The sequence below is a fragment of the Saccharopolyspora rectivirgula DSM 43747 genome, from assembly GCF_000497205.1.
Lineage (GTDB): Bacteria > Actinomycetota > Actinomycetes > Mycobacteriales > Pseudonocardiaceae > Saccharopolyspora > Saccharopolyspora rectivirgula.
Genome location: NZ_AYJW01000021.1, coordinates 1 through 56,343 on the forward strand (window position 1 = coordinate 1; position 56,343 = coordinate 56,343).

General features: G+C 68.7%; 54 protein-coding genes and 1 pseudogene. 16 read left to right on the forward strand and 39 right to left on the reverse strand.

The window, feature by feature from the left end; genetic code table 11:
• Positions 1–43: 43 nt before the first annotated feature.
• Positions 44–520 carry a hypothetical protein gene (locus tag SREC43747_RS0107925; RefSeq protein WP_029720625.1) on the reverse strand — a complete coding sequence of 159 codons (477 nt, stop codon included), beginning with the start codon at positions 518–520 and terminating at the stop codon, positions 44–46.
• Between the two features lie 610 nt (positions 521–1,130).
• On the opposite strand from SREC43747_RS0107925, the gene SREC43747_RS0107930 reads away from it, so the two are divergent.
• On the forward strand, positions 1,131–1,664 hold the full coding sequence (locus SREC43747_RS0107930; protein WP_236623083.1) for a M15 family metallopeptidase: 534 nt from the start codon (positions 1,131–1,133) through the stop codon (positions 1,662–1,664).
• Positions 1,665–1,726: 62 nt separating this feature from the next.
• On the opposite strand, the gene SREC43747_RS0107935 is transcribed toward SREC43747_RS0107930, so the two are convergent.
• Positions 1,727–2,326, reverse strand: coding sequence for a trimeric intracellular cation channel family protein (locus tag SREC43747_RS0107935; protein WP_236623084.1), 600 nt, complete (start codon positions 2,324–2,326; stop codon positions 1,727–1,729).
• A 993-nt stretch (positions 2,327–3,319) separates the two neighbouring features.
• Between SREC43747_RS0107935 and SREC43747_RS0107940 the strand changes: the two genes are divergently transcribed.
• Positions 3,320–4,222 carry an alpha/beta fold hydrolase gene (locus SREC43747_RS0107940; protein WP_160173031.1) on the forward strand — a complete coding sequence of 301 codons (903 nt, stop codon included), beginning with the start codon at positions 3,320–3,322 and terminating at the stop codon, positions 4,220–4,222.
• Between the two features lie 112 nt (positions 4,223–4,334).
• Complete coding sequence (locus SREC43747_RS0107945; protein ID WP_029720632.1) at positions 4,335–4,844, forward strand: GNAT family N-acetyltransferase; 510 nt, start codon at positions 4,335–4,337, stop codon at positions 4,842–4,844.
• Positions 4,845–5,241: 397 nt separating this feature from the next.
• On the opposite strand, the gene SREC43747_RS20210 is transcribed toward SREC43747_RS0107945, so the two are convergent.
• A complete protein-coding gene (locus SREC43747_RS20210; protein WP_051387840.1) occupies positions 5,242–5,904 on the reverse strand; it encodes a heavy metal translocating P-type ATPase in 663 nt (220 codons plus the stop codon).
• Between the two features lies 1 nt (position 5,905).
• On the reverse strand, positions 5,906–6,130 hold the full coding sequence (locus tag SREC43747_RS21285; protein ID WP_051387842.1) for a hypothetical protein: 225 nt from the start codon (positions 6,128–6,130) through the stop codon (positions 5,906–5,908).
• Positions 6,131–7,571: 1,441 nt separating this feature from the next.
• Between SREC43747_RS21285 and SREC43747_RS19675 the strand changes: the two genes are divergently transcribed.
• Positions 7,572–7,835, forward strand: a complete 264-nt coding sequence (locus SREC43747_RS19675) for a DUF1883 domain-containing protein (protein ID WP_037331577.1) — start codon at positions 7,572–7,574, stop codon at positions 7,833–7,835.
• Positions 7,836–7,963: 128 nt separating this feature from the next.
• Here SREC43747_RS19675 and SREC43747_RS0107960 read toward each other — a convergent pair whose 3' ends face one another.
• Together SREC43747_RS0107960 and SREC43747_RS0107965 are read right to left on the reverse strand one after the other, a co-directional pair.
• Positions 7,964–8,362, reverse strand: a complete 399-nt coding sequence (locus tag SREC43747_RS0107960) for a YciI family protein (protein WP_029720634.1) — start codon at positions 8,360–8,362, stop codon at positions 7,964–7,966.
• Positions 8,363–8,696: 334 nt separating this feature from the next.
• Positions 8,697–8,966, reverse strand: coding sequence for a YdeI/OmpD-associated family protein (locus tag SREC43747_RS0107965; protein WP_029720636.1), 270 nt, complete (start codon positions 8,964–8,966; stop codon positions 8,697–8,699).
• A 101-nt stretch (positions 8,967–9,067) separates the two neighbouring features.
• On the opposite strand from SREC43747_RS0107965, the gene SREC43747_RS0107970 reads away from it, so the two are divergent.
• On the forward strand, positions 9,068–10,132 hold the full coding sequence (locus SREC43747_RS0107970; protein ID WP_152528351.1) for a tyrosine-type recombinase/integrase: 1,065 nt from the start codon (positions 9,068–9,070) through the stop codon (positions 10,130–10,132).
• An 8-nt stretch (positions 10,133–10,140) separates the two neighbouring features.
• Here the strand turns inward: SREC43747_RS0107970 and SREC43747_RS0107975 are convergent, their stop codons facing one another.
• From SREC43747_RS0107975 to SREC43747_RS0107985, 3 genes are all read right to left on the reverse strand, one after another.
• Positions 10,141–10,509 (reverse strand): STAS domain-containing protein, encoded by a 369-nt coding sequence (locus tag SREC43747_RS0107975; RefSeq protein WP_051387847.1) that lies wholly within the window; start codon positions 10,507–10,509, stop codon positions 10,141–10,143.
• 244 nt (positions 10,510–10,753) lie between these two features.
• Complete coding sequence (locus tag SREC43747_RS0107980) at positions 10,754–11,548, reverse strand: cytochrome c oxidase assembly protein (protein WP_037331579.1); 795 nt, start codon at positions 11,546–11,548, stop codon at positions 10,754–10,756.
• Positions 11,545–12,027 carry a DUF2243 domain-containing protein gene (locus tag SREC43747_RS0107985; RefSeq protein ID WP_236623085.1) on the reverse strand — a complete coding sequence of 161 codons (483 nt, stop codon included), beginning with the start codon at positions 12,025–12,027 and terminating at the stop codon, positions 11,545–11,547. Before SREC43747_RS0107985 ends, SREC43747_RS0107980 begins: the two co-directional genes overlap by 4 nt.
• 162 nt (positions 12,028–12,189) lie before the next feature.
• On the opposite strand from SREC43747_RS0107985, the gene SREC43747_RS19680 reads away from it, so the two are divergent.
• The gene (locus SREC43747_RS19680; RefSeq protein ID WP_051387849.1) at positions 12,190–13,326 is read left to right on the forward strand and encodes a hypothetical protein; all 1,137 of its coding nucleotides are present in this window, start codon (positions 12,190–12,192) and stop codon (positions 13,324–13,326) included.
• Positions 13,327–13,502: 176 nt separating this feature from the next.
• Here the strand turns inward: SREC43747_RS19680 and SREC43747_RS0107995 are convergent, their stop codons facing one another.
• From SREC43747_RS0107995 to SREC43747_RS0108010, 4 genes are all read right to left on the reverse strand, one after another.
• A complete protein-coding gene (locus tag SREC43747_RS0107995; protein ID WP_029720644.1) occupies positions 13,503–14,057 on the reverse strand; it encodes a GNAT family N-acetyltransferase in 555 nt (184 codons plus the stop codon).
• A 165-nt stretch (positions 14,058–14,222) separates the two neighbouring features.
• On the reverse strand, positions 14,223–15,209 hold the full coding sequence (locus SREC43747_RS0108000) for a malate dehydrogenase (RefSeq protein WP_029720645.1): 987 nt from the start codon (positions 15,207–15,209) through the stop codon (positions 14,223–14,225).
• Between the two features lie 205 nt (positions 15,210–15,414).
• Positions 15,415–17,037 carry an ABC-F family ATP-binding cassette domain-containing protein gene (locus tag SREC43747_RS0108005; RefSeq protein ID WP_029720646.1) on the reverse strand — a complete coding sequence of 541 codons (1,623 nt, stop codon included), beginning with the start codon at positions 17,035–17,037 and terminating at the stop codon, positions 15,415–15,417.
• Between the two features lie 305 nt (positions 17,038–17,342).
• Positions 17,343–17,999 carry a hypothetical protein gene (locus tag SREC43747_RS0108010; RefSeq protein ID WP_236623086.1) on the reverse strand — a complete coding sequence of 219 codons (657 nt, stop codon included), beginning with the start codon at positions 17,997–17,999 and terminating at the stop codon, positions 17,343–17,345.
• 50 nt (positions 18,000–18,049) lie between these two features.
• Between SREC43747_RS0108010 and SREC43747_RS0108015 the strand changes: the two genes are divergently transcribed.
• Positions 18,050–18,763, forward strand: coding sequence for a 3-keto-5-aminohexanoate cleavage protein (locus tag SREC43747_RS0108015; RefSeq protein ID WP_029720648.1), 714 nt, complete (start codon positions 18,050–18,052; stop codon positions 18,761–18,763).
• Between the two features lie 1,317 nt (positions 18,764–20,080).
• On the opposite strand, the gene SREC43747_RS0108020 is transcribed toward SREC43747_RS0108015, so the two are convergent.
• Complete coding sequence (locus tag SREC43747_RS0108020; protein WP_029720649.1) at positions 20,081–20,845, reverse strand: amidohydrolase family protein; 765 nt, start codon at positions 20,843–20,845, stop codon at positions 20,081–20,083.
• Positions 20,846–21,619: 774 nt separating this feature from the next.
• Positions 21,620–22,960 (reverse strand): NADP-specific glutamate dehydrogenase, encoded by a 1,341-nt coding sequence (gene gdhA, locus SREC43747_RS0108025; protein WP_029720650.1) that lies wholly within the window; start codon positions 22,958–22,960, stop codon positions 21,620–21,622.
• Positions 22,961–23,336: 376 nt separating this feature from the next.
• Between gdhA and SREC43747_RS19685 the strand changes: the two genes are divergently transcribed.
• Entirely contained in the window at positions 23,337–24,446 is a 1,110-nt protein-coding gene (locus SREC43747_RS19685; protein ID WP_037331582.1) for a peptidoglycan recognition protein family protein, read from the forward strand.
• A gap of 241 nt (positions 24,447–24,687) precedes the next feature.
• A complete protein-coding gene (locus SREC43747_RS0108035) occupies positions 24,688–24,948 on the forward strand; it encodes a metallothionein (protein WP_029720652.1) in 261 nt (86 codons plus the stop codon).
• A 547-nt stretch (positions 24,949–25,495) separates the two neighbouring features.
• Here SREC43747_RS0108035 and SREC43747_RS0108045 read toward each other — a convergent pair.
• The 7 genes from SREC43747_RS0108045 to SREC43747_RS0108075 all read right to left on the reverse strand — a co-directional run bounded on the left by SREC43747_RS0108045 (position 25,496) and on the right by SREC43747_RS0108075 (position 34,855).
• Positions 25,496–26,023, reverse strand: a complete 528-nt coding sequence (locus SREC43747_RS0108045; protein ID WP_037331584.1) for a gamma carbonic anhydrase family protein — start codon at positions 26,021–26,023, stop codon at positions 25,496–25,498.
• On the reverse strand, positions 26,020–26,781 hold the full coding sequence (locus tag SREC43747_RS0108050) for a GntR family transcriptional regulator (protein ID WP_236623087.1): 762 nt from the start codon (positions 26,779–26,781) through the stop codon (positions 26,020–26,022). Before SREC43747_RS0108050 ends, SREC43747_RS0108045 begins: the two co-directional genes overlap by 4 nt.
• A gap of 213 nt (positions 26,782–26,994) precedes the next feature.
• Positions 26,995–27,453, reverse strand: a complete 459-nt coding sequence (locus tag SREC43747_RS0108055) for an STAS domain-containing protein (RefSeq protein WP_029720655.1) — start codon at positions 27,451–27,453, stop codon at positions 26,995–26,997.
• Positions 27,454–27,746: 293 nt separating this feature from the next.
• Positions 27,747–30,083: an ATP-dependent Clp protease ATP-binding subunit gene (locus SREC43747_RS0108060; protein WP_029720657.1), complete on the reverse strand. Its 2,337-nt coding sequence runs from the start codon at positions 30,081–30,083 to the stop codon at positions 27,747–27,749.
• Between the two features lie 74 nt (positions 30,084–30,157).
• The gene (locus SREC43747_RS0108065; RefSeq protein ID WP_029720658.1) at positions 30,158–31,567 is read right to left on the reverse strand and encodes an MFS transporter; all 1,410 of its coding nucleotides are present in this window, start codon (positions 31,565–31,567) and stop codon (positions 30,158–30,160) included.
• Positions 31,568–31,618: 51 nt separating this feature from the next.
• The gene (locus SREC43747_RS0108070; protein ID WP_029720659.1) at positions 31,619–34,066 is read right to left on the reverse strand and encodes an ABC transporter permease; all 2,448 of its coding nucleotides are present in this window, start codon (positions 34,064–34,066) and stop codon (positions 31,619–31,621) included.
• 6 nt (positions 34,067–34,072) lie between these two features.
• Complete coding sequence (locus SREC43747_RS0108075; RefSeq protein WP_029720660.1) at positions 34,073–34,855, reverse strand: ABC transporter ATP-binding protein; 783 nt, start codon at positions 34,853–34,855, stop codon at positions 34,073–34,075.
• A 176-nt stretch (positions 34,856–35,031) separates the two neighbouring features.
• Here SREC43747_RS0108075 and SREC43747_RS0108080 point away from each other — a divergent pair, with 176 nt between their 5' ends.
• On the forward strand, positions 35,032–35,220 hold the full coding sequence (locus SREC43747_RS0108080; protein ID WP_029720661.1) for a hypothetical protein: 189 nt from the start codon (positions 35,032–35,034) through the stop codon (positions 35,218–35,220).
• A gap of 2 nt (positions 35,221–35,222) precedes the next feature.
• Here SREC43747_RS0108080 and SREC43747_RS0108085 read toward each other — a convergent pair whose 3' ends face one another.
• The 6 genes from SREC43747_RS0108085 to SREC43747_RS0108100 form a co-directional block, all read right to left on the reverse strand.
• Entirely contained in the window at positions 35,223–35,612 is a 390-nt protein-coding gene (locus SREC43747_RS0108085) for a hypothetical protein (RefSeq protein ID WP_029720662.1), read from the reverse strand.
• A 388-nt stretch (positions 35,613–36,000) separates the two neighbouring features.
• Positions 36,001–36,240, reverse strand: coding sequence for a phosphoribosylanthranilate isomerase (gene trpF, locus SREC43747_RS21680; protein ID WP_201768658.1), 240 nt, complete (start codon positions 36,238–36,240; stop codon positions 36,001–36,003).
• The gene (locus SREC43747_RS21685) at positions 36,135–36,488 is read right to left on the reverse strand and encodes a beta/alpha barrel domain-containing protein (protein ID WP_201768653.1); all 354 of its coding nucleotides are present in this window, start codon (positions 36,486–36,488) and stop codon (positions 36,135–36,137) included. Before SREC43747_RS21685 ends, trpF begins: the two co-directional genes overlap by 106 nt.
• Positions 36,470–36,664 carry a beta/alpha barrel domain-containing protein gene (locus SREC43747_RS21690; RefSeq protein WP_201768654.1) on the reverse strand — a complete coding sequence of 65 codons (195 nt, stop codon included), beginning with the start codon at positions 36,662–36,664 and terminating at the stop codon, positions 36,470–36,472. The genes SREC43747_RS21685 and SREC43747_RS21690 overlap by 19 nt, the downstream gene beginning before the upstream one ends.
• Before the next feature lie 153 nt (positions 36,665–36,817).
• Positions 36,818–37,492: a phosphoribosyltransferase gene (locus SREC43747_RS0108095; RefSeq protein ID WP_029720663.1), complete on the reverse strand. Its 675-nt coding sequence runs from the start codon at positions 37,490–37,492 to the stop codon at positions 36,818–36,820.
• Between the two features lie 91 nt (positions 37,493–37,583).
• Entirely contained in the window at positions 37,584–39,326 is a 1,743-nt protein-coding gene (locus SREC43747_RS0108100; RefSeq protein WP_029720664.1) for an ABC-ATPase domain-containing protein, read from the reverse strand.
• 259 nt (positions 39,327–39,585) lie between these two features.
• Here SREC43747_RS0108100 and SREC43747_RS0108105 point away from each other — a divergent pair, with 259 nt between their 5' ends.
• Positions 39,586–40,452: a lysozyme gene (locus SREC43747_RS0108105; RefSeq protein WP_051387856.1), complete on the forward strand. Its 867-nt coding sequence runs from the start codon at positions 39,586–39,588 to the stop codon at positions 40,450–40,452.
• Positions 40,453–40,531: 79 nt separating this feature from the next.
• Here the strand turns inward: SREC43747_RS0108105 and SREC43747_RS0108110 are convergent, their stop codons facing one another.
• Positions 40,532–41,659, reverse strand: a complete 1,128-nt coding sequence (locus tag SREC43747_RS0108110) for an LCP family protein (RefSeq protein WP_081722481.1) — start codon at positions 41,657–41,659, stop codon at positions 40,532–40,534.
• Positions 41,660–41,810: 151 nt separating this feature from the next.
• Entirely contained in the window at positions 41,811–43,067 is a 1,257-nt protein-coding gene (locus SREC43747_RS0108115) for an aspartate aminotransferase family protein (RefSeq protein ID WP_029720667.1), read from the reverse strand.
• Positions 43,068–43,180: 113 nt separating this feature from the next.
• Here SREC43747_RS0108115 and SREC43747_RS0108120 point away from each other — a divergent pair, with 113 nt between their 5' ends.
• Positions 43,181–44,662: an NAD-dependent succinate-semialdehyde dehydrogenase gene (locus tag SREC43747_RS0108120; protein WP_029720668.1), complete on the forward strand. Its 1,482-nt coding sequence runs from the start codon at positions 43,181–43,183 to the stop codon at positions 44,660–44,662.
• A 55-nt stretch (positions 44,663–44,717) separates the two neighbouring features.
• On the opposite strand, the gene SREC43747_RS0108125 is transcribed toward SREC43747_RS0108120, so the two are convergent.
• The 4 genes from SREC43747_RS0108125 to SREC43747_RS0108140 all read right to left on the reverse strand — a co-directional run bounded on the left by SREC43747_RS0108125 (position 44,718) and on the right by SREC43747_RS0108140 (position 47,554).
• Positions 44,718–45,413: a GntR family transcriptional regulator gene (locus SREC43747_RS0108125; protein ID WP_029720669.1), complete on the reverse strand. Its 696-nt coding sequence runs from the start codon at positions 45,411–45,413 to the stop codon at positions 44,718–44,720.
• Between the two features lie 20 nt (positions 45,414–45,433).
• Positions 45,434–46,177, reverse strand: coding sequence for a maleate cis-trans isomerase family protein (locus tag SREC43747_RS0108130; protein WP_037331585.1), 744 nt, complete (start codon positions 46,175–46,177; stop codon positions 45,434–45,436).
• 123 nt (positions 46,178–46,300) lie between these two features.
• A complete protein-coding gene (locus tag SREC43747_RS0108135) occupies positions 46,301–47,056 on the reverse strand; it encodes a maleate cis-trans isomerase family protein (RefSeq protein ID WP_037331586.1) in 756 nt (251 codons plus the stop codon).
• A 3-nt stretch (positions 47,057–47,059) separates the two neighbouring features.
• Positions 47,060–47,554: a DUF3830 family protein gene (locus tag SREC43747_RS0108140; protein WP_201768655.1), complete on the reverse strand. Its 495-nt coding sequence runs from the start codon at positions 47,552–47,554 to the stop codon at positions 47,060–47,062.
• 191 nt (positions 47,555–47,745) lie between these two features.
• Between SREC43747_RS0108140 and SREC43747_RS0108145 the strand changes: the two genes are divergently transcribed.
• Together SREC43747_RS0108145 and SREC43747_RS0108150 are read left to right on the forward strand one after the other, a co-directional pair.
• Positions 47,746–48,720 (forward strand): D-2-hydroxyacid dehydrogenase, encoded by a 975-nt coding sequence (locus tag SREC43747_RS0108145; protein ID WP_029720673.1) that lies wholly within the window; start codon positions 47,746–47,748, stop codon positions 48,718–48,720.
• Positions 48,720–50,156: an amidase gene (locus SREC43747_RS0108150; protein WP_029720675.1), complete on the forward strand. Its 1,437-nt coding sequence runs from the start codon at positions 48,720–48,722 to the stop codon at positions 50,154–50,156. The genes SREC43747_RS0108145 and SREC43747_RS0108150 overlap by 1 nt, the downstream gene beginning before the upstream one ends.
• Here the strand turns inward: SREC43747_RS0108150 and SREC43747_RS0108155 are convergent.
• Together SREC43747_RS0108155 and SREC43747_RS0108160 are read right to left on the reverse strand one after the other, a co-directional pair.
• Complete coding sequence (locus tag SREC43747_RS0108155; protein ID WP_029720676.1) at positions 50,128–51,561, reverse strand: aldehyde dehydrogenase family protein; 1,434 nt, start codon at positions 51,559–51,561, stop codon at positions 50,128–50,130. The genes SREC43747_RS0108150 and SREC43747_RS0108155 overlap by 29 nt on opposite strands.
• Positions 51,562–51,600: 39 nt before the next feature.
• Positions 51,601–52,896: an MFS transporter gene (locus SREC43747_RS0108160; RefSeq protein ID WP_236623088.1), complete on the reverse strand. Its 1,296-nt coding sequence runs from the start codon at positions 52,894–52,896 to the stop codon at positions 51,601–51,603.
• A 66-nt stretch (positions 52,897–52,962) separates the two neighbouring features.
• On the opposite strand from SREC43747_RS0108160, the gene SREC43747_RS0108165 reads away from it, so the two are divergent.
• A complete protein-coding gene (locus SREC43747_RS0108165) occupies positions 52,963–53,673 on the forward strand; it encodes a GntR family transcriptional regulator (protein WP_051387858.1) in 711 nt (236 codons plus the stop codon).
• A 174-nt stretch (positions 53,674–53,847) separates the two neighbouring features.
• Here SREC43747_RS0108165 and SREC43747_RS0108170 read toward each other — a convergent pair whose 3' ends face one another.
• Positions 53,848–55,050 (reverse strand): SPFH domain-containing protein, encoded by a 1,203-nt coding sequence (locus SREC43747_RS0108170; protein ID WP_051387860.1) that lies wholly within the window; start codon positions 55,048–55,050, stop codon positions 53,848–53,850.
• Positions 55,051–55,060: 10 nt separating this feature from the next.
• Positions 55,061–55,489: an NfeD family protein gene (locus SREC43747_RS0108175; protein ID WP_029720682.1), complete on the reverse strand. Its 429-nt coding sequence runs from the start codon at positions 55,487–55,489 to the stop codon at positions 55,061–55,063.
• A gap of 192 nt (positions 55,490–55,681) precedes the next feature.
• Here SREC43747_RS0108175 and SREC43747_RS22355 point away from each other — a divergent pair.
• Positions 55,682–56,209 (forward strand): annotated as a pseudogene (locus tag SREC43747_RS22355) (Rv1486c family protein); the annotation flags it as partial.
• Here the strand turns inward: SREC43747_RS22355 and SREC43747_RS22280 are convergent.
• Positions 56,164–56,313, reverse strand: coding sequence for a hypothetical protein (locus SREC43747_RS22280; protein WP_368681315.1), 150 nt, complete (start codon positions 56,311–56,313; stop codon positions 56,164–56,166). The pseudogene SREC43747_RS22355 and the gene SREC43747_RS22280 sit on opposite strands and share 46 nt — an antisense overlap.
• Positions 56,314–56,343 lie beyond the last annotated feature (30 nt).

The following is a 56,343-nucleotide window of genomic DNA, read 5'->3' on the forward strand; positions in this document are numbered from 1 at the left end:
CCTGCTCCGGCTGGAGGTGTGAGTGATCGAGCCCCACCGGATCTCACTTGGGCTTGGGCGGGTCCTTGCGCAGCAGGTCCGGGCCGATGATCCGACGGACCACCCGGCGCACCCAGCTGCGCTTCTTCACCGGAGCCGCCGGGGCGGCCGGTGCGGCGGTGGCCGGTTCCGCGGTACGGACGGTGGGTTCGGCAGGCTCGGGCGTGACCGGCGTGTCCGGTTGAGCAGCTGGTGGTGCTGGGGTTTCGATGTGGAGCCGGGTTTCGGGCTCGGGGGAGAGCTGGGGCTCCGGGTTGAGCCGCTTGGCGAATTCGGGCTGCTCGTCCCGGATGGCCGGGATGTAGGGCTGGGTGACTTCTACCTGGGCGGGCTCGTCGGCGCGGTCGTCGGGGGTCGACTGCTCAGTGCGCGGCCGGGAGCCTGCGTAGATCTCGTCCAGGGGCAGTTCGCCCGCGATGCGCGTTTTCAGCGGCCCTCGTGTGGGCTGCGGCTGGTCCTGCCGCCCCTCCGTGGGGACCACTGGTTCGAACCACGGTCGAGCTAGGTCGTTTTGAAGTGTCATCCGTATCGAACTCTGCGGGAGCAAACGGCCAGATGTTCACCGGTAGGGGGAACCCTACCGGTTGGCTCCAGACCCTACCGGTAACAGACCGATAAAGCACACCCCTGTGAGTTGCCGCTCCCTTTCGGTCTCAGCCCCCTGTGTCAATCGCTCAACTGGGCAAACGCTGCTCGTTGTTGCGCGAAAGGAACTGCGGAGAGTGACGAGAAGCGTCGCAAAAGCATCACAAAAAGTGATTCAAGTCATATTCTTGACGGAGTGCGCGAGGAAGACGCATCCGGCTCCGCCGATTCGGAACTCCACGGTCTGAAAGCACACCGTTCTCGGCGAACTCCTCCCAGCTGCCGTTCAACACCGACGAAGCGCGGGTAGTCCTCAACCGCAACGCGCCACGCACCTGCGGGAGGTCACCACGAGAACGCCACGTCACTTCCGATCGGCACTCCTCCTGCTCGGGCTGCTGACCGCCGGGCTGGGTGTCCAATGCGGGGCTCCAGCGGGAGCACCGTCCCCGCAACCTGCCCCACCACCGTCAGCCCCCGCGCCGCGGCCGGCCACCGTCAGCCCAGTGACCGCCGAAGAACTCGGCGCCACCTGGCACCCCGGCTGCCCAGTCGGCCCCGAGCAACTGCGCCGCGTCGAACTGGACCACCTCGGTTTCGACGGGAACCTCCACCGCGGCGAACTCATCGTGCACCAAGACCGGGTGCAGCAGGTCATCGACGTGTTCGAAGAACTGCAACGGTTGGGCTACCCGATCGAGAAGATGCGCAACGTCGCGCACTACCCCGGCGCCGAAGACGAACTGTCGATGCGGGACAACAACACCTCGGCGTTCAACTGCCGTGAAATCCCCGGCACCGGCCGGTGGGCCTACCACGCCTATGGCACCGCCGTGGACCTCAACCCGCTGCTCAACCCCTACCTGGACGAGAACGGAGTCCAACCGGCCACCGCCGGCGAATACCTGGACCGCACCCGAACCGACCCGGGCATGCTCCACGACGGGGACCCCGCGGTGCGGGCGTTCACCGACCGCGGCTGGCAATGGGGAGGGCACTGGACGAACCCCGTCGACTACCAGCACTTCGAAATGCCCTGAAACCCCCAGCGGCCCGACCAGCACAGTCCCGTCGAGCACGCGGTCCCGGAAAACCAGCAGAGCTACCGCGGCGGGCGCGGGGCGTTGAGGTTGAAGTGGACTCCCAGCATCCGGATGGCGAAGCAGACCGCCGCCGCGCCCAACGCGGCAGGCAGCCCGTAAACCCCCATCTTGATCGTGGCCACCGTGATCGCCGCTGCGATCAGCGCCGGAATCGCGTACAGGTCACTGCGCAGCACCGAGGGAATCCGCTGGACCAGGGTGTCTCGGATCGTTCCTCCACCCACCCCCGTGACCACCCCCAGCAGCAGCGCGGGACCGACCCCCAGCCCGTACTCCAGCGCTTTGCTCGCCCCGATGACCGCGAACACGCTCAACCCGATCGCGTCCAACACCGTGATCGGCTTCTCCAACCGATCCAGCTGCTTGCTGAGCGCGAACGCGATCAGTCCGCCGACGAAAGCGAGCGCGAAGTAGCGCCAGTCGCGAAACGTGGCGGGCGGGATGGAGCCGATGATGACATCCCGGATCACCCCACCGCCCAACGCGGTGATCATGCCGAGTGAGACGACACCGACCACGTCCAGTCGCGCAGCGCGCACCGCCGTCAGCGCCCCGTTGAGGCCGAAGGCGAACGTTCCGGTGAGATCCAGTGCGAGCAACAACGGAGATTCGGTGGCCACACCCGTGTCTACCACGAGGTCGAACGCCCACCGCGCGCATCCCGGATTGCGGAAAGAACGGTGCGGTGCTGCCCGCGGTCGGCACCAGGGTGGTGCTGAGCCCTGCTCGCGCCCGTGCGCTGACGAGCACGACCGGTGGTCGCCGTCCCAGCACCAGGGCTCCGCGCGCATCCCGGCCGGGGACGGGTAGCGCGCGGAGCCGGCGAAGAGGTCCTCACCGCTGCGAGTTCACCGCGCGGGCGCTGTGACCAGCGGGACGATGGCGCGGTGGGCGATGTCGCGGGCAACGGCGTCGTCGAGGTCGTCGTGGGTGCTCGGCAGCAGGGGGTAGCCGAGAGCCAGGCGGGATGATCGCCTCGGCCTGGAGATCGAGGGCCGCTGGCGGGAGCACGCCCTCGTCGTGGCGGGCAGCGATGTGGCCGGCGATGAACTGGTGCCGGTCTGCAGCGGCGAAGGATCCCCGGGCGGACGGCATCGTGAGCAGATCACCGCGGTGCGCGCTGTCGGGGTGGTGTGGAGATCGGACACCGCCTGCTGGATCGCCCGCTCGAACAGGCTGGGAAGTGGCGCGCTGGAGCGGGTCAGGGCACCGGCATCCCGAGCGGGATCATTTCATGTTTGAGGGTGTTCTGCTAACAATTAAGTCCCACGGGTGTGGGACGTCCTCACCAGCGCACCACCAGGCGCCATCACGACACCGCCTGCACGGCCCCCGGTGAGCCGACCCCCCCACATCCGCTGCAGGCAGCAGACCGACGACCCCTCCTCGAGCACGGGGCAGAGGGGTGCCGACGAGCCCCGATCACCCCGACACCCGCGGCAGGGACTCGACCGCCACCGCACTTCTGCCCCAGCAGGTCGACAAACCGGTGGAGGAAGACGGTGTTCGAAAAACTGGTCACGACCAGTCGACCCACCGGGAGACGCCGGCACCCGAAACCAGCAGAAGACGAAATCCCAACCCGACCGGGCGTGCCGGTCGAGGTGCGCACGGTCAGCAGCAGCGATGGCACCCGCCTGCACGTCGAAATACGCGGTCGCACGGACGCCCCGACCATCGTGCTCTCCCACGGAGTGCTGTGCGCACTGAGGTTTTGGCGGCACCAGATCCACCAACTCAGCACCGAATTCCGGGTGGTCGCCTACGACCAGCGCGGACACGGCCGCAGTGAAGTCGCCCCGCGCGGGCAGTACACCCTCGACCACCTCGCAGACGACCTGCACGCCGTGCTGGCCGCCACGGTGAGCCCGGAACAGCCCGCGGTGATCGCCGGGCACTCCATGGGCGGGATCGCCGTGTTGGCCTGGGCCAGGAGGTATCCCACCGAGGTACCCACCCGCGCCTCAGCGGTCGCCCTGGTCAACACCACCCCGGGGCAAGTCCTGGATCACGTCGCCTTCCTGCGCGGCCCCGACCGACTGCTCCCGCTGCGCCGCCGACTGGCCCAAGCCGCAGCACCCCTGGCCGGCCTTCCCCTGCCGCGTCGCCTCCCGGGTCGTCGGCACCTGCTGCGCCGCGTCGCGGTCGGACCCCAAGCCCCCGCGGAAGTGGTACGCGAAGTCGATGCGATGGTCAGCGCCACAGCAGCCCGTGCGCGGGGAAGCTGCGGAACCACGCTGGTGAACCTGGTGGAGACCCTCGACCCGGCCGCGATCAGCGTGCCCGCGCTGGTGATCGCGGGCCGAACCGACCGGATCACACCACCGGAACGGTCACGCCTGCTGGCTTCGAAGCTGCCTCGACTGCTGGGGCTTCGCGAACTGGACTGCGGGCACTGCTCCCCGCTGGAACGCCCGGAGGAGGTGCGCACCGCCCTGCGGGAACTGGCTCAACTCCCACCGCAGCAAAGCGCAGCCCACCAAGCAATCACCTGACAACGAGAACCCAGGGCCCCGCAGAGCGGGGAAAAATTCCATTGCGCCGGGCGCGGCGCCGACTACGCTCTGACCGCACATCCGACGAGCACGACCACGAGACGGACACCCTGTGAGCACCTGGATCACGCGCCCGGAAACCACCGCCGACCTGTCGACCATTCGCGAGATCAACCTCGCTGCGTTCCCCACCGCCGAAGAAGCCGATCTCGTCGATGCGCTCCGCGCCGATCCGCAAGCCTGGATCGACGGGCTCTCCCACGTCGCCGAAACCGAGGGCGGCGACATCGTCGGACACGCCCTGCTCACGCGCTGCCACATCGACGCCCACCCCGCGCTCGCACTGGCCCCGTGCGCGGTGCTGCCCGCCTACCAGCGCAAAGGAGCCGGGAGCGCGGTCATCCAGGCCGTGCTGGAGGCGGCCCGAGCCCGCGGCGAGAACACCGTGGTCGTTCTCGGCCACCCCGACTACTACCCGCGCTTCGGCTTCACACCCGCCTCGCGCTGGGGCATTCGCGCCCCCCTGGAGGTGCCGGACGAAGCGATGATGGCGCTCTCCCTGGACCCGCAGCAGCCCGTGCCCTCCGGCACGATCCACTATCCACCGGCCTTCGGCATCTGAGCCCCTGCGGCGCTGCACCCCCGAGAAGTTCGGAGCCGAGGACTGGCGCTCAGCCCCCGCCACGGTCGTCACCGGCTTCGGCGAGCTCCCGCGAGCTTCCCACCTCTGCTCTTGCGCCATCGTTGACCACATGTCCTGCGGGAACGCACCCGCGGCAGTACGCAGAACACCACTGCGGTCGGCGACAGGAGTGGTCACGCTGCTCAGGTGCCGGGACGGGGCACGACGCGGGGAGATCAGGCGGATGGCGGCGCCGGACTCGCACGCTCCAATCCGATCTCACCCGGTGAGCAACCAGCTTCGTGCACCGGAGGCCAGCACGGGGAGGTGCTGCACCGGATGCTCCCCGAGAACACCGCGCCGAGGATCTCCTCGGCGTCAAAGGGCCACGCGCCGGTCACGGCGAAATCCCCGCGAATGCAGGCCGCGCCGTTGCAAGCTTGCCGCCGGGCAGCGCAGACAGTGGTTCGGTGCGTCCGGCGCGCACGCCGTTGACGATGACCACGATCCCGACCACCTCGTGCACCAGCACCACCGCGGTGAGACCGAGGAAGCCGAACAGTGCTAGCGGCATCAAGGAGGTGAGCAACCGAGGGAGGGCCGACGTGTTGCGGCACGATGCGGCGGGCATGGCCGCGGGGGCGGAGTGCCGCAGATCGTCGCCCAGGAGAGCGACGTTGGTGGTTTCGATCGCGGCGTCAGTCCCCGTGGCGGCCATGGTGCTGCCCAGGTCAGCAGTGGCCAGGGCAGGAACGTCGTTGGCACCGTCCCCGAGCATTGCCGTGGATTGCCGGGTGCCCAGTTCGCTGATGATGCGGGCCTTGTTCTCCGGCGGAGTTCGGCGTGCACGGCGCCGATGCCGGCGCCGGCCCCCACAGCGGTGGTGGTAGCGCGGTTGTCGCTGGTGAGCATGGTGATGGGGTAGCCGTCCGAAGCGCAGCCGGGCGATGACCTCGGCAGCTTCGGGGTGCAGTTCGCCGCGCACGGCGAGCGCGCCGATCACGTGGCCGTCGTCCTTGACGAGCACGACGGTGGCCCCGGCTTGCTGCCGGAACTGCACCTCAGCAGCCGGCCGGGGCGCCCCGGCCGCGCCGGGCGATCGTTGAGTTGAACTGGCCGGCCACCCCAGCGCCGAGGACCGCCCACACATCGACCGCCGGAGATCGTGTCGCCACCGACGGCGGGGAGGATCGCGCGGCCAGCGGGTGTTCGCTGCAAACCTCCAACGCCACGACCAGCTCCAGCACCCGCTCGCGCAGGAGCCCGTCGGCGGCGACGTCGACCACGGCGGGCTGGTTGCGGCCCAGGGGGCCGGCCTTGTCGCGCTCCTCCCTGCACGCGGCCGAGGGCGTTCAGCACGACGCCGCCCTTGACCAATGCTCCGTGCTTGCGGCGCCGTTCGCGTCGACCACGGCGACGGGGATGGATCGTCAACGCGCAGGGCGAGGCGGCCACGAGCACGAGCAGAGCACGTGTGCTCGGGTGGCCGGAGCACCGAAGAAGCTGCCGACTCCGGCGAAGAGCGCGGCGGTGATCATGCTGCCTCGGACCGGGATTGGCGATATGCGGTCAGCCGAGCGCTGACTGGCGTCCTTGCCGGATTGCTCGACCTCCAGCGCTCCTGTGCCGTTGATCTCCCCGGCACGCACCTCGCTGCCGGGGCCCGCTGCGGCCGGTGCGGATCACGCCGTCAGCAGGATTCGCACCCGGGGTGACCAGCATCCGATTCCCGCCCTTGCAGCTCCGAGGTGGCCACCACGTTCTCGCTGCCGTCGCGCAGCTTTACCGGACCTCCTCAGGAGAACCGCGCCAATCGCGACGATGGCCATGGCCATCAAGGTGCCGGCCCCGATCTTGCCTTGGACACCGCCAGCGCGTTGCCGGTCGCGGCCAGCGGTGCTCCGGCCGCGGACAACGAGTCGTCAGCTCCGAGTGAGCGGCTGTAGGGCACTGGCACTCCGCCGGCACCTCATGCCCAGGCTCGGGAAGACGGGATGCCACGCGCACCGCCACCACCAGTCCTCCCCGGAACTTCCCAGCGCGGTGCGCGCCCTCAAGGGCCCCCGCAGCCGAAGCCGCCTGGAACAGAGCACTTCGCGCTTTCGCGGTCATGCGAGCGCGGCTCGAGCAACGCCGCCAGCTCGCCTCCAGGGGGGCAAGGGGAGAAGTGGGCAAGAGGGCGCTCCATCTTCCCGCTGTGCCGGTGCGACCACACGAGGGGAAGGGCGGCGGCCGCCACCCACCTCCTCGGAAGCCCCATCACCGCCCTCCCCGCTTCCACCACCCATTTCGTACCAATAACGTTTATAACGTTATAAACCAAACGAAATAAGGAGGTATCCACAAGAATCGGGCAAAACGTAACCGCGCATAATCAGGCTTATGTGCGATTAACCGGAAACAGGGGCCACTGACCCACCCAGCCGCGGAATTTCGTTGCACCCCCTCGCGCCGCAGGTGGAGCTGGCCCGGCGCACCCCCGTGGACACGAGCTGCAAGCCTCCACGAAGGCCCCGAAAACAGCCTCCTGAGCAAGGTCTGGGTTCCAGGGGATGCGAAGGCTGGCAAGAAGGCGACGTCCGCAGCAGTCGCTTTGCTTCTCCGCCGGCGGAGAAGCAAAGCACAAGCGCATACCCGACTCGAGCGCGGATTAGGCCGAAGGGGGAAAGCCTGTCGATTTCTCGTTGTGCGACCACGAGTCCCGCATGATCCACTAGGAACAGGGAGGTGGAATTCCTCTACTGGGATCTCGGACTCTGCACCGCCGGCACTGACGTGGATGTCGAACTGCGCGGAGTCGAAGCCTTCGTCCGTCTCATGGACGCCGACAACTACGAGGCCTACCTCGACGGCGACAACTACGCCTACTACGGCGGCGTCTGGGAGTTCAGTCCCGTCCACCTCGAAGTTCCCTACGACGACCACTGGTACCTCGTTGTCGACGGGTACGAAGGTCGGATCGCAGTCGAGGTCACCACCTACCCGGACTGAGCCAGCCGCCCCCGTCAACACCTCGAGGCTCAGCCTTCTGCTGAACAGCAGGCGTCGCCTGCGAGCGGGAGGACCGCAGTGGTGGTCACCGCTTGATCTGCACCTCGCCGCTGCTTCCGACTCGGCCGTTAGGTCGGGTGAGGGGCTAGGAAGGGGCGCACCTCGAGCCATTCGTGGATCGGTTCTCCACCCGCGCCCGGGGCTGCCGACAGCTCCCCGGCCAACTCGAGCGCTCGCTCGTAGGTGTCGACGTCGATCACCATCCACCCGGCGATCACGTCTTTGGTGTCGGGGAACGGTCCGCCGGTCACCGGTGGGCGCCCCTCGCCGTCGTAGCGGACGAACGTGCCTTGCGAGGACAGCGCTTGGCTGTCGACGAACTCGCCGGTGCGTTCGAGTCGAGCGATGAAATCGTCCATGTACTGCACGTGGGACGAGACTTCCTCGGGGGTCCACTGGTCCATCGGCACGTCGTTGATCGGTGCCGGTGCTCCCCGGTAGTGCTTGAGCAGCAAGTACTTGGTCATCGTGTTCTCCTCAGCGCCACGTGGCCCAGCAGTGCGGTGTTCACTGCGGGGTCAACGTCTCTGCTCACCGGGTGCCCACGCACTGCTCAAGGCCAACAGTGAACACGGCTGGCGGTGTCGGCGGCGAGAACCAACCGCGTGTTCTTGGTGCAGGAGCTGCGGCGCTGCTCGACCAGCAGCCCGCAGCACCGTCCACGGCAGGTTCGGCAACCGGGGAGGAGGTGGCGTTTCGTGCCGGCGCGAGGTGGGCGCTGGAAGGGGGTCGGTTGCGGGGGCCGGTGGCCGGATGGGGCCTACCTGCTGGGGTGCCCGGTTCTTGTTCGGCGTGGTGTGCTTATTCCGCACCGGTGCGCTGGCGGTGGGCGCATCCCGGCCAGCAGCAGGGGCGGCGTTGACCTTGTTCGAGTTCTTCCTGCAGGCGGCGAATGCGGCGTTGCCGGGTGCTGTCGTGTTTGGCGTCTTCCACCCAGCAGATGAACTCGTTGCGGGCCAGCGGGGTGATGTCGTTCCAGGCGGCGAGTGCTGCTCTGTTGCTGCTCAGCGCTTGGTGCAGGTCCGGGGGCAGCTGGTGCACCACCCCACCGGGAATGTGCTGGCTGGTCACACCCCCACGGTAGCGAGCGGGTGGTGAATTCGCCGCGTGTTTGCTCGGCGGCTCGGGCTGCGGACAGGACTTGGTGTTGTAGGGACGGCTAGCATGTGATCATGCTCGTGCAGGGGGAACAGGGCAGTTCAGCGGCCACGTCTCGCGCGCCGGCGGAAGTGTTGAGCGCTTCGGCGCGGACCGGGCACAGCATCCGAGCGTTGATCGCAGCGTGGCTGGGGTCGTTCACCGACTCCGCTGATACTCGAGCTGCCTATGGGCGGGATTTGCGCGACTACATCGAGTGGTGCACGCGGCGGCAGCTGGATCCGCTCGAGGTGCGGCTGCCAGAGGTGCAGATGTATGCCGCGGAGTTGGCGGCGGCGACCAATCCGCGGACCGGGCGTCCTTATGCCGCGTCCACCCGGGCGCGCAAGTTGGCTGCGGTGTCCAGTTGGTACACGTTCTTGGTGCGGGCCGGGGCGATCGATGCCAATCCGGCGCGGGATGCGGCTCGGCCTCGCTACGACCGGCAGCACTCCAACACCGCCAGTGTGTCGGTGCAGCAGGCGGGGCAGATGTTGGCCGCCAGCAGCCAGTACCAGCATCGCAGCTTGGGGCCGCAGGGGGCGGCGTTGGTGATGATGCTGCTGATCGACCTGGGGATCCGGGTGTCGGAGTTGTGCAACGCCAACCTGGCGGACCTGGGGCAGCGGGACGGGATGCGGATGTTGACGGTGCGGATGAAGGGCGGCAAGGTGCGTACCCGACCGATTCCGCAGCCGCTGGTTCCGGTGCTGGATGCGTATTTGGCGGTGCGGCCGCAGGACGGTGATCCGGAAGCGCTGGTGGTGACGCGGGACGGCAAGCGGATCAACCGGCACCAGGTGTACCGGTTGGTGCAGGTGGTGGCTGCTCGAGCAGGGGTGCCGATGCCCAAGCGGATCACTCCGCACTCCATGCGGCATGCGTTCAACACCATTGCGCGGGAGGCCGGGGCTCCGTTGGAGGACCGGCGGGATGCGTTGGGGCATTCTTCGGCGGCGATCACGCAGCTGTACGACCACGTGGCGCTGTCGCTGAGTCGTGACCCGGCGCACCTGGTGGCCGCTGCTACGGTCGCGCAACGGCCACCAGAAGGCCATGATCGCCCGGTGTCGTCACCCGACGAAGAATCGTCACGGTGACGTTTTTGTTAGGTGGGTGCGGCCAGTCTGGGAAGCTCCCGGCGGGCCGCCACCGCGTCCGAGACGCTGTCGGCGTAGGTGAACCGGTCGGCAACGTCGAGCATCTCCAGCAACCGGTCCACGATCCGGTTGCCGCTGACCAGGACGAGCTGCACCTCGCCCATGAGCGCTCGGTGGCCGGCTTCGAGCAAGCTGACCACCCCGTGAGTGGACAGGAAGGTCAGGCCCGACAGATCCAGCACGAGGGTTCGACAAGGCGTAGCCATCTGGTCGCGAACGATGTCGGCGAACTGCGGAGCGCTGTTGAGGTCGAGCACGCCACCGACTTCGATCACTTCCACGTGGGGAGCTGGCTGGTAGGTGCGCGCCCGGAGCATGTCCGCGGGCTGATGGGCATTCGTTCGCGGCGCGGGGGTCTGGCTGCCAACCTCGTCTTGGGACATTGCGTTCGGCCTCCACACTGCTAGCGGCAGATGAAATGGCCACGCTTTTCGCGGCCAGATCCCACGCTAAGGGAAAACCCTCGATCACCTGCGGTTATAGCTCATCGTATTCGTCACACTTCTCTAGGTAATCGAAAGGAGGGCAGGCGTCCACCGATCGTGGAGCATGGCTGGCACGTTATGTGCTGGTCGTGGTGGTGCGCATCCCACGAGCCTGGCCAGCCCACTGCCGCCCCCGCTGCCGATACCACTGCAGCGCGATGACCACGGCCAACGCGATCTCCACCAGATCACCGCCGTAGTACATCACCATCGCCGCCACCTCCACATCCCGCGGAGCGAACGACGTGCCCGGCGGTGCCCCGAGGTACAGCGTCTTGGCCAGCACCGCGTGGGCAGCCGACGCAGCCACCAGCACACCACCCCGCGCCACCACCCCCAGCCGGTAGCGCACCGGATCCACCTGGCAGACCGCCACGCTGAACAACACCCCAGCGGCGAAGACGTGGAAGTGCACCACCACGTGCAGCCACCCGTGCTGCGCGGACACCGCCAGCAGCTCGGTGCGGTACAGCACCCACAGGCCACCCACATCCACCAGCGCAGCCACCGGGGCGAACACCAGTACCGACACCACTCGGGAGCGCAGCAGCCCCACCAAACCACGACGCACCCAGCCTGCCGGGCTGCAGCGCACCAGCAGCGCCATCGGCCTGGCCAACGCCACCAGCAACGGAACCACCATGCCCACGAGCATGTGGCCCACCATGTGCGCGGTGAACTCCCCGGCGGGCACCGGCACCAGCAGGGCCACCACCCCCAGTCCCGCACCCACCAGGGCCGCGGTGCGCCGCAGCGGCCACCGATCTCCCCGCCACCACAGCACCGCGACCGCGCCCAAGCAGACCAGCACGACCCCGCCCACGATGCCCACCACGACTCCAGGCGTTGCAGCACCGTGGTGAGCGGTCATCGCGACAGCCGCCTCCTGCCGAGCACCCTCCACAACAGCCCGCCACCTCCCACCAGCATCAGCACAGCCAGCCCGTTCCACGTCCAGTCGTAGGGAAGCAGGTCGACGTGGTAGCGGATCTGGTGCAGCCGCAGCAGTTTGTGGTGCACCGTCCCGTCGTAGAGCTGGAAAGCCCCAGTGCCCAACAAGATGCCGGCCACCAAAGCCTGCCCCCGCAACTCGCTCCGCCGCCGCACATCAGCGACCATCACCAGCCCGATCACCGTGGCGAACCAGCCGAAAGCGTGGAAGAAACCATCGGAGACCGAACCGGCCTCCAACGTGGCCCGATCGTAGAAGTGGTGCCAGTGCAGGATCTGGTGGAACACGGTTTCGTCCACGAACGCCGCAATTCCCACGCCGATGAGCACCCCGGCCCACACGGACCGCGATGGCCCCGGCGCCATCCGCGCCGAATCCGAGGGCAAGCCGGCACTCACATTCGCCTCCAGACCGCACGCCTCACCGCAACAACTACCCACCTGCAGCCCCCACCACACGCCAACCACCGGGAGGTGTCCACGGTGGAGTGCACGCTCGTGCGCTGCCGAAACAGCAGACCGGTGGCACCAGCGGAAAAGCGAAATTGGTAACGTCCGAGCATGAGCGAGCAGCCGGCCGACAACCACGCTGACGACTCCACCACCCAGGTATGCAAGTTCCCCGGCTGTACCCGGCCAGTGGTGCGCAGCAACGGGCCCGGTCGCCCGTCCGAGTACTGCGATCTTCCCGAGCACACCCGGTGGCGTGCGTGGAAAGAACGCCAGCGCCGCCAAACCCACCAGGCCGACGCGGAAACCACCACCGCTTCCGGTGAATTCTCCGCTGCCCGCGTGCGCGCCGAAGAACTGCTGCGCCAATACCGCCTGCTCACCGAACAGCTGTCCCGGAACGTGCGCAGCGCGATCGAGGAACTGAACACCATCGCCGACCCCAGCGCCGCCGAAGCCCAAGTGCAGGCGGCCCAAGCCGAAGCCGCGCACCGCATCGCCCAAGCCGAGCAAGCCCTGGCCGAAGCCCAACAGCAGCGGCGCCAGGCCGAACAAGCCCGAGCCACGGCCGAAGCCGCTGCCGAGGACGCGGCCGCCGCCGCGGAAGAAGCCGCCAGGCAAGCCGAAGCCGCGCGCGCCGAACGCGACCACGCCCTGCAGCGCCAGCAGGAAATCCAGCAGCAAGCTCGCGAAGAGACCGAAGCTGCCCGCAACGAAGCCGAAGTGGCGATCGCGGCCGCCCGTCGAGACGCCCAGCAGCAAGTCCAGCAAGCCCAGGCGCAAGCCGAACAAGCCCGCCAACAGGCGGAGGAGAAGATCCAGGCCGCTGCTGACCAAGCCCAGCACGAAGTGGCTGAAGCGCTCGGTCAACGCGACGCGGCCCTGGAACGGGCCATCCGGGCCGAGCAATCCGCCCAAGACGCCCAACAGCAGCTAGGCGAACTGCGCACGCAAAACCGGCTGTTGCAGGAAGAGCTGCGGCTGCAGCGCAGCGAAGTGACCGAGATGCGCAAGCAGCACGCCGAGGAACTCGACCGACTGCGCCAGGAGTTCCAGCAGCGGCTGCAGGCCGAACAGCAGGCGGCCGAACAACGCCTGGCCGCGGTGGAAGACGCCCGCGCCCAGGCCGTGGCTCGAGCCGAACGCGCCGAAAAACAACTGGACACCGCCCTGGCCCAGCTCGCCCAGCAGCAGAAGGCCCCGGAGGAGAACAGCGGGAAACCCACTGTGGACTCGACAGGTGACTAGCCACCCCAGCCCAGGAGGACAACAGGGAAAGGGGGAGCGGCAGACCGCGGTCGGAGCTTGTTCCTCCACGCAGCACGGCCGCCCGTCAAGCCGTCACGGGGCGGACCACACCCAGGAATGCGACCTGAACTCACACCTGGGGCGGCGCAAGGACACTGACGACAACCAGAGCTGCCTCACCGGAAATCCGGGCGGTGCAGCCGCCACACCACATCCACCCCAGCCATGCCCTCCACCGGGGGATCACGCGGTGGCACGCGCCGCCCGACCTCGCAAAACCCCAGCCGCTGCGGAATGCGGCTGCTGGCGACGTTGGCCGCGTCGTGCCAGATCTCGACGTGATCGACACCGTCCAAGGCGAACGCCTGCTCGATCAACGCCCTGGTGCTGGCGGTGACGATCCCACGACCGGTGTGCTCGGGGTGCAACCAGTAGCCGATCTCCATGCCCCCGTCGTGCTGACCGCGCTGCAACCCGACCGAACCGATGATCGCCCCATCAGCGGTGATGGCATAGGCATAACCGGTGGCCTCGTTCCAACTGGCCACCACCGATGCGAGGAAGTCCTGGGCTGCTTGCAGCGAATACCCGTCCCGGGCCCACGGCATCCACGGGCGCAGGTGGGGCAAGCAACTGTTGATCACCTTGTGCAGCTCGACCGCATCGCCCTCACCCCAGCGGCGCAACACCACCGGGCCACATCGAATCCGCTCCGCAGGCGATGCGCCCATGAACCGAGTATCTCGACACCCCCACCTGCGGGACAACCGCATTCCCGGTGACACAGCGCCCCGGGAACCCCCAAGCACAGACCGCCCCCGAGCCGAACAGCTGCTGCCAAGAACAAAAAGTGGGTCCGCAACCGGTGTTGCGGACCCACTTGGTGCACGAGCGGCTCAGACCAGGCCGAGCTTGCGGACCGCCTCCCGCTCTTCTTCCAGCTCCTTGACCGAAGCGTCGATGCGGGCGCGGGAGAACTCGTCGATCTCCAGGCCCTGCACGATCTCGAACTTGCCGTCCTTGGCCACCACCGGGAAGGACGAGATCAGACCCTCGGGCACGCCGTAGGAGCCGTCGGAAACCACCGCGGCGGACGTCCAGTCACCCTCCGGGGTGCCGTTGACCCAGGTGTGGACGTGGTCGATGGCCGCGTTGGCAGCCGACGCGGCCGAGGAAGCCCCGCGAGCCTCGATGATCGCCGCGCCACGCTTGGCCACGGTGGGGATGAACTCGTTCTCCAACCAGTCCCGCTCCACCTGCTCGGCAGCGATCTTGCCGTTGACCTCGGCGTGGAACAGGTCCGGGTACTGGGTGGCCGAGTGGTTGCCCCAGATGGTCATCTTCTTGATGTCGGTGACCGACACACCCAGCTTCTGCGCCAGCTGCGTCAGCGCCCGGTTGTGGTCCAGGCGGGTCATCGCGGTGAACCGCTCCGCCGGCACGTCCGGGGCGTGGGCCTGGGCGATCAGGGCGTTGGTGTTGGCCGGGTTGCCGACCACCAGCACCCGCACGTCGTCAGCGGCGCCGGCGTTGATGGCCTCACCCTGCGGCTTGAAGATACCACCGTTGGCCTCCAGCAGGTCGCCACGCTCCATGCCCTTGGTGCGCGGACGGGCGCCCACCAGCAGAGCGACGTTGGTGCCGTCGAACGCGGTGCGCGGGTCATCGGTGATGTCGATGCTCTGCAGCAGCGGGAACGCGCAGTCATCGAGCTCCATCGCGGTGCCCTCGGCGGCCTTGACCGCCTGCGGGATCTCCAGCAAGCGGAGCTTGATCGGGGTGTCGGGCCCGATCAGCTGGCCGGAAGCGATCCGGAACAGCAGCGCGTAGCCGATCTGACCGGCTGCACCGGTGACGGTCACGGTGACGGGAGCTTGGGTCATGAGGTCTCTTCTCCTGCTCGCCGGATGATTACCTAGCCGGATGCTATCCCCAGCGGGTCTGCGGTGTTACGCCCCCGTCATGGATCACAGTGGACCCGGCGCCGGACCGATTCAGTTCGCTGAGACGAAAACCACACCAGCCCGTGCCGGGGGATGGCGACCCGTCCCCGGGCGAACACCCCCGGGAAAAGGGGGACCCCCAGCATCACTCCTCCCGGCCAACCACACGGCCTGCCGCCAGGTGCAGACGAGGATCCTGCCAGCGGCGGCGCAGCCAACGGTCGTGGCTGGCCACCACCACAGCGCCCGGCGCTGTCTGCAACGCCTCCTCCAGCTCGCCCACCAGGCTCAGGGAAATGTGGTTGGTCGGCTCGTCCAACAACAACAGGTGGGGAGGGGAGGCCACCAGCAGCGCCAATGCCAACCGCCTGCGCTGTCCCACCGACAGCACCCCCAGGGGACGGTCCACATCAGCCGGCGCGATCAACCCCAGCTCCACCAGCGGAACCACCTCGTGCCGCAACCCAGCGGTGGCCGAGGCGTAGACCTGTCGTGGCGTGCGGTGCGGATCGGGGAAGACGACATCCTGCTCCAGCAACCCGACCCGGGCATTGCCGCGGCGCTGCACCGTGCCCGCATCCGGGGTGAGCCTGCCGGCCAGCAGCTGCAGCAAAGTCGATTTGCCCGCCCCGTTCGCGCCAGTGATCAACAACCGGGTGTCCCCAGCGATGTCCAAGTGCTCCACGCGCACTCGTCGCTCAACGGCAGCGTGGCGGACCTGCACCACCAGATCCGTCGAGCCAGCACTGGACAAGGAAGCGGCGAACCGCAGCGGCTTGGGCGGTTTGCGGACCTGCTGCTTGCTCAGCTCGTCCAACCGCCGCTGAGCATTGCGGACGCGCCGGGAGATCTGCTTTTGCACCCGGCCCCCTTTGTAGTCGTAGGCGAGTTTGCTGGTGTTGCCGCGCGGCGCGTGGCGACTGACCTGGCGGGCGGTGACGCGCACGCTGTGCCGCAGCTGGGCCAACTCGGCCTGCTCTTCGGCGTAGCGCTGCTCCCACCGAGCGCGTTCAGCTCGTTTTTGCTGCAGGTAGTCCGAAAACGCGCCCCCGTAGTAGGTGGGGCCGTCCAAGGCCGGATCCAGGTCGAGGATTCCGGTGCAGACCTCGTCGAGGAAAACCCGGTCGTGACTGGCCAGCACCACCGCCCCCGGAAGATGCACCAAGTGCTGCTGCAAGAACTCGGCCGCTTTCTCGTCGAGGTGGTTGGTGGGCTCGTCCAGCAACAACACCTGCGGCTGGCGCAGCAGCAACAAGGCCAGCGCCAACCTGCTGCGCTGCCCTCCCGACAGAGTTCCGATGGGGCGGGAACGCTGGATCTCGGACAGCCCCAACCCGGCCAGCACCTCATCGGCCCGATGATCGACGTCCCACAACGCGTGCTGCTCGGCCCACTCCAGAACACGTCCGTAGTCGGCCAGGGCCTCCGCGTCGTCCGGGTGCTCGGCCAGCACCTCGGAAAGCTCGCGCAGCTGCTTGTTCGCCTGCCGGTACTCGTCCAACGCCCGGTCGAGGACATCGGCCAGCGTCTCGCGCGGCGAAAAAGACGGTTCCTGCGGCAGAAACCCCACATCTTCGGGGCGGTGGACCTCTCCGCTGTCGGGCTGCTCGAGCCCGGCCAACAGCCGCAGCAACGTGGTTTTGCCGACCCCGTTCTCGCCCACCAGGCCGATTCGACGCCCCGGGGGTGCGGTCAACGACACGCCTTTGAGGACTTGGCGGTCGACGTAGGTCTTGGTCAGATCACGGGCAAGAAGAACAGCAGACATCACGTACCACGCCTTTGACAGGACTGGAGGGACTGCCCGCCGGGCACACCAAGCCGCGGACGCGGGCCGGACGTGATGTCAGTTCTTCATAGCGCTGCTGATGCTAAACGTTCCGGTTCGAGGACGCCACTCAATTTCTCCAACAACGCATGATCGTCGAGCCGGCCACCGCTCACGACAGCAGCACAGGGGAGGGGGACACCAGCGGGCGGCCGCACACCGGCCTTCTCGGGCGCCGCAGCCCCTCGCCGAATCGACCCGGTGTCTCGCCGGGCACGTCCGCGCGGCTGCCCGAAAGCGGGGGACTAGCGTGGACTGTCCAAAAACGACTCGGCCACAGCTGACAACCGGAATCCGGACCCGGTCCGCTCGACCAGCCCCAGCTCCCGCAGCTTCCACACATCCGATTTGCACCGGGACACCGGCCGCCCCTGCTCCGTGGCGAGGTCCGCGGCGCTCACCCCGGGCCGCTCCCGCAGCAGCCGCAGCAACTGCCGCGTCCAGGGCCCGCGGGGCGCGGACACGTCCAGCTGGGCCAGCTTGCGGTCGATCTCGGCTCGCTGCTTCGCGGACAGTTCCACCCGCTCCGGCTCGCTCGGTTGAGGCGCCGGCCCGAGGTAGGACACCTCCAGCCGGTACACCGAGCCCCGGTGGGCGCGCAACGAACTGCGCAGTCCCGCTGCTGACCGGAAGCCAGCCCGATGGGCCTCCGCATCCGAAATGCGGTGCGGATCCACCGGGGTGACCTTGTCGATGCCGATCACGCCCACCGCGGTGTGCAGTTGGGTCCCGTCGCTGGCCAACGGCATCGGCCAGCGCCTGAAGACCAGCGAGATCTCACCCGAGGCAATGCCGCGCAGCACCCGCATGCTCAACACGCTGCCCAGCCTAGAACGCCCCGGAGGGGCTTCGGCGGGATCCGGGTGCGGTTGTGAAGAAGCCGTGGTGACGAACCGTGTCATGATCTTCTGCTGCGCTACCGATTCCAGTGGCCACGGGGGAGAATCAGAACATGCTGCAGGTATGCCTGAACGGTGCCCGATCGCCGCAGGAGCACTACCAGTTGCCGGTGCGTCCGGAGGAGTTGGCCAAGGCCGCAGCCGATGCTGTGGCTGCTGGGGCTGATGAGATCCACCTGCATCCCAAATCCGTGGACGGGGCGGACACCCTCGACGCCCGGGTGGTGGCCGCCGTGCTGACCTCGGTGCGAGCTGCTGCCCCGAACACGCCCATTGGTATCACCACCAGCACCTGGACGGTTCCTGACTCAGCAGCCCGCATGGCCGCTGTTCGGTCGTGGACGGTGCTTCCCGACTACGCCACGGTGCACTGGCACGAGCCTGGGGCAGAAGAGGTCGCGCAGGCGCTGCTGGACCGCGGTATCGGGGTCGAAGCAGGCATCCTTTCCGGCACTGACGCGGATCAGTATTTTCTGGACTCCCCGCTGCGCAGCAGGGTGCACCGAGTGCTGGCCAAGGTCCCCGATCTCACCACGCGGGGAGCTGTGGCCACGGCGCGTTCCTTGCTGCAGCGCCTGGAAGGCGTGGAGGCACCCATCCTGCTGCACGGCCAGTCCGCGGGCGCGTGGGCGGTGCTCGTGCTGGCCAGCCAGCTCGGCATGGATGCCCGCATCGGCCTGGAGGACACGCTGCTGCTGCCGAACTCGAACATCGCTTCCGACAACGCCGAGCTGGTCGCCGAAGCGGTTCGCCAGATGCGCCGCTGACGCGGCAGCGCCACTTCAGGTGGGCCACGACCGAACCGGGAGGCGCTTCCTGCGTGGCGGCGGTTCGCGGCGCGCCAGGCAGCAGGGTTCCACCCGCAGATTTTTGTCACCGTGACGAAATTAGGGAGTCTTGCAGTGCCCAGCTGATCGCCAGGAGAGACCTTGCCGACGCCCCTCGGGTCGAGACGGCGATCCTGGCGCACCGAAGAATCGTCACGGACGACAGCGGACGCCGAGCACCAGCCACCACGGTTGATGATCATTTCCTCGGGGCTGCGCGGGAGACGACCCGCGCAGCGCTGGACGTCGTGACGCCCCGGGCGGCTGCCGGCGCAGCGAGCAGGGACGTGGGAACGGCAATGCCGAAGCGGCATCCGAGGGGCGATGCTGAGGTGGCGGAGGACAACGCGTCGGGCGCTTGCGGCTCGAGGGGAGCACCCCGGAACGCTCTACTTAACATAATGTACATTATCGGTTTTTGGTGGAGCTGGGAAAATCCCTGCTCAGAGGGCTGCATCGGACTTGCTGACGCTTTGCGTGTGCTCAGGCTTGGTGTGACCGCCGACTGCGCCGGCACGCCGCACCACGCAGGCTGCCGACCCGGCACGCCGCGCAGCCGGCGCCGCAGCGACGCTTGCCGGTGCGCGCCGTGCGAACGTCTGGGTCACCAGAGTCGGCACGGGTTGACCGGCGCGGTGGCGGCAACGGTGAATTCACTCCGCCGCGTCTGGCTTTTGGCAGGCGAAGTCCACTTCCCCGGGATACGGTGGTCACCGTCACTCAACTTCGGCAATTTGATGGATAATGTAAGTTATCCACGAAACACTGGGGTGCGCTTCCGCCGTGCAGATCAACCGAGCAACCGCTGATCTAGCCGCCCCAGTACTGCCTCCCCCTCCGGCCCGCGGAGCACGGCCCCTCTCGGCCGCACCACGGCATTGCTCCCACCCCACGGTGGGGACCACCGGTTGGTGCATCCCTCCTCCCCTCTTCGCCCCGGAGACCGGGTCTCTGCGGAGGGAGGTGCGCTGCCGACGCCGTTGCTCCCCCAGTTCGGGCGTGGCGCCGCGTGGATCAGCCGGGCAGCGAGTTGTGGGGCGTGAACGCAGGCGCGGGCGAAGTCAGGCGCGCCGCCGTCCGTGCCCGATCCCCACTGCCCCACCGTCACCGTGGAGTCGGGCGGTTCGCTGTTGCTGGTGGCACAGGCCCGGCACGAGAGGGCGAACGACACCTCGCTACTCAGCACCACTCCTGCGGGGTGCCGAGTAGCTCGCTAGCCCTGGTGACAGACGCTGAGACGGCACTGCAGCGGCCCTGTCAGGTGCTCTGCGCGTCACCCAGGTAGAAGGCGGCGGCGTTGTTCCAGAACACGTCCGCCACCTGTTCGGGCTCCAGCGCCTGTCGGATGGTCTCGAAATCCTCGTTGCGGAACGGGTGGCGGGCTCGTGTGGAGGGCAGGTCGGTACCGACCATGAGCGCGGTCGGGTCGACCCGCATGATCGCGCGGATCGCTGCGGTCGGATCGAGGTCGATGCGCCCGAACCCGGTGGCCTTGACCTTCACCCCGCGCTCCACGAGGCGCAGGAGGGTCGGGAGACCGTCCTCGTGCATCCCGAGGTGGTCGATGCTGGCCGCTGGGAGCGCTGCGATGCGGTCTTCGAGTCCGTCGAGGCTGCGAGCGTCGACGTAGAGCTCGGTGTGCCAGCCGGCGAGGTCGTGGACGCGGCGGGCCAGCCGGTCGAGGTCGTCCGGGCTCGCTGATCCGCCGCGGACGACGTTGAACCGGATCGCCCGCACCCCGGCCTCGTGCAGGGCGAGGATGCGTGCGTCGCTGGTGTCGGCGGGGATCTGGGTGACACCGACGTAGGTCGGGCCGAGGGCGTGGAGGGCGTCGATGAGATAGCCCTGGTCGAAGGCTTGGAACGACCCGGAGACCACCGCGCCGCCTTGGATGTTCAGGCCGGTGGTGCGGTTCTGGTAGTCGGTGACGGTGAACGGGTCGGGCAGGTAGCCGTTGTTGGCCACCAGCGGGTGGGCGGGGTCGATGATGTGCAGGTGGGCGTCGAAGACGGGTTGGGTCACCGGTGAGCTCCTTGTTCCTGGGGAACGGGTGGTGAAAGCCGGTCGACGTCGATCATGCCGCGGCGTGGCGAGGTGCTGTGCGCGCTGGGAGGCAGTTCGCCGTTGCCGAGGTTCTTGTGGGGGCCTTCGGTGCACGGCGCGTTCGATGATGGCGCCGCGCACCTGGTCGCGGGCGCTTCGGGAGTTCCGACGTGGAATCGAGCGGCTCCCGGCAGCAGGTGCGGTCCTGCCCTCTCCCCCGGGCATCGGCTCGCAGGTTCTTTTCCGCGGTTCTTGTCGCGAGCGCGGGGTCTCGGTGGTCCTGTCCGCGCGGCCTCGGTTTCCCCTTGAGCTCCTCGGGTACGCGGTCCCGCGCTGACCGCCCTGCTACCACAGAGAACGATCGCGTCACGGTGTCGACGGGTGTTGCCTTCCACGCCGGTGATGTGCAGGCGTGTCGAAAGTTGGAGAGGGGTAGCTGGCGGGTGGCCGGTGCTCGTTGGTGATCTGCTGCGGTTTCGAGTTGCTGTCGCGGTCGTGCAGCGCGGGGTGCTCGTTGCGGCTTTCTTGCCGAGTTCCGGGGGTTGATCGTGGGTGGATCCGGGTCGGGTGCGCTCGGTGCTGGGAGCGCCGAGGGGTGATCCACCGTGGATGGGGCTCACCGCCCCTGTCTTCCTTGAGGAGCAGTTTTTGTCACGGTGACTTTTGTTGTGGTGCCTTTTCCAGGCCGCCCAGATGCGTGTGGGGGTCCTTGGCCGCAGCGGCCAAGGACCCCCACAGCGGTTGGTGGTGTGATCAGATCAGGCCAAGACGGATCATGGCGTCGGCAACGAGGGTGAAGCCGGAGATGTTGGCTCCGGCGACGTAGTTGCCCGGCATGCCGTATTCCTCAGCGGTCTGGTAGCAGCGGTTGTGGATGTCCTGCATGATTTCCCGCAGCCGCTGTTCGGTGAACTCGAAGCTCCAGCTGTCGCGGGAAGCGTTCTGCTGCATTTCCAGCGCCGAGGTGGCCACCCCGCCGGCGTTGGCGGCTTTGCCCGGGCCGAAGGCCACGCCGGCCTCCTGGAAGGCCCGGATCGCGCCCGGGGTGCAGGGCATGTTGGCCCCTTCCCCGATTGCGATGCAGCCGTTGGCGATCAGGGTGGCGGCGTCGGAGTCGTCCAGTTCGTTCTGGGTGGCGCAGGGCATTGCCACCTCGCAGGGGACGTCCCAGACGCGGCCGCCTTCGACGTACTTGGCGCCGCTGCGCCGGTCGGCGTAGACGCTGATGCGGGCTCGTTCGACTTCCTTGATCTGCTTGACCAGCTCGATGTCGATGCCTGCTTCGTCGTAGATGTAGCCGTTGGAGTCCGAGCAGGCCACGACGGTGGCCCCGAACTGGTGGGCCTTTTCCATCGCGTAGATGGCGACGTTGCCGGACCCGGAGACGATCACCCGCTTGCCCTCGAAGGAGTTGCCGCGGGCGTTGAGCATTTCGTTGACGAAGTAGGCGGTGCCGTAGCCGGTGGCTTCGGTGCGGACCTGGGCACCACCGAAGGACAGGTGCTTGCCGGTCAGCACCCCGGACTCGTAGCGGTTGGTGATTCGCTTGTACTGGCCGAAGAGGTAGCCGATTTCGCGGCTGCCCACCCCGATGTCGCCGGCAGGCACGTCGGTGTATTCACCGATGTGGCGCTGCAGTTCGGTCATGAAGCTCTGGCAGAACCGCATGATCTCGCGGTCGGAGCGCCCCTTGGGATCGAAGTCAGAGCCGCCCTTGCCGCCGCCGATGGGCAGGCCGGTGAGGGCGTTTTTGAAAATCTGCTCGAAGCCAAGGAACTTGACGATGCCCAAATACACCGACGGGTGGAAACGCAACCCGCCCTTGTAGGGGCCTAAGGCGCTGTTGAATTCGACTCGGAAGCCCCGGTTGATCTGAACGACACCGTTGTCGTCTTCCCACGGAACGCGGAAGATGATCTGCCGCTCGGGCTCGCAAATCCGCTCGATGATCTTGTGTTCAGCGTACTCGGGGTGCTTGCGCAGCACGGGAGCAATGCTTTCGAGGACCTCTCGTGTTGCTTGGTGGAACTCGGCCTCTCCTGGGTTGCGCTTGACCACGGAGTCGTAGGTGGATTCGAGGAGTTCGTGCAGCACGAGGGTCCCTTTCCTTGCTCTCCCGGTGTCGGCTACGACGGCTGTGTGCAGATTTGCCGGTTTCGTTGCAGCCTCCCTTACCGGGTGTTTTCTTCGCGGAAACAATCCTGCAATACCGGGCGAACTCCACCGAAGACGTTCGGGGGATGTTTTTGCTCACCTGTGAATCTTCGCTGATTGTTCCAGGTGGAGCCTGACCTGCGATTTCAGCCTTTTCTGGGACGGTGGTACCAGAGTTTTGGCCGGTCCACCGACCAGGTTGTCGTGAAAAAGCCTCCGCCCGTGACGGGTAGTTGCCAGTGATTTTCCCTCGTGGTTCGCGTGCTGCAGGCTGGTTTTTCAAAAGCCGTTGTGCCGGATCTCACAAGGAGCAGCGATGTGCGACCACAGCCAGCTCGGCAGACGCAGTTTCCTGGCCGCCGGCGGCCTGGCCGTGACCGTGACGGGTCTCATGCCTCCAACGCGGCCGGCTCGTGCTGCCATCCCCTCGGCCGCGCCGAGCATCGCCTCGACCTCGGCGTGGAACGCTCGCCCGCCGGCGGGGCCGATCGATGTTCGCAACACCACACCGAACAAGATCATCGTCCACCACACCGCCACGGAGAACAGCACCGACACCTCGCAGGCCCACGCCTTCTGGCTGTGCCGGTACATCCAAGACCTGCACATGGACACCAACGGGTGGATCGACACCGGGCAGAACTTCACCAACTCCCGCGGCGGTCATCTGATGGAAGGCCGGCACCAGAGCTTGCAGGCGCTGTCCTCGGGCACCCAGCACGTGGTGGGCGCGCACGCCGGTGAGCAGAACCCGGTGTCGTTGGGGATCGAGAACGAAGGCACCTACCTCAGCGTGGACGTCCCCGAGGCGTTGTGGAACTCGCTGGTGGAGCTGTGCGCCTACATGGTTTCCCAGTACGGCATCGCCCCGGGTGAGATCTACGGGCACCGGGATTTCATGGTCACCCAATGCCCAGGTGATGTGCTCTACCAGAGGCTTCCGGAGCTGCGGAAGGCCGTGGGGGCGGCCAGTGGGCAGTCGGTGCGCCAGCCGGTGGCGTGGCCGCTGCTGCACCCCGGGGACAGCGGGCCGCGGGTGACGGCGCTGCAGTTGTTGTTGCGGGAGCGGGGCATTCCGGTGCCGGTGGACGGCAGCTACGGTCAGCGAACTCAGGAGGTGGCGTTCCGCTTCGCGGCCGAACGCGGCCACGTGCGCCCGTCGTGCACCGCTACTCGTTTTCCCGAGCCGGAGGGCATGTTCGGCGGTTTGGCGTGGCGGGATCTGGTGCCGCGGCTGCAGCCGGGGATGTCCGGGGAGGCGGTGCGGGCGGCGCAGGTGCTGTTGACGTGGCGCGGTCGGCACGCTGCTGCGGATGAGCGTTTCGGGGATCAGATGAGCACGTCGGTCAGGCAGTTCCAAGCGGACGCGGGTCTGCGCGTCAACGGGGTGGTCGACGTCGACACGTGGCGGCATCTGCTCGCCTAGTCGCTCGAGGGGGCGCGCGGGTCGGGGGTCGCAGTCGCGGTGACCCCCAGTTCGTCGTGGCTCGGTTTCCGTTGCCGCAGCGGGGTTTTCGCCAGGCCGCTGGTGGCGGGGCGGGATGCGGGAGGGGCGGGTCGCGGCGGATGTGCCCTGGGTGGGTTCGGTGCGCCAGACCCAGTTGCCGCTCGGGGGCGGTGGCCGCATGCTGCCGGTGTATCGGCCGGAGTTTTGAGGAGGCGGCGCCATGGGCACCTGTGAAGTGTGCGGCAACGAATACTGGATGACCTTCGACGTGCACACCGTGGGCGGCAACGTGCACACGTTCGATTCCCTGGAATGTGCCGCGCAGCGACTGGCTCCGCAGTGCGAGCACTGCGGGTGTCGGATCTTGGGGCACGGGGTGGAGGTCAGTGGCCGGTTCTTCTGCTGCGCCAGTTGCGCTCGGCGCTCGGAGATGTCGATGGCCGAGCAGGTGCGGGATGCGGTGGGGGTGCGCCCCAGCTGAGGTGGTCCGGAGGGAATGCGGGTCGACTTGACAGCGTTTCCCCGGGTGAGACCCCCCACTCCACAGACCGTTATCGATTAGTTACATATCCCTTGAAACACCGGATTGACCTGCGCCGACATGGCAGGTGAAGACGTTGCTTCTCGTCCGGTTCAGCCGCGGTTGCCACCGCGGGAACTTGACAAAGACGAAAGTGAACGTCAAGCCAACCATTCGGAGTAGTGGAGGACGCCCTATGGCAAGTCTGGTTCGTTGGCTGGGCTCCCTGTCGCAGGAAATGCTGCGGGCTCGCATGGTGATGCGGAACCCGAACACCAGCATCTTCGCCCAGCGCCGCGCACACGGCTGAATCAGCAGGAAACAACACCACAACAGCCAAGCGTGGTTGACCGTCGGGTCGCGGCGTCGTCCACAAAACGCGCCGAACACCGCGGCAACACAACAACCGCATCAAGCATGATCTAGCGACCCAACGCAAGGACTTGCTGACAGTCGATGGCCGCCCCGCAGTCGCACCGGGGCGGCCATCGTCGTGTCCGTGGGCTGGTCAGCGCTCAAGGGCCTGGCGGTGTTTGGCGGCCAGCTGCACGTACTGCTCGGCGGACAGTTTGATCATGGCTTGTTCGTCGTCGCTGAGTTGCCGTTTGACCTTCGCCGGGGTGCCGGCCACCAGCGAGCCCGGTGGGATCTCGGTGTTCTCCAGCACCACTGCCCCGGCGGCGACGAGGGACCCGGTGCCGATCCGGGCTCCGTTCATCACCACCGCCCCCATGCCGATCAGGCAGTTGTCCTCGATGGTGCAGCCGTGCACGACCGCCCGGTGGCCCACGGTGACGGCGCCGCCCACGGTGGCCGGGTAGCCGGGGTCGGCGTGCACGACGCAGCCGTCTTGGATGTTGGTGGCTTCCCCGATGGTGATCTGTTCGGTGTCGCCGCGCAGCACCGCTGCGTACCAGATGTTGGCGTGCGCGCCCAGCTGCACTCGGCCGAGGATGCTGGCGGTGGGGGCGATGAAGGCCTCGGGTGGGACCTGCGGCTGGACATCGTCGATCGGCAAACTGAAGTGGGTGCTCACACGGCCTCCCGGGTGCGTTGGTGGCGCAGCCACCGCAGCGCCACGTCGGTGTGTCCGTCTACTTTGTTCTCGATGCCGTCCAGGAACGCGTGGTCGTTGCCAGCGGTCAGGACGGCGAGGACTTGGTCGGGGTCTCCCCCTTCGATGGTTCGCAGCAGGTGTTCGTGCCAGGTGAAGTCGGCGCGCACCTCCTGCGGGCCGGCCGGTAGCTGCTGGTTGAGCGCCATGGTCAGCATCAGCTGCAGCTGCAGGGAGCGGTAGGCCTCTTCCAGGCGCCGGTGCCCGGCCAGTCCCACCAGCGACAGGTGGAATTCGCAGAACCAGTCCAGGTAGTCGGGTTGGTCGTGGGCGCGGGCCGCGGTGCGCATGTGCTGCAGGGCGCGCCGGCAGCGCTGCAGACGTGCCGGATGGCGCACCGGGACGCCCAGCCGGATGGCCAACTGCTGCAGTTCGGTGCGCAGCGTGCAGATCTCGTAGATGTCGTGCAGGGTCAGCGGGGTGACGATGACCCCTCTGCGGGGCAGTTGGCGGACCAGTCCTTCGCGTTCGAGCACGCGCAGCGCTTCCCGCAGTGGTGGTCGGCTGATGCCCAGTTCGCGGGTGAGCCGGTTTTCGATGATGCGCTGCCCGCACCGCAGTTCGCCGCTGATGATCATCCGGCGCAGCGTGGTGGCGGCGAGGTCGACCAGGCTCGGTGGGTTTTCGATGGCCGGGGCGCGCCGTGTTGCGGGCACGGTGTATTCGCCTGGGTGGTTCACGGCCAGCAGCATCCCTTCCCGCCGGGCTCCGTGGAGTTCTCCGCCCGACTGCCCGGTCGTTGGTCGCCCGTGTGCTTCGGCTGTGGCAGCCGTCGGTGCGGTGATCACCATAGTCGGTGACCCCCGGTGGTGGGGGCTGGTTGCGGGCACCGGTGGGAGGTCGGCTCGTCGTTGGCCCGGTCGGGGCTTGCTGGCCCGGGTGGGGTCGGGTGTTCAGAGGTGTGCTTCGGCGACGGCTTCGGCCGCGGTGTTGCGGTAGGTGAAGCGGTATTCCAGGCCGGTCATCCGCAGCAGGCGCCGCACCGGCCCGTTCCCGGGCACCACCAGCATCGGGATGCCGCGCTGTTCGGCTCGGCGTTGGGCGTGCAGCAGCAGTTCCACGGCGGTGCTGCTGGCGAAGGTCACCTCGCTGAGGTCGATGATGATGGCGTGCAATTGGGCGGCCTTGAGCCGCTGGCGCACCAGTTCGGTCAACCGCGGCACGGTGGCGAGATCGACCTCGCCGTCGATGCGCACGACCACGATTCCCGGGTAGGGCCACTCGACGGACAACCGCAGGGAGGCGTGGCGCGTGCGAGGAACAGGAGCGTCTTCCGAGGTGCGGGGCGCGATGATGGTGGAGGCGGGAGCCCACGCGGCGGCCCGGGACATGCTTGATCTGGAAACGATCACGCTACCCTCCTGGTGCCGGTTGGTCGTCGGTGCCCGGCCGCTGGGAAAGACGTGCGTGGCACTGCCGGCAGCGGCCGCTGACCGCGCTTCCACAGTAGAAGCCGCGCAGCACCCCCCAACAGGGCTGGCCACGTTCGTGTGATTGGTGTGCGCGAAGATGTGGCGGCGCGGCTGCGGTGCGTGCGGTGGGGGTGCGGGGCGGCGTTGAGACCGGCTCACCGCCCCGGGGATGTTCGGGTGGTGTTGTGCGCGTTGCGTGAAACCGCGTGCGGTGTTCGACCGGGCTGCCGCGGCTAGTGGGGTGAGGCGGCGTGGCGCCCGTTGGACACCGGGTCCCACACCGGTTCGACGTCGAACACCAGTTGGTGGTGGCGCACCTGGACCCGGATGCGGTCGCCGGCGGTGGCTTTGGCTTCCAGCAGCAGGGACGCCAGCTGGTTGTTGAGCTCGCGTTGGATGACCCGGCGCAGCGGGCGGGCCCCGAACTCGGGCTGGTAGCCGTGCTCCACCAGCCAGTAGACGGCTTCGTCGCTGACGTCCAGTTCGATGCCCTTGTCCTGCAGCTGGCGGGCGGTGTTCTCCAGCAGCAGGCGGGTGATCCGCTGCAGGTGTTGGGGTTGCAGCGGTTGGAACACCACCACGTCGTCGATGCGGTTGATGAACTCGGGGCGGAAGAACGCGCTCAGCTCCTCCAGCACCGCCTGGGCCGCTTGCTGGGGGTCGGTCGACTCCCCCAGCCGGTGGGCCCCGAGGTTGGAGGTCATGATGATGACCACGTTGCGGAAGTCCACCAGCCGCCCTTGGCCGTCGGTGAGCCGCCCGGCGTCCAGCACCTGCAGCAGGGTGTTGAACACGTCGGGGTGGGCTTTTTCGACCTCGTCCAGCAGCAGCACCGAGTAGGGCTGGCGGCGGACGCGTTCGGTCAGCTGCCCGGATTCGCCGTAGCCGACGTAGCCGGGTGGGGCGCCCACCAGGCGGGAGATGGTGTGCTTTTCCTGGAACTCCCCCATGTCGAACCGGATCAGGCGTTGGGTGCTGCCGAACAGGGCGTGGGCCAGGGCGCGCGCCAGTTCGGTTTTGCCCACCCCGGTGGGGCCCAGGAACAGGAAACTGCCGATGGGGCGGTCGGGGTCGGCCAGGCCGGCTCGGGCGCGCCGCACCGCTTCGGCCACCGCGCTCACCGCGGCGTCCTGCCCGATGACGCGAGCGCTCAACTGCTGTTCCAGGTGCAGCAGGCGCTGCAGGTCTTCGGCGCCGACCTCGGTGACGGGGATGCCGGTGCGCTGCGAGACCACTTCGGCGACATCGTCGGCCCCGACGACGGGCTCGAACACTGTGGACTGGCGCACGGTGCCGCCGCGGCGCAGCCGCACCCGCGAGCAGGCCTGGTCGAGCAGGTCGACGGCTTTGTCGGGCAGGAACCGGTCGGTGATGTAGCGGTGGGAGAGGTTGGCCGCGGCGTGCAGGGCGCTGTCGTCGACCTGCACGCGGTGGTGGTCCTGGTAGCGCTGCTGCAGTCCGCGCAGGATGTGCACGGTGTCTTCGACGCTGGGTTCGCCCACCATGATCGGGGCGAACCGGCGTTCCAGCGCTGGGTCCTTTTCGATGTGGCGCCGGTACTCCTCCACCGTGGTGGCGCCGATCAACCGGATCTCCCCGCGGGCCAGGGCGGGTTTGAGGATGGTGGCGGCGTCCATGGAGCCCTCTCCGGCGCCGGCGGCGGCGATGCTGTGCAGTTCGTCGACGAAGACCAGCACGTCGTCGTGGTGTTGCTTGAGCTCCCCCAGCAGGTCCCGGAACCGCTGTTCGAATTCGCCGCGGTACTTGGTGCCGGCCACCAGGCCGGCCACGTCGAGGGAGATGATGCGTTTGCCGGCCAGCGACCACGGCACGTCTCCGCGCACGATGCGTTGCGCGAGGGCTTCGACGATGGCGGTTTTGCCCACACCGGGGTCGCCGACGAAGACGGGGTTGTTCTTCGCTCGCCGCCCCAGGACTTCCAGGGCCTGTTCGATTTCGGTCTCCCGGCCCACCACGGGGTCGAGTTTTCCGGCGCGGGCCTGTTCGGTCAGGTCCAGCCCGTACTCGTCCAGCCGGGGGGTCATGCTCAGCACCGGGGACTGCCCGCCGGGGCCGTCGCCTTCTTCCAGGGCGCGCGCCAGGGCTCGGGCGGCCACCGAGTCGGCGTCGGCGGCCAGGCCCAGCAGCATGTGGCGGGCGCTGACCGCACCGGCGTCTTCCTTGAGCGCCTGCTGGTAGGCGCGCATCAGGGCGCGGCGGGCCGAGGCCGACAGGCTGGGGCCCGCTTCGGTGGTGCCGCGGTCGGTGCTCGTCGCGGTGGTGCGGATGGTCGTGGCCAGTTCGGCGACCCGGACTCCGGTGGAGGCCAGCAGGTCGGCGGTTTCGGGGACCTGGGTGATCGCCCACAGCAGGTGGGCGCTGTCGAGCTCTCGACTGTTCCAGTCCACAGTGGCGCGCACTGCTTCGGCCAGCACTTGGTGGGCTTGCTGATCCAGCAGCGTTCCGAGTTGCGATGCCGCCGGCTGCGCTTGGGAGTCGTCGGTCGAGAACGCGTCCCCCAGCAGCGAATCGAAGGCGGCAGAGGCGTCTCCAGCACTGCCGCGGTTCACCTGAGCACCTCCACACACCTGTCCGGCCACGGTTTCGGGCGTCTCCACATCCGGTCGGGCGTGGAGCGCCGGAGCTAGTGCAAGCGGCGTTGCCTCAACGACCCCAGCAGGGCTCCAGCCAGCAGCACCACACTGATCACCGCCACCGCGGCGGCCATCCGGTGCAGCCCCGGGTCGGATGCGGGGCCGGCGAAGCACAGCTCGATCATGGCTGCCGCGATGTTGGCACCAACATACTGAGAGGTCCGGTACAGCCCGGAAGCTATCCCGGTGTCGGCGGCGGCCGCTTGTTGGTACAGCGCGCTTTGGTTGCCGATGTTATTCAGACCGTTGGGGACGCCCAGCAGCGCGGCCACGGCCAACACCACGAGCAGGGAGCTGGCCGAGTGCATGTGCAGCAGACCGGTGGCTCCGGCCAGCAGCACCGCTGATCCGGCGGCCAGCACCGGCCAGTAGCCGGTGCGGCGCAGCAGGCGGCCGGCGCCGAACACGGTGATCGCGGCCAGCACCGCCATCGGCAGCATCACCAGCCCGGCGGCTGATGGGGACAGGCCTCGCGCTGTTTGCGCCCACGCCGGCAGCCCGTAGAACACCTGGTAGAAGGCCACGTAGGTCAGTGCGGTGCGCAGGTAGGTGGCGGTGAGGGCCCGGTTGCGCACCAGCACCCGCACGTCGATGAACGGGGTGGGGGCGCGCAGTTCCCACCCCACCAGCAGGGCGGCCAGTGCCAGCAGTGCGGCCACCAGCCACCAGTTCGGTCGGTGCGCCAGGGACAGCAGGAACAGCATCAGCACGCTGATGAAAGCGGCGAACACCCCGGCGCCCACCACGTCCAGTTCCCGCCACAGCGGTTTGCTGGCGGTGGTGGTCGGGCGTCGGCGGTCGTCGGGCAGCACCGCCAGGGCCAGGGCTCCGATGCCGGCGGCCAGTGGCACGTTCATGGCGAAGATGGCGCGCCACCCCCACAGGTGCACCAGGAAGCCGCCCACCACGGGGCCGATGGCGATCATGACCTGCCCGCCGATGGCCAGCACGCTCAAGGCGGTGGCGGGAAGGGTGATGCCGCGCCGGTCGGCTTCGGCGCGCAGCAGGGCCAGCCCGGCCGGGTAGGCCGCGCAGGTGCCGATGCCGAGCAGGGCGCGGAAGGCGATCAGCCACCCGAGGGTGGGGGCCAGGCAGGAGGCGACCGAGGAGACGGCGGTGAGGGCCAGGGCGGTGAGGAAGACGCGGCGGGCTCCGAACAGGTCTGCCAGCCGCCCGGCGGTGGGGGAACCGACCGCGGTCGCCAGGTACAGCACCGAGATCAGCCAGGTGGTGGCCGCTCCGCCGTGGAAGTGCTCGCGGATGTCGACCAGGGCCACGGCCATGGTCGAGGCGTTGAGGGCTTGCAGTACGGTGCCGGCGGCGATGGTGCCCACGAGCGTGGCCGGCAGGCCGGCTCCGTTGCCTTGGCGGGGTGCTGTGGAGGGGTCGGCTGCGGTCACCACCCCAGTCTATGTTGTTAGCAAAACAAACATTCACCTTTCTGGTGAAGGCTATTCGTCGGCCAACTGCTGGGCCAACGTGCCCCGCATCGCCCTGCGGGCCGGCAGCACCGAAGCCGCCACCCCCGCGGCCACCGCCGCGGCGAACACCGCCCCCACCACACCGACCGGCACCGTGAACACCGGCTCGAACCCGGTGTCCTTGAACAGCGCCGTGCTCCCGCCCCAGGCGAAGACCACCCCCAGCGCTGTCCCCAAGGCCGCGCCGACCACCGCCAGCAGCACCGCCTCCACCGCCAGCATTCCGCGCAGCTGACCGCGGGTCAGCCCCAGCGCCCGCAGCAGCGCCGACTCCCGCATCCGCTCCAGCACCGACAACCCGAGGGTGTTGGCGATCCCGACGGTGGCGATGACCACCGCCACCCCCAGCAGCCCCAGCACCACCGACAGCATGATCTCCAGCCCCGCATCCACCTGGACCCGGATCGGAGCCGAACCACCCAGCTCGAACACCCCGGCGTCCGGCCGCAGGTACAGGCTCTTGAGGTCGTCGACGAACTCCTTGGCCGACACCTGCGGATCGATGCGCAACCACAGCGCCGCCACCGGGGTCTCGGCAGCGATCCGGGCCAGGTCGCCGCTGGTCACCACCAGCTGGCCGGGCTCGACCAGCTTGCTGGCCCGCACCGCGACGTCCACGCTGCCGTCCGGGCCCACCACATGCCACCGCGCCGCGGGCGGCTGCGCCCCCAGCACGTCGGGATGCACCAGGGCCACCCCGTCGCGCAGGGCGTGCGGGTCGTGGCGCACCACGCGCGCGAACTCCTCCCGGGGCACGCCCAAGGCCTGCCACGGCTGGCCGTCCACGGTGACCTGGGCGGCCGGCACCGCCACCGCCTGCTCCACCCCGTCCAGCCGGCGGGCCTGCTGCTGCACCCCGGGCGACAGACCGCCGTGCTGGCTGACCAGCGTGGCGTCCACCGGGTAGCGCTGCTCGATCGCGGTGCGCGCGGTCTGCTGGGCGGTGGCCGTCCCCGAGGCCAGCATCACGATCAGCCCCACCCCGATCATCAGCGCGGTGCTGGTGGTGGCCGCCCGCCCCGGATTGCGGACCGCGTTCCCGGCGGCCAGGTGCCCCGTCGGGAACCGCAGCACCACCCCGAACGCGCGGGCGGTCAGCGGCACCAGCGACGGCGTCCACAGCAGCACCCCCAGCGCGCCGACCGCGGCCGCCGGCACCGCCAGCTTCACCTCGCCCACACTGGCGGCCACCCCCAGCAGCACCGCGCCGGTGGCGGTGAGCACCACGGCCAAGACCAGGCGGATCCGCCCGATCCGCTTGGCCGCCGGCAGCGCCTGCACCGGGCGCAGCGCCGCCAGCGGGCTGACCCGAGTGGCGCGTTGCACCGGCAGCAGCGCGGCCAGCACCGTCACCACGATCCCCACCAGCGGGGGCACCGTCACCGCGGGCACACCGATGCCCAGCGCCGACAGCTGCAGCGGCCCACTGGTCAACCCCAGCACCCAACTGGCGACCGCGGCCACCGCGATGCCCACCGCGGTGCCCACCAGCGAGGCCACCGCGGCCACGATCAACGCCTCCAGCAGCGCCGAACCGCGGATCTGGCCGCGGGTGGCCCCCACGCACCGCAGCAGCGCGTACTGGCGGGCGCGCTGGGCCAGCAGCACCGCGAAGGTGTTGACGATGACGAACCCGGCCACGAACAACGCGATCCCGGCGAACGGCAGCAGCACCGCGTTGAGCATCGTCTTGACCGGGCCGAGCTGCTCCACGGCTTGATCGGCGCGTTCCTGCCCGGTGTGCACCTGCAGCTGCGGCAGGGCGTGGGTGATGGCCTGGCGCACCGCGTCCGGGTCCGCTCCGGGGGCGAGCACCACGTCGACCGCTGTCGCCGAAGTCAACCCGAGCTGCTGCATCACCGGTGGCGGCAGGAACAAAGCCGGGGTGGAGCCACCGGCCAGCACGCTGCGCCCGGTGTCCACCAGCCCGGACACGGTCAACCGGGCCACGTGCTGGGGGGTTTTGACGGTGAGGGCGTCACCGACGCCCACCCCGGCGTCCTCCGCCGCCGCAGCGTCCAGGGCCACCTGGTGCCCATCGGGTCGCGGCAGGTGCCCGTCGGCCAGGTCGAACCAGTGCAGTTGGGGTTCGGCGGCCACCGGGAACACCGGGGCGTAGCCGTTTCCGCCCGCCCACAGCGCTTCCGCACTGCCGGTGTAGCGCACCTGGGCGGCCGCCACCCCGTCCACCTCGGCGATCCGGTCGGCCTCGGCTCGGGTGAGCTGAGCGGTGCGGCTGGTGGCCACCAGGTCCGCGGCCAACTCCGGGGCGGCCAGGGCCCGCGCCATCGACGTCTGCAACGTGCTGGTGAACACCAGGGTGGCGGCGACGAAAGCCACCCCGAGCACGATGGCCACCGCAGAAGCGGCCACTCGCCCGGCATTGGCCCGCAATTGGGCGAACGTGTGGTGCAGCATCAGCGACTACCCGCCCAGTCCTCGTAACGCGTCGACCACCGCATCCGGTTCCGGCCGGTCGATCTGGCCCGCGATGTGCCCATCGGCCAACAAGGTCACGCTGTCGGCGTAGGAGGCCGCCACCGGGTCGTGGGTCACCATCACCACGGTCTGCCCGTACTCCTTGACGCTTTCCTGCAAGAACCGCAGCAGGTTGGCGCCGGTCTTCGAATCCAACGCCCCGGTGGGCTCGTCAGCGAAGATCACCTCGGGGCGGGTGATGAGCGCTCGGGCCACCGCGACCCGCTGCTGCTGGCCCCCGGACAGCTCGCTGGGCCGGTGCTGCAGCCGGCTGGCGATGCCCAGCTTGTCGACGATGGTGGCGAACCAGTCCGGATCGGGTTTGCGGCCGGCCAGCTCCAGCGGCAGCACGATGTTCTTCTCCGCCGTCAGGGTCGGCAGCAAGTTGAACGACTGGAAGATGAACCCGATCCGATCCCGCCGCAATCGGGTGAGCTGTTTGTCCGCCAGGCCGGTCAGCACGACCGAACCGAGCCGCACCTGCCCCTCGGTGGGGGTGTCCAACCCGGCCAGGCAGTGCATCAGCGTGGACTTGCCCGACCCGGAAGGCCCCATGATCGCGCTGAACTGGCCGCGGGGGAACTCCACGGTGACCCCGCGCAGCGCCTGCACCTGCGCGTCCCCGCTGCCGTAGACCTTCACCAGCCCGACCGCGGCTGCCGCGGCCGGCTCGGCCTGCTCGTCGCGCAGCGGCGCGGCCTGCGGCGCCCCCTGTGACGGCACGCTCATGCCCATCCCCTTCTGCCAGCACACCGAAGCGGCCTTACAAGCTAACGCAGCCACCCGCGGCATTGGTGTCGACCCACCACCCGCGGCTGCGCGGCCGCTCACGACCCGAGCTGGTGTTCACCGTCCGCCGGTGGTGGGTAAGCAACGCGCAACCACCCATTCACCAGGAGGACGGCATGACACGTGGAAGCGACAAGCACGGAGCAGCGCACGACGACGAAATGGAAAAAGAGATCGAGGGCATGCTGCGCGGCAACCACCCCACCCGCGCTGAGGAGTCCCACGACTCCGAGCCACCGGCCGACGACGATCTGAGCGTCACCGAACAGGTGCAGCGGCCGGAGCGGCCCGCCGGCAACGAATGAAGTCAGCTGTGGTCGTGCTGGGCGCGCTGCACGGTCTCGGCCAGCCACGCCAGCTCCCGCGCGGTGTGCTCCAGCCGGTCGGCCACCGCGCTGGAGTGCCCGGACAGGCTGCCGGCGTGGCCGGCAGCGCGCAGCCACTCGGTGATACCGGTGACGCCATCGGCCATGCCCTGCACCGCGGTGGAGAAGCTCCGCAAGACCTGTTCGGTGTCCGGCACCGACAACAGCACCGCCGGATCCTGCAGGTGCTGTGCTAGCTCTGCGGCGGCTTGCCCGATTTGCTCGGCCACCTCGACCGGGCTGTCCTGCCCGGCCTGCGGTCCTCTTCTGGTAGACCTCCGCTCGGTGGCCGAAGGTTCGGGTTGTTCCTCGGAGCGCCCAGCAACTGTCATAACCAGCCAATCAACCCCAGGCCTGTTCCATCATCCAGCCTGACGCGCCACAGCCGGCCCGAGCGCGGTGCCACATTCACCCGTCGAAGCTCGGCCGGCACGCAGCGCGGCGGCCTCCGCTGCTGAAGAGTAGCTCCTGCCTCACCCCAGCAGGGGGAAGCGAGCGATGTTGCCCCGCCCCGGCCAGCGCTCGACCGTGGCCGGCGTGCCGCGGGGAGGCGATCGCGGCGCACCGGTCGAGCGCCGCACGACGCCAGAACGACGCAGCGCAGAGGACCGGTTCCCGGGGTTGGTGATCGCGGGAACTCCACACCCCGCCCCCTCTGTGGAGCGGGGCGTGTTCGGGTTCACCGACCACCCGGCTGCGACACGCCTCCTCGGGCGGGGCCTAGTGCGCGAGCGCGGCGGCGAACTGGTCGAGCTTGTCCACGTCCAGCGCGAAGTCCGGGCCACGCACCCCGGTGCACACGTCCAGGCCGAACGGCTGCACGGTCGCGACCGCTTCCGCGGCGTTGGAGGGATTCAGCCCACCGGCCAAGTACACCGGAACATCCAGTGCCTCGACGATGCGGGCGCTGATGCTCCAGTCGTGCCGCCGCCCCGTCCCGCCGAGCTCTTTGACCTCCAGGGGGGGTTGCCGGAATCGAGCAGCACCGCATCCACGTCCTCGGCGATCGCGAGGGCCTCGTCGAACGCCGTCCCGTCGACCACGTGGATCACCTGCACCAGGCGGATGCCCGGCAAGGCCTCGCGGAGCCGGGCGTGCGCCCCGGCAGGAAGTGCGTCGACGAGCTGCAGCGTGCTGGTGCGCAGGCGCCGGTGCTGGGCGATGATCGCGTCCGGGTCCTGCAGGGAGGTCAGCAGGAAGCTGTCCACCCCGGGGGAACGCGGCGGGCGATCTCGGCGATCCGCTCGTCGGGGATCACCCCCGGCCCGCTGGGCATGCGGGAGACCAGCCCCACCGCTGAAGCCCCCGCCCGAACCGCGATCCGCATCTCCTCGACGCTGGAGATGCAGCACACCTTGAACCGCACGCGCGCCCTCGACTGCATGATCACGAACATAGGCCTGGCCCGGCCGTGCCGTCATGGCTTCGCCCGCACTCGGCCTCCGACCTGGCCGCCGGTCACGGGGTGGGACGCGAACCGGGGGCTCTCGAACCAGGACCTCGGGTTTCGGCGGGGCACCGGGCCCGGCTGCGTTCGTCACCCCTGCGGAGCGGTGAACTCCTGGAGGATGCGGTGGATCTCCTCATCGGAGGTGGGGCCGAAGTCCCGGTACCACTGGCCGACCGCGGCGAAGTGCACCGGCTGCAGGACGCACACCACCTGGTCCGCTTCCTCGCGCAACGCCCGCACCGCGTCCGGAGCCCCCACCGGCACGGCCAGCACCACGGTGCGCGGGTCGGACTGCCGCAGCATGCGCAACGCGGCCCGCGCGGTGGCTCCGGTGGCCAAACCGTCGTCCACCAGCACCGCATCTCTCCCGGCCACCGACACCACCTGGCTGGGCTGGTACAGCTGCTCGCGCCGCCGAGCCTCGGCCCTTTCCCGTTCGCAGTCCTGCTGCAGGTCGTGCGGGCGCACCCCGAACGAGCGCACCAGCGCGTCGTCGTAGGTGGGCGGGCCGTCCGCGGTCACCGCCCCCAACGCCAGCTCGGGTTGCCCAGGAGCCCCGATCTTGCGGGCCACGCACACCTGCAGCGGGGCGCGCAGGGCCCGCGCGACCTGCGCGGCCACCGGCACCCCGCCGCGGGCCAGCCCCAGCACGACAGGATCGGCCAGCTGCAAAGCGGTGATCTTGCTGGCCAACACCTGGCCGGCGTGCGCGCGATCGGTGTAGCGCTCGTTCGGCCGGGAGAAGGAACCGGCCTGCGGCATGAACGGCCTCCCGGTGTGCTCACCCTCTGCTGCTGGACACTCCTTGTGGTGCCCGCCCGCAGGTGCCGGGCAAACCCCAGCGGGCTGCGGGCTAGTGCAGCCGCGCCACCCGCAGACTGCGCAAGCGGTTGAGCGCCGCCGCCACTTCCAGCGAGCGGGGCACGGCGAAATCCCCCGTGTACTGCTCGTCCACCGCCGCGATGCCGCGGTGGCGCACTTCCTCGTCGAAGATCCGCAGCGCCTCGGCCAGCGTGCGGGACCCGTCGAACACCCCCCGCCGGGCCAACTGCAGCAGCACCAGGCCGATCCCGGTGACCTGGGCGGGGTCGACGATCTGCTCCACCGCCCGCAACTCGATGGTGTCATCCCCCAGGGTGAGGGCGTCAACGCCGCGGGCCCGCAACTTGACCCGTCCCTGCGGCAGCGAACCGGGATCCACCACCCGGTTGCGCACCGGCGGGAACTCCTGGGCCTCGGCCTGCCGGCCGGTGGGGTTGGCCGCCAAGGCGCGAGCCGTCTCGGTCACATCGCGCGCCCGGTAGGAGTCCATCATGATGACCTGGTCGGCGACGTCCATGTAGTCCCCGGAGCCGCCCATCACCAACACCGTGGACACACCCCGCTGGTGGTACAGGGGGCGGATGAGGTCCACGAACGGGGTCAGCGGTTCGGAGTCCTTGGCCACCAGCGCCTGCATCCGGGCGTCCCGGATCATCAGGTTGGTCGCGGCGGTGTCCTCGTCCACCAGCAGCACCTTGGCCCCGGCCTCGACCGCTTCCACGATGGAGGCCGCCTGCGAGGTCGACCCGGACGCGTTGTCGGTGGAGAAGTCGCTGGTGTCCGCCCCGGAAGGCAGGTGGGCGACGAACGGGCTGACATCCACCCGGTGCACGCGGCGACCGTCCTCGGCTCGGATCTTCACCGTCTCCGGCCGGCACGCCACCAGTTCCCGCCCGTCACCGGGGATGTGGTCGTAGATGCCGTACTCCAGGGCCCGCAGCAGCGTCGACTTGCCGTGGAAACCACCCCCCACGATCAACGTCACCCCCTCGGGAATCCCCATTCCGGTGACCGTGCCGCGGTTGGGGAGCTCCACTTCCACGCGCAGGGAGTCCGGGGAGCGGAACGGCACGCCACTGGTCAACGGCCGGTCGTCGACCCCGCTGCGGCGGGGCAGGATCGCCCCGTCGGCCACGAACGCCACCAGCCCCTTCCCGGCCAGCTGCTGGCGCAGCGCATCGCTGTCCTCGATGGATTCGACGAACTGCTGCACCGCATCGGGGTCGAGGCTGTCGTAGCGCAACGCCCGCTGCACCGCGCGCGGCAGGTCCTCGCACAACGCCTGCTCGGCTTGCCTCCCGTCGATCATGCGCCCCCGACCGGGCAGATCGATCCCCAGGCGCAGCACCACCGCGCCGTCCTCGTCGATCTGGCAGGCACTGCGGTCCAGCACCTGCTGGCGGCCGGTGTCCACGCGCAGCCGACTGCCCCGCAGTTCTTTGCCCACCGCGCGCAGCAGATAGCCGGCCAGGGCCCGGGCCCGCACCCGGGTGGCCCACAAGCGGTGGGGAAAGCCCGCGGTGCGCGGCTCCACCCGCACCTGGCAGCGGGACGCCGGGGCGTACGGATCGGGCTGCACCCGCTGCACCTGCAGGGTGAAGCCCTCGAACTGCCACTGGCCGCTGAGCGTCTTGTAGCGGCCGTAGCTGCTGCCGTGGATCGCGTGCAGTTGCTGGCGCAGCCCCTGCTGGTCCCGGCGCTGCCCGCCGGGCTGGGGGTTGCGTCGATGATGTCGCGGAGCGCGGCCCCCGGGGCCGCCGGTTCGCTGTGCCATGTCCGAAGACCTACCCGAGACCGCTCGGTCTTCTCCCCCCGGGGGGGTCACTCGAGCAACGGACGCTCGTCCGGGCTGCCCCGGGGCCCACGAGCCGGTGACGGGGGCGCTGCTGGCGTCGGGCACGGGCGCGGCAGCCGGGTTAGGCTCCCACCGCGCAGACCGAGACCGCCCGGCCCCGCGTTGAGAGCGACACAACCCTGGGGGCAAAGCGGTGCCAACCGCTGGCGGGCCGTGTGGACGAGGAGGTCAATCGCACATGCACTGCACTGGGGAGAAAGGCCCGCCGCTGCACCGCGTGCCGGCCTGGCGACTGCTGGTGGCGATCGTGGCGACGGTGTTGGCGGGTGTTCTCGTCACCGCTCCTGCCGCTGCGCACGCCGCAGCACCGCAGCCCCACCACGACGCGCCGCCGCTGGACCCCAACGACCCGCACGGGGCGTGGGCGGGCTACAGCTTGCGCGGCCAGTCCGGCCCGGCCCAGCCGCGCGGGGTTCCGGCCGAGTCGGTGGCGGGCATGGACGTCAGCGGCCACCAGGGCGATGTGGACTGGCAGGCCGCCTACCAGGCCGGAGCTCGGTTCGCCTACGTCAAGGCCACCGAAGGCACCGACTTCCGCAACTCGCACTTCGCGCAGCAGTACAACGGCTCCTACGAGGTGGGGATGATCCGCGGCGCCTACCACTTCGCGCTGCCGGACCGCTCCACCGGGGCCGAGCAGGCGAAGTTCTTCGCCGCCAACGGGGGCGGCTGGTCCGCTGACGGGCGCACGCTGCCGGGGGTGCTGGACATCGAGCACAACCCGTACGGCGAGCAGTGCTACGGGTTGAACCCGCAGCAGATGACCGGTTGGATCGAGGACTTCTCCCACACCTACCACCGGATCACCGGACGCTACCCGGTGATCTACACCACCACCCAGTGGTGGAACACGTGCACCGGTGGGGCCGATGTGGCCGAGCGCAACCCGCTGTGGGTGGCCCGCTACAACGACTTCGTCGGCGAGCTGCCGGGTCGCTGGCAGCAGCACACGTTCTGGCAGTACTCCGACAGCGGCCGGTTCCCCGGCTGCCAGGACGTGTTCAACGGCAGCTACGAGCAGTTGAAGAGGTTCGCTGCCGCCTAGACCGTCCCTCCCACGGCGATGCGGGCCGCCCCCGGAAAACCACACCGGGGGCGGCCCGCATCGTTGCAGGGCTTTCGGGTCAGTCGAGCAGGTCTTGCGGGATGGGTTCGTCGTTGGCGATGGCGTCGAACAGCCGCAGCGCGTTCTCCCGATCCCACAGCACCACCGATTGACCGCTGTCGGTGGTGCCGAAGCCGGCGAAGGGCACGCTGATGGTGGCCCCGTTGCCGGCGCTGATGTCCCGCATGGCCCACATCAGCGGCAGCATGTGCCACAGGTGGTCGGAATCGTCGACCAGCACCATCTGGGTGGCTTGCGAAGCCATCGGGAAGATCCGGAACGGGTTGAGCAGGGTGGCGGGGCTGGTGGCCTTGTCCACCAGGGCCCCCAGCAGTTTGCGCTGGTTCTCCGCCCGCTCGAAGTCGCCGCCTTCCAGCGAGTAGCGGGCCCGCACGAAGCCGAGCGCTGTCGGCCCGTCCAATTCCTGGCACCCGGCGGGCAGCTGGACGTGGGCCCGGTCGTCGTTGATCGGCTTGTCCAGGCAGATGTCCACTCCGCCGACCGCGTCGACCAGTTCCACGAAGCCGCCGAAGCCGACTTCGGCGTAGTGGTCGATGTGCACCCCGGTGACCTGCTCGATGGTTTGGGCCAGCAGCGGCGGACCACCGTAGGCGTAGGCGTGGTTGAGCCGGGTGCGGCCGTGGCCGGGGATCGGCACGTAGGAGTCGCGGGGCAGGCTGACCATGACCGGTTGCCCACCACCGGCGGGGATGTGCACCAGCATCATGGTGTCGGTGCGCCGACCAGCGGCGTTGCCCGCGGACAGCTGTTCCCGCTGCTCTTCGGTGAGGCCTTCGCGGCTGTCGGAGCCGACCAGCAGCCAGTTGGTGCCGGCCGAATCAGCTGCTTTGCCGTCGAAGGACAAGGCCTCGATGCGCTGCAGCTTGTTGTCGAAGTAGACCACCAGCCCGGCCAACGCCAGCACCAGCACCAGCAGGGTGATCCCGATGCGCCGGCCCCACCGCTTGGGTTTGCGCGCAGGTGGCGGCGGAGGCTGGGGTGGGCGGTTGCCGCCCCGCCGTGGCGGCGGCTGGCCGCGGTCCCTCGCCGGGCGGGCAGAGCCACGCGCAGCACGGTAGTAGTCGTACTTGCCTTCACTGTGCGGCCTGCGGGCCCTCGGCGGTTCTCCCGCCGACCAATCGCTCATGAGCTCACACCTGCGTTTAGTCGGCTTCGACACGCACGGCTGACGCGTCGTCTTCCAGGCGTGAAGCATGGCAGACCGGCCGCGGCCGGTTGAACAGTGCTACCGTCCTGTTACCTGGGGTGGCCGCGCACGCACCCTGCGCGCGGGCGTGTCAGTCGGCAACGGCTTCGTGCACGGCCTCGGCCCACAGCTGCAGCCCCTGGTCGATCTGCTCGGCGGTGACGATCAGCGGCGGGATCATCCGCACCACGTTGCCGTGCGGGCCGCAGGTCAACAGCAGCAGACCCCGGCGGGCGGCGGCTTGTTGCGCGCGCACCGCGGTGGTGGTGTCCGGGCTCCCGTCGGGGGCGGTGAACTCGTTGCCCAGCATCAGCCCCCGGCCCCGCACGTCACCGATGACCGGGTGGTCGGCGGCGATCTTGCGCAGTCCTTCTTTGAGCCGCGCGCCTTGCTCGGCGGCGTTGTCCACCAGGCCTTCTTCCTCCACCACCTGCAGCGTGGCGATCGCGGCGGCGGCCGCAACCGCGTTGCCCCCGTAGGTGCCGCCTTGCGACCCCGGCCAGGCCTTGCTCATCAACTCGTGGCTGGCCGCGATCGCGGAAAGGGGGAAACCGCTGGCCAGTCCTTTGGCGGTGATCAGCACATCCGGGGTGATGGTGGCGTGCTGGTGGCCCCAGAACGTGCCGGTGCGCCCCACACCGGTCTGCACTTCGTCGACGATGAGCACGAAACCGTGCTCATCGGCCCGGTGGCGCAGCTGTTCCAAGAACTCCGGCGGAGCGGGGATGTAGCCGCCTTCGCCGAGGACCGGTTCGACGATCACGGCCGCGGTGTCGCGGGGCGAGCTGACGGTGGCCAGCAGGTGGTCGAACTCGGCCAGGGCGAAGGCGACGGCCTGCTCCTGGCTCCAGCCGTGCCGGTAGGTCTCGGGGAAGGGCGCGAAGACCACCCCGGGCATCATCGGGCCGATGCCGGCGCGCACTTTGGTTCCCGAGCTGGTCAGCGCACCGGCACCCATGGTGCGCCCGTGGAAACCACCGTGGAAGGCGATGATGTTCTGCCGCCCGGTGGCCTGGCGGGCCAGGCGCACGGCGGCTTCGACGGCTTCGCTTCCGGAGTTGACGTAGAACAGCCGGTCGAGCCCGGCGGGCAGCACGGTGCCCAGCCGTTCGGTCAGCTCCAGCAGCGGCCGGTGCATCACGGTCGTGTACTGGGCGTGGATCAGGGTACTCACCTGGCGCTGGGCGGCTTCCACCACGCGCGGGTGGCAGTGCCCGGTGCTGGTCACCCCGATGCCGGCGGTGAAGTCCAGGTAGGCGCGGTCGTGCTCGTCGTAGAGGTAGACCCCTTCGCCGCGGACGGCCAAGACGGGCGTGGCTTGTTTGAGCACCGGCGACAGCTCGGCCATGACTCAACTCCAAGAGACGAAGAATCTTCGAAATGTAGGATTGTCGACAATCAGGCTTTACATGCAACCATCCCCGCAGTCCCGTGTCCAGCACCACGACGAAAGGCACCGCGATGACCCACCAGCAAACCTCCCACCCCCGCGAGAGCGCAGTCCTGCAAGCCGTGCCCACCCAACTGCTCATCGGAGGCAAGTGGCGCCCGGCCACCGGAGAACGCACCTACCAGGTGGAAGACCCCGCCACCGCCACCCCGCTGTGCTCGGTCGCCGACGCCACCCCCGACGACGCCCTGGACGCCGTCACCGCCGCCAGCCAAGCCCAACCGCAATGGGCGCAGCACCCCCCGCGAGAACGCGGCGAGATCCTGCGCCGCGCCTTCGAACTGATCACCCAGCGGCACGAAGACCTCGCCCTGCTGATGACCATGGAAATGGGCAAACCCCTCGCCGAATCCCGCGCCGAAATCACCTACGCGGCCGAATTCTTCCGGTGGTTCTCCGAAGAAGCCGTCCGCATCAGCGGCGACTACTCGGTGGCCCCCAACGGCAGCGGCCGCTTCCTGGTCATGCGCCAACCCGTCGGCCCCGCCGTGCTGATCACCCCCTGGAACTTCCCGATGGCCATGGGCACCCGCAAGATCGGCCCCGCCATCGCCGCCGGCTGCACCGCGGTGATCAAACCCGCCCACCAAACCCCGCTGTCCATGCTGGCGCTGGCCGACATCCTCATCGAAGCCGGCCTCCCCGACGGGGTGCTCAACGTGATCACCACCACCTCGGCCAGCGCGGTGAGCGAACCGATGATCCGCGACCCGCGCGTGCGCAAGCTGTCCTTCACCGGATCCACCGCCGTGGGCCGCGCACTCATCGAGCAATCCGCCCAACAGGTGCTGAAGGTCTCCCTCGAACTCGGCGGCAACGCCCCGTTCATCGTCTTCGACGACGCCGACCTCGACGCCGCCGTCGACGGAGCGATGCTGGCCAAGATGCGCAACACCGGGGAAGCCTGCACCGCCGCCAACCGCTTCTACGTCCACGCCGACCTCGCCGACGAATTCGCCCGCCGCATCGCCGACCGCATGGCCGAACTCCGCATCGGCCGCGGCGTCAGCGACAACGTCGACGTCGGCCCCCTCATCGACCAGAACCAGCTGAACAAGGTCGACGAACTGGTCAGCGACGCGGTCAGCCGCGGAGCCGAAGTCCTCACCGGCGGCACCCGCCACGACGGGCCCGGCTACTTCTACCGGCCCACCGTGCTCACCAATGTGCCAGTGGAAGCCCGCCTCAGCTGCGAGGAGATCTTCGGCCCCGTCGCCGCCATCACCCCGTTCACCGACGAACAAGCGGTCATCGACCAAGCCAACGACACCGAATACGGCCTGGTCAGCTACCTCTACACCCGAGATCTGCAGCGAGCCCTGCGAGTCACCGAAGCCCTGCAGACCGGCATGGTCGGCCTCAACCAAGGCCTGGTGTCCAACCCAGCCGCCCCCTTCGGCGGGGTCAAGCACTCCGGCCTCGGCCGCGAAGGCGGCAAGGTCGGCATCGACGAATTCCTCGAAACCAAATACGTCGCCATCGGCGGCCTGTGACCAACAGCTGCGCCTGTGCGCGGGGGCTGGTGTTCCCCGCGCACAGGCCCGGCGGCTAGTCGCCCGCCATCACCACGTTCAACCGGTGCAACGCGTCCCGCATGTGCTCTTCCAGTCGGCGGATCACCAACTGCTCGTCCCCGGTCTCGATCGCGTCCACCAGCCCCTTGTGCTCGTCCAACAGCGCCTGCACATCCGCCTGGTACTTGTCCTGCAGCGCCGTCAAGCACATCCGCGTCTCCACGAACAGCGTCTGCGCCATCCGCTGCAGGCGAGCACTGCCGCTGACCCGCACCAGCGTCTCGTGGAACTCCTGATCGGCATCGGCCAGCTCCACCGAATCACCCTTGCCGGCCGCCGACACCATCCGGCTGTGCGCGGCGGTCAACTCCGCCACCGCCTCCACCCGGTGGCGGCGCACGATCTGCTCGCACGCAGCCCGCTCCACCGCCAGCCGCGCCAGGTACAAGTCCTTGACGTCCTCCGGGCCCAGCTCCACCACGAACAACCCGCGGTGCGGCTCGCTGCGCAACAGCCCCTCGGCCACCAGCCGCTGCATCGCCTCCCGCAGCGGCCCTCGGCTCACCCCCAGCCGGGAGGCCAGCTCCGCCTCCCCGAGCTGACTGCCCGGGGGCAACGACCCGTAGACGATCGCCGACCGTAACTGGTCGGCCACGATCGCAGCCGTGGACCGGCGCTGAACCGGTTCCAGTTCTCCCGGCTGCTGGTTCTGCTCGTCAAGCCCGAGCACACCTGATCACTCCTCGAAAACTATGGGCAAGGAGCACGCTGCCCGACACCCGCGCACCGGAACAGCGTCCCCAACTTCTCACTACCGCACTCCCAACCGGCCAGCCGCAACCCCTCCCACACGGTGACCTGGTTCGCGGTCAGCACCGGCTTGCCGAGCCGGGCCTCGAGATCCTCCAACCACGCCAACGTGTGCAAAGCGGTGTCCGGCAGCAGCACGGCATCGGCCAGAGCGTCGTCGTTGGCCGCGGCGAACTCCACCACCTCGTTCCGGCCCAACGTGCCCACCTCGGCCGCGGTGATGATGCCCCGACCCGACCAGTGCACCACCTGCTGCCCACCGGCCTGCAGGAACTGCACGAACCGCGAAGCAACATCGGCCGGGTAGGTGGCGGCCACCGCCACCCGCCGCAACCCCAACGCGGCCGCGGCCCGCACGAACGCGAACGACGTGCTCGACGCCGGCACTCCGGCCACCTGCTGCAGCTCGGCCACCTGCTGGCGAGCACCGTCCCAACCGAAGACGAAACTGCCGCTGGTGCACGCCCACAACACCGAGCGCACCCCGCGGCCCCGCACCCGGCGGGCCCCGTCGGCCAACACCGGGGCAGCACCGATCTCCAGCAGCGCATCCACCCGGTGGGCGTCCTCCGGCATCTGCGTGTGCACCACCGGAAGCCGCACACCGAGATGCTGCTCGGCCACGGCGTAGTCGTCCTCGGCGCTGAAGCCGGGGTAGAGGATTCCCGCGGTAGGTGTTGTCACCGGAAAACTCCGTCCGTCATCCTGACTCCCCCGACCCGGCCGGCCACCAACACCGACAAACGGTCGATTGTTGACAATAATACCGGCTGGGCGGGTGAAGCCAATGTTTCCGTGATCCGATCGTCATGCCGCCGAAATGCCGAAACTCCGCAGCAGCCACTGCTCCCCGGCCACCGCGGACACCCCCATCCGGCGCAGCGCAGCCCACATCGTGACCTGATTGGCCGTCAACACGGGCTTGCCCAACAACCGCTCCAACGGGCCGATGATGTCGTAGGTGGCCACGTTCGTGCAGGTGACGAACACCGCATCGGCCTCCGGGCGATCCACCGCCCGCACGATCTCGACCACCTGCGAATACGGCACTCGCCAGATCTGCTCCAACAACCCCAGCCCCACACTGGCGACCACCTCGATGCCGTGCTCGGCCAGGAACAACCGCAACCGCTCGGTCACGCTCTCCACGTACGGCGAGGCCACCGCGATCCGCCCAACACCCAACTCCCGGACCGCCTCCACCAACGCGCCCGACGTGGTCACCGCCGTCGGCGCCCCCGCCTGCAACATCACGTCAACGAGCTCGCGCTCACCCTGCGCACCCCGCACGAAACTGCCCGAGGTGCACGCGTACGCCACCACCTCCGGTTGCGGAGTCAACAGGTCGCGCGTCGCGTTGTAGACCGCGGCCTCCTCACTGACCCGGTTGGCCTGCTCCATCGTCACCGGCACCGGAACGAACGGCGTCCGCGTGATCAACAGCGACACGTCCTCCGGCGTCCACCGCCACAACTCCCGATCCAACGCGGTGTCGTACGGGACGATCACCCCCACGCCGCGCTGCGCCCGGGGACCCGAAACCTCCAGGGGCACCCGCACCACCCCCTAGTCCTCGCAACGCTCGTAGCGCAGCCGCTCCCCGACACTGCCGGACCGCCACACGTCGTGGCAGGCCTCGGCCATCTCCTCCAGCCCCGACACGATCGCGGCGTACACGCTGCCCGGGACCCAGCCGACATCACCGTTGATCAGCAAGTTGTTCCGGCCGTAGAAAACGGCCAGATCGACGACCCCCGGCAGGTGGTGGATGTTCTTCTCCTCCTTGAACGAACGGTCCAACATCCCGCCGTCGAAGGAGAAGTACACGACATCCCCCGGAATCGGGGTCACCGTCGGGTTCTCCAGGCCCGGCTCGGCATCGGCGAACCGGGGGACCATCGTGTAGACCTCGTTGCGCGCGTACTTGGCATGATGCGCCGGCCCGGACAGCGGCAACGCCTGCCACACCGCTTCACACGTTCGCGGAGCGTCCTTCTCCAGCAGCTCCGCCACGCACGAAACACCGCGCTTTTCCAGCGTAATCAGCATGCGCTTGGACATCGCCGATTCCGTTCTCACGAAGGGGCGGGGGAAACAGGAACCTCCGGAAACCGTCCGGCTCGCCGATGCCGCCGAAACCAAACGGAATTACCCTCACAACGAGGCTATCCGAGGATTGTTGACAATCCTACGATGCGTTCTTAGCGTGTCAATCCCCTGCACACCACCCCACCCCTACTTAAGGTCAGGCCATGGTCCAGCCCAACCCCAAGGTCGTCGCCCTCCACACCGGACACCCACCCGCAGCCCTCCAACGCATCCAACACCACGCCGACCTGCACATCAGCACCCCCGAACAACTCCCCCACACCCTGCCCGGCGCCGAAATCCTCTACGCCTGGGACTTCCGCACCGACGCCCTCACCAACGCCTGGCCCCACGCCACCCACCTGCGCTGGATCCACGCCGCCAGCGCCGGAGTCGACCACCTGCTCACCCCCGAACTCGTCAACTCCGACATCACCCTCACCAACTCCCGCGGCGTCTTCGACCAACCCATCGCCGAATACGTCCTCGGCCTGATCCTCACCTTCGCCAAAGACCTCCACACCAGCATCCGCCTGCAAGACCGCAAACACTGGAAACACCGCGAAACCGAACAAATCCACGGCAAAACCGCGCTCATCATCGGCACCGGCCCCATCGGCCGAGCCATCGCCCGCCAACTCACCGCAGCCGGACTCACCGTCAACGCCGCCGGCCGCACCGCCCGCCACGACCCCGACTTCGGCCACGTGCACCGCTCAACCGACCTGGCCCACCACGCCGGCAACTACGACTACCTCGTCCTCGCCGCACCCCTGACCGACCAAACCAGGAACCTCGTCGACGACACCGTCCTCGCCAACTGCAAACCCACCGCCCGCATCATCAACATCGGCCGCGGCGAACTCATCGACGAACCAGCCCTCACCACCGCCCTGCAACACGGCCGCATCGCCGGCGCCGCCCTCGACGTCTTCCACACCGAACCCCTGCCCGAGGACTCCCCGCTGTGGGACATGCCCAACGTCCTCATCTCCCCCCACATGGCAGGCGACACCACCGACTGGACCGACGCCCTCGTCGACCTGTTCCTGACCAACCTGCGCGCCTACACCCAAGGCAGCAAGCTCCGCAACGTCGTCAACAAAAAACTCGGCTACGTCAGCGAAACGGAGCCCTGATGACCCAAACCAAACCCACCCAGCGCACCGCAGCCGACCTCACCACCACCGAGCTGCTCACCGCCTACGCCGCCGGCGAACTCTCCCCCGTCGAAGCCACCCAAGCCGCCCTGGACCGCATCGACCAGCTCAACCCAACCGTCAACGCCTACTGCCTCGTCGACGCCGAACGCGCCCTCGCCCAAGCCCGCCAATCCGAAAAACGCTGGCACCGCAAACAACCAGCCGGAAAACTCGACGGCATCCCCGTCTCCATCAAAGACATCTTCCTCACCCGCGGCTGGCCCACCCTGCGCGGCTCCCGCACCATCAACCCCGACCAACCCTGGACCGAAGACGCCCCCGCCGTAGCCCGACTGCGCGAGCACAACGCCATCCTCATCGGCAAAACCACCACCCCCGAACTCGCCTGGAAAGGCGTCACCGACAGCCCACTGACCGGAATCACCCGCAACCCCTGGGACCCCACCCGCACCGCAGGCGGCTCCAGCGGCGGCGCCGCAGCCGCCGTCGCCCTCGGCATGGCCCCCCTCGCCATCGGCACCGACGGCGGCGGATCAGTCCGCATCCCCGCAGCCTTCTGCGGAATCACCACCATCAAACCCACCTACGGGCGCATCCCCCACTACCCGGCCAGCCCCTACGGCACCCTCGCCCACGCCGGCCCCATGACCACCACGGTCACCGAAACCGCACTCCTGCTCGACGTCCTCTCCGAACCCGACCACCGCGACTGGTCCGCCCTACCCCCACCCACGCACCCCCACCTGGACACCCTCGAAAACGGCGTCCGCGGCATGCGCATCGCCCTCAGCCTCGACCTCGGCTACGCCACCACCCACCCCGACATCGCCCACGCCGTCACCCGCGCCGCCCACACCCTCGAACAACTCGGCGCCACCGTCGAACAACCCGACCTGCACCTGGACGACCCCGTCGAAGACTTCCACATCCTCTGGTTCTCCGGAGCCGCCAAATCCTGCCAACACCTCACCCCAGAACAAATCCAGCAACTCGACCCAGGACTGCAGCACATCCGCCAACAAGGACTCACCTACAGCGCCCAGGACTACCTCGAAGCCACCAACACCCGCATGAAACTCGGCCAACGCATGGGCGCCTTCCACCAGAAATGGGACCTCCTGCTCACCCCCACCGTGCCCATCCCGGCCTTCCAAGCAGGGCACGAAGTCCCACCCGGCTCACCCAGCCCCCGCTGGACCAGCTGGACCCCCCTCACCTACCCCTTCAACATGACCCAACAACCCGCCGCCAGCATCCCCTGCGGCACCACCCAAGACGGGCTCCCCATCGGGCTGCAGATCATCGGCCCCCGCCACAGCGACGCCCGCGTCCTCCAAGCCGCCCGCGCCCTGGAAAAGGCCCAACCCTGGCAACGCCCCCAGCTCAACCCCAAGCCGACATCACATGCTTGACCCGGCTGTACTCGGCCAACCCCCACCAGCCGTAATCCCGCCCGGAAGCCGAATGCTTGAACCCGCTGTGCGGCATCTCCGACACGAACCGGCGATGCGCGTTCACCCACACCGTGCCGGCCTGCAACGCACGTGACACCCGCATCGCCCGATCGTGATCCCGCGTCCACACGCTCGCCACCAACCCGTACCGCACCCCATTGGCCAACTCCACAGCCTCCCGCTCACCAGCGAACGGCTGCACCACCACCACCGGCCCCAACACCTCGTTCTGCACCAGCTCATCCTCCTGGTGCACCCCCACCACCACCGTCGCCTCGTGGAAGAACCCCCGCTCCCCCACCCGACGACCACCAGCCACCACCCGAGCGTGCTCACCCAACCGGGCCAACTGCGTCTGCACCACATCCAACTGGCCCTGACTGTTCAACGGCCCGAACGCGGCATCAGGATCCTGCGGCGGCCCCGGCCGCAACACCCCGGCCCACTCCCCCAACGCCGCCACCAACTCCTCGTAAACCGAGCGCTCCACCAACACCCGGCTCACCGCCGCACAACTCTGCCCCGCATCCCCGAACGCCGCCGCAGCGATCTCCTCCGCCGCCCGCGGCACATCAGCATCCGCGAACACCACCGCAGGCGCCTTGCCCCCCAACTGCAAGTGCACCCGCTTCAAATCAGCCGCCGCCGACCCCGCCACCTCCATCCCCGACAACACCGTGCCGGTGATCGAAACCATCCCCGGAACCCCGTGCGCCACCATCGCCCGGCCACTGTCCCGATCCCCGCACACCACGTTCAGCACCCCCGGCGGCAAGAACTCCCCAGCGATCTCCCCCAACAGCACCCCGCTGACCGGAGTCGTCTCCGCCGGCTTGAGCACCACCGAATTCCCCGCCGCCACCGCAGGCGCGAAATTCGCCACCGCCAACAACAACGGGTGCGTCCACGAAACCACCTGCGCGCACACCCCGATCGGCTCCCGCCGAGCGAACGACGTCATCCCCGCCGCGTACTCACCCGCCGCCGACTCCGCCTGCACCCGCGCCGAACCCGCGTAAAAGCGCAACAGATCAACCGCCGCCGGAAGCTCCTCCTGCTCCACCACCCGAAACGGCTTGCCCGTGTTCCGGCACTCGGCGAAGACCAAATCCGCGGCGTGCTGCTCCACCGCATCCGCGATCCCCAACAACGCGCGCTGCCGCTGCCGCGGAGTGGACTGCGACCACGACGCGAACGCCTCGGCAGCAACCCCCATCACCGCGTCCACATCCGTCCACCGCGTCAACGGAGAGCTGCCGTACACCTCGCCGGTGCTCGGATCCACCACCGAAAGCCGCTCACCGCTCTCGGCAGCAACCCGCTTCCCACCGACAACGTTGTGCAATTCCAGCGCCGTGGTCACACATCCTCCATCGCCACCGACGGCCGGACACTTGACCCGCTAACCGACCTCCGGCCGAACCAACGCCCGGCGCTGCCGATACCACGCCTGCGCCAGCGTGCCCACCACCACAAGCACCAGCACCGGCACGAAAGCCCACCGGTACGCCACCAGATCGGGCAACGACGACAACATCTGCAGCACCGACCCCACCGACAACTGAATCAGCACCGCAGCGGTGAAACCACCCATGTTCACCACACCGGACGCCGCTCCCGACCGGTGCGCCGCATTGGCCTCCCGCGCACCGTCGAACGCCAACATCGCAGCACCACCGCCAACACCGATCACCAGCAGCGCCACCACCAACACCGCGTTCGGCAGCACACCGGGCCACAGCACCAGCAATGCCCACGCCACGGCCACCGAAACCGACAACCACAGCGAAAAGCGCTCCCGCCGCAGCCGCCGACCGGCCACGAACTGCCCCACCAGCAGCGTGCTCACGATGAAAGCGATCACCGAGAACATCAACAGCGACCCGGCCTGGGTCTCACTGCGCCCCTGCGCTTGCGTCAACCACGGCGCACCCCACAACGTGGTGATCGCGACGAACTGGGCCATCAGCACGAAGTGCACCCAGAACGAGTGCTTCGTGCCCCGTTCGGCCACCACCGCGCGCAACGCATGCCCGATCTTCTCCCCGGGCACCGACGCGGCCTGGGGCTCGACGACCGACTCCTGCGGCCGGTCCCTGATCACCACGGCGGCCACCACGGCACCGGCCCCGGTGATCAGCGCCGCACCCAGGAACGTCGGAACCCAGCCCAGGCCCTCCAGCGACAACCCCAGCGGCAGCGTCGAGATCACCTGCCCGAGCCCACCGGCCAGACCGGTCAGCGCAGCCACCTTGCCGTACTTGGCCGGCGGGAACCAGTAAGCGGCCAGCCGCAACACGTTGGTGAACATGAAGGCGTCACCGACCCCGATCAGCAGCCGGCCGGCGAAACCGCCGATCACCGAACCGCTCACCGCGAACACCGCCGATCCCACGGCCAACGCCACCATGCCCCCGGTGATCACCTTGCGCGGGCCGAGACGGTCGGCCATGAGGCCGGACGGCACCTGCAGCGCCAGGTAGACCCCGAGCTGCAGAGCGGAGAACGAGGCCAGCAACGCCGGCCCCGCGGAAAACCGTTCCAGCGCCTGCGGCGCCGCCACCCCCAGGCTCGCCCGGTGGAACATCGCGACGAAGTAGCAGAGCGCGCCGACTATCCACACCAACCACGCCAGTCGCCCCGGGCGATGAGCGCGCTGCGCGACGTCGGCCTGAGGGGACGCAATCGTCTCGGACACCAGACTCCTCTCTCGAAATTCTGATATACAGCTTAGATACAAGAAGTCTGGAAGTACGATGGCCCCGTGCCGAACACAACAGCAACCAACTCCGAACGCTCCCGGGCCAACGGCAACAACACCGTCCCAGCAGCCGACCGCGCCTACCAGTACGTCAAAGCGTGCCTGCTGGACGGCACCTTCCCGGACGGCGAACTGCTCTCCGAGGGAGAAATAGCCACCACCCTGCAGATGTCCCGCACTCCGGTCCGGGAAGCCTTCCTCCGCTTGCAAACCGAAGGCTTCCTGCGGCTCTACCCCAAGCGCGGCGCTCTCGTCGTCCCGGTCACCGCCACCGAAGCCCGCGCCGTCGTGGAAGCCCGCCTGGCCCTGGAAACCTTCGCCCTCGACAAGCTCGCCCTGCAAGACACCGAGGCCGTCACCGCCGTCGGCGACGAACTCAGCACCCACCCGGCCTGCGACAGCGGCGACCTCACCGACGCGGAAATGCACGAAGCCGACCGCGACTTCCACGCCCGCCTGGTCGCCGCAGCCGGCAACCCGGTCGTCACCGACCTCTACAACGCACTACGAGACCGGCAAATGCGGATCACCGCGACCGCCCGCACCCACACCGCGCGCACCCGCATCAGCAGCCAACACGCCAACATCGCCCAAGCCCTGCAACGCGGCGACGCGCAGCAGGCCAAAGAACTGCTCCGCCAGCACCTGCTGGGCACCGTGCGCGCCCTCGGCGTGTCCGGCGGCCCCTACTTGGAGCCTCCGGGCCTTGTTTGACCGTGGACGGGAGGCGACGACTTGACCAGGATTAATTTCAGTCAGCACTGAAACAATAGTAGTAATAAATATATTTGGTGGTCGCGGCCGCCGACGCCCTGTCGTCCCCCGCTCGGACAGCACAAGTGCCCGGCGGCCACGCAGACCACCGGGCACCCGATCGCTCAAGCGAGCTCAGCCCTGCTGGGGCTCCCCTCGCTCACCCCCGGACTGCGGCAACTGCCCCGGCGCCGCCGGAGAGCGCAACGCTCCCGTGCCACCGATCGTGCCCGGACCGGGCACCTCCTTCTGCGCCACCGCCTCGGCGGCCTTGACCGCCTCGGCCACCTCGGGAGTCGTCGAGGTGTCGAACCAATCCTTGATCGACTCCTCCTCGTCCTCCGGCTTCACCGCCGGCGGCTCCTCCTGGGGCGGTTCGTAGCGGAACACCCCGTCCTCGCCCTTGACACCGAGGCTCCGGGCAAAGCCCTCCAAGGCCTTGTTCAGGTCGCTCGGCACCACCCAGACCTTGTTCGCATCGCCCTTGGCCATCTCGGGCAGCGTCTGCAAGTACTGGTAAGCCAGCAGCTCCGGAGTCGGCTTGCTGCGCTTGACCGCGGCGAACAGCTTCTCGATCGCCTTCGCCTCACCCTGCGCCCGCAGGTAGCGGCCAGCCCGCTCACCCTGCGCCCGCAGAATGCTGGACTGGCGTTCCGCCTCAGCTGCCAGGATCGCGGCCTGCTTCTGACCCTCAGCTGCCAGGATCGCGGCCTGCTTCTGGCCCTCAGCGGTCTTGATCGCCGACTCCCGCTCACCCTCTGCGGTGAGGATCATCGCGCGCTTCTCCCGGTCAGCGCGCATCTGCTTCTCCATCGAGTCCTGGATGGACGGCGGTGGATCGATCGCCTTCAGCTCCACCCGGGCAACCCGGATGCCCCACCGCCCGGTCTCCTGGTCCAGCACTCCGCGCAGCTGGTTGTTGATCACGTCGCGGGAGGTGAGCGTCTCCTCCAAGCTCATGCCACCGACCACGTTCCGCAGCGTGGTCGTGGTCAACTGCTCCACACCAACGATGTAGTTGGAAATCTCGTAAACCGCCGACCGCGGATCCGTCACCTGGAAGTACACCACGGTGTCGATCGACACCGTGAGGTTGTCCTGGGTGATCACCGGCTGCGGCGGGAACGACACCACCTGCTCGCGGAGGTCGATCCGAGCGCGGATCCGATCCAGGAACGGCACCAAGAAGTTCAACCCGGGCTCGGCGACGTTGCGGAACTTGCCCAACCGTTCGATCACCGCGGCCTGCGACTGGGGAACCACCAGCACGGTCTTGACCGCAACGATGATCACCAGCAACACGACGACCGCTAGTGCGATAATCTCCCCTACCCCCACAATCGCCTCCTCACGGGCCCGCCCACACCACTGCGGTTGCCCCGGAAATTTCCATCACGGTCACAGTCTGCCCAGCTTCCATCACCTGGGACTCGTCCAGAGCACGCGCCGACCACAACTCCCCGTCGATGCGGACCTGCCCGCCATGGGCGTCCACCGTAGATTCAACGACCGCTTTCTTGCCGATCAGCGCGTGCACATTGGTCTTCAACTCCCGGCCGGTGTGCAACCGGCGCTTGAGCGCAGGGCGAGCGACGAACAACAACCCGAGGGCCAGCACGGCGAAGACGACCACGTCCACCACCAGCGGGGCCCCCAGGGCCGCAGTTCCGGCCGCAGCCAACGCGGCCGTCCCGAGCATCACCAGAACGAATTCGCCGGAGAGCACTTCAGCACCGATCAGGGCAACCCCGACGATCAACCACAGCACGGGAGTCATGAACACATCCTGGCAGATACGGGTATTCACGTTTAAGCACGTGATCAAGGCGTGATATCCCTGCATTCCCCAAGACGGACCTGCCCAACCACCGGCGCTGCTACCGCAGCGGATCACACTTCGCCCGCCCCCGCTGCCCAGGCCCACCGCCCACCCCTACCCTTGGGGAACGTGCCTTGCCCAAGCGCAACGATGGCGGTCTGGACATCCGCGTGGCTGCACGGTGCAGCGGCATCGGACGACGTGCTCGATGCTTTGCAACCGTGGGCCGAACAGCAGCAGGTGCGCGCCGCGACCGACGAACTCTCCACGCGGCTGGAATTGCCAGGCCCCCGAGAAACCCCGGCTTCCACCGGAGCCCTGCTGGCCGCGTTGCGCAAGGCAGGTGCGGCGACCGCCGACCTGGTCCTGCCCGTCCCCGGGGACGTGCGCGGCCTCGACGGCGCCACCGACTTCGCCAAGCAAGCGATGCGCAGCGGTGAAGCGACCGTGCTGCCCGACGCCGGCTTGGGGATCGTTCCGCAGCGGATCGCCGAAGGAATCCTGCAGTGGACTGCGTTCCCATTGGGGGAGCTTCCCCCGGCGGCGCACGTCCCGCTGGGCGAGGCGGAGCACGGGATGTCCTCGGCGATGCGGGAGGCGGCCAACACGCTGCTGGAACTGGGCGTGGCCAGTCACCGGCCCGGCGTCCGGGAAGAGATCGCCCGCCTCGTCTCCTCCCACCCCACCCCGCCCTGGCCCAAGCAAACGCCCCAGCGGGCGGTTCGGGTGCTGCAGCGGGAGTCCTTGGCCACCAGCGCCTGCATCCGGGCGTCCCGGATCATCAGGTTGGTCGCGGCGGTGTCCTCGTCCAC

Coding starts and splice junctions, on each gene's coding strand:
- SREC43747_RS0107960 (WP_029720634.1), bottom strand. CDS start 8,362: ATGACCAAGTACTTGCTGCTCAAGCACTACCGGGGAGCACCGGCACCG.
- SREC43747_RS0107970 (WP_152528351.1), top strand. CDS start 9,068: ATGCTCGTGCAGGGGGAACAGGGCAGTTCAGCGGCCACGTCTCGCGCG.
- SREC43747_RS0107975 (WP_051387847.1), bottom strand. CDS start 10,509: ATGCTCCGGGCGCGCACCTACCAGCCAGCTCCCCACGTGGAAGTGATC.
- SREC43747_RS0107980 (WP_037331579.1), bottom strand. CDS start 11,548: ATGACCGCTCACCACGGTGCTGCAACGCCTGGAGTCGTGGTGGGCATC.
- SREC43747_RS19680 (WP_051387849.1), top strand. CDS start 12,190: ATGAGCGAGCAGCCGGCCGACAACCACGCTGACGACTCCACCACCCAG.
- SREC43747_RS0107995 (WP_029720644.1), bottom strand. CDS start 14,057: ATGGGCGCATCGCCTGCGGAGCGGATTCGATGTGGCCCGGTGGTGTTG.
- SREC43747_RS0108000 (WP_029720645.1), bottom strand. CDS start 15,209: ATGACCCAAGCTCCCGTCACCGTGACCGTCACCGGTGCAGCCGGTCAG.
- SREC43747_RS0108005 (WP_029720646.1), bottom strand. CDS start 17,037: ATGTCTGCTGTTCTTCTTGCCCGTGATCTGACCAAGACCTACGTCGAC.
- SREC43747_RS0108010 (WP_236623086.1), bottom strand. CDS start 17,999: ATGACACGGTTCGTCACCACGGCTTCTTCACAACCGCACCCGGATCCC.
- SREC43747_RS0108015 (WP_029720648.1), top strand. CDS start 18,050: ATGCTGCAGGTATGCCTGAACGGTGCCCGATCGCCGCAGGAGCACTAC.
- SREC43747_RS19685 (WP_037331582.1), top strand. CDS start 23,337: ATGTGCGACCACAGCCAGCTCGGCAGACGCAGTTTCCTGGCCGCCGGC.
- SREC43747_RS0108035 (WP_029720652.1), top strand. CDS start 24,688: ATGGGCACCTGTGAAGTGTGCGGCAACGAATACTGGATGACCTTCGAC.
- SREC43747_RS0108070 (WP_029720659.1), bottom strand. CDS start 34,066: ATGCTGCACCACACGTTCGCCCAATTGCGGGCCAATGCCGGGCGAGTG.
- SREC43747_RS0108075 (WP_029720660.1), bottom strand. CDS start 34,855: ATGAGCGTGCCGTCACAGGGGGCGCCGCAGGCCGCGCCGCTGCGCGAC.
- SREC43747_RS0108080 (WP_029720661.1), top strand. CDS start 35,032: ATGACACGTGGAAGCGACAAGCACGGAGCAGCGCACGACGACGAAATG.
- SREC43747_RS0108085 (WP_029720662.1), bottom strand. CDS start 35,612: ATGACAGTTGCTGGGCGCTCCGAGGAACAACCCGAACCTTCGGCCACC.
- SREC43747_RS21690 (WP_201768654.1), bottom strand. CDS start 36,664: ATGCAGTCGAGGGCGCGCGTGCGGTTCAAGGTGTGCTGCATCTCCAGC.
- SREC43747_RS0108095 (WP_029720663.1), bottom strand. CDS start 37,492: ATGCCGCAGGCCGGTTCCTTCTCCCGGCCGAACGAGCGCTACACCGAT.
- SREC43747_RS0108100 (WP_029720664.1), bottom strand. CDS start 39,326: ATGGCACAGCGAACCGGCGGCCCCGGGGGCCGCGCTCCGCGACATCAT.
- SREC43747_RS0108105 (WP_051387856.1), top strand. CDS start 39,586: ATGCACTGCACTGGGGAGAAAGGCCCGCCGCTGCACCGCGTGCCGGCC.
- SREC43747_RS0108110 (WP_081722481.1), bottom strand. CDS start 41,659: ATGAGCGATTGGTCGGCGGGAGAACCGCCGAGGGCCCGCAGGCCGCAC.
- SREC43747_RS0108115 (WP_029720667.1), bottom strand. CDS start 43,067: ATGGCCGAGCTGTCGCCGGTGCTCAAACAAGCCACGCCCGTCTTGGCC.
- SREC43747_RS0108120 (WP_029720668.1), top strand. CDS start 43,181: ATGACCCACCAGCAAACCTCCCACCCCCGCGAGAGCGCAGTCCTGCAA.
- SREC43747_RS0108140 (WP_201768655.1), bottom strand. CDS start 47,554: ATGTCCAAGCGCATGCTGATTACGCTGGAAAAGCGCGGTGTTTCGTGC.
- SREC43747_RS0108145 (WP_029720673.1), top strand. CDS start 47,746: ATGGTCCAGCCCAACCCCAAGGTCGTCGCCCTCCACACCGGACACCCA.
- SREC43747_RS0108150 (WP_029720675.1), top strand. CDS start 48,720: ATGACCCAAACCAAACCCACCCAGCGCACCGCAGCCGACCTCACCACC.
- SREC43747_RS0108175 (WP_029720682.1), bottom strand. CDS start 55,489: ATGACTCCCGTGCTGTGGTTGATCGTCGGGGTTGCCCTGATCGGTGCT.
- SREC43747_RS22280 (WP_368681315.1), bottom strand. CDS start 56,313: ATGATCCGGGACGCCCGGATGCAGGCGCTGGTGGCCAAGGACTCCCGC.